The following is a 56,839-nucleotide window of genomic DNA, read 5'->3' on the forward strand; positions in this document are numbered from 1 at the left end:
GCGTCACCAGCACGACGACCATGGCCACGACATTGGTGACCGGCCGCTGGCGCGGGCGGATCAGTTCCTCCAGCATCCAGATCGGCACGGTCTGCTGCTGGCCGGCGGTGAAGGTGGTGACGATGACTTCGTCGAAAGACAAAGCGAAGGCCAGCATGCCGCCTGCAAGCAGCGCGGTGGCGATGTTGGGCAGCACGACATGGCGGAAGGTCTGAAAACCGTCGGCGCCGAGATCCATCGAGGCCTCGATCATCGAGCCGGATGTGCGGCGGAAACGGGCGACCGCATTGTTGTAGACGACGACCACGCAGAAGGTGGCGTGGCCGAGCACGATCGTCCAGAACGAAAAGGGGATGTCGGCGAGCGAAAAGGCCGAGCGTAGCGCGATACCGGTGATGATGCCGGGCAGCGCGATGGGCAGGATGACCAGCAGCGAGATAGTCTCGCGGCCGAAGAATTTCGTCCGTGACACCGCAGCGGCGCACAGCGTGCCGAGCACCAGCGCGATCGCCGTCGAGACGGCGGCGACGCGCACCGACAGTGACAGCGCCTCCCAGACGTCGGGCCGATACCAGGTGACGGCGAACCACTGCGTGGTCAGCCCCGGCGGTGGCCAGACGAAGCTCTTCTCCTCGGTGGTGAAGGCGTAGACGAAAATCAGCAGGATCGGCAGATGCAGGAAGAGCAGGCCGCAGGCGGCTGCGATCTTCAGGCCCAGCGGAGCCGATTGACCACGGTCAGAGCGCATCGAAGGCCCCCATGCGCTTGGCGCCCCAGAGGTAGAAACCCATGATGACGATGGGCACCACGGTGAAGGCCGCTGCGAGCGGGATGTTGCCGGCAGTACCCTGTTGCGAATAGACGGCCTGGCCGATGAACAGGCGCGACGTGCCGATGATTTGCGGGATGATGTAGTCGCCCAACGTCAGCGAGAAGGTGAAGATCGAGCCGGCGACAATGCCGGGCAGGGCCAGCGGGAACAGCACGTTGCGAAAGGTCTGCCCGGGCGAAGCGCCGAGGTCGGAGGAGGCTTCGACCAGATTGCCGGGCACGCGCTCGAGGGCCGCCTGCACCGGCAGGATCATGAAAGGCAGCCAGACATAGACGAATACGATGAAGGTGCCGGTGAACGACACCGACAGCGAGTTGCCGCCGACGACCGGCAACGCCAGCCAGGCATCGAGCAGCCACAGCAAATGCAGCTTGGCGAAAAGCCAGGTGAGGATGCCTTCCTTGGCCAGGATGAGCTTCCAGGCATAGATCTTGACCAGGTAGCTCGACCACAGCGGCAGCATGACGCCGAGATAGAACAGCGCCTTCCAGCGGCCGCGGGCATAGCGCGCGGCATAGTAGGCGATCGGAAAGGCGACGACGACCGAGGCCAGCGTGACCAGAGCCGCCATCGTCACCGTGCGCAGGATGATGTCGAGATTGGCCGCCTGTAGCAGGTCACCATAGGTCTTCAGCGTGAACTGGTGGTTGATGAGGCCGGAGAACTCGTCGATGGAGAAGAAGCTCTGTGCCAGCAGGGCGAAGAGCGAGCCGATATAGACGATGCCGAGCCACAGCACCGGCGGCAAAAGCATGAGCAGCAGAAGCAGCTGCGGCCGGCGCCAGAACAGGTCCGACAACGCGCCGCGCATGCCGCCGCTGCCAGGCAGGATGGCAGGGGCCGTGGCGCGCGGCATGGTGATGTCGACGCTCATGCCGGCTCATCCATCAGATGCAGGTGCTCGCGATTGAAGGTGAGCACCACCGCTTCGCCCTCGGCAGGCAGCGCCGTGCCAGCCGGGACCACGGCGTGCAGCTTCAATCCGTCGGCATCGAGCGCCAGCCTGGTGGTGGCGCCGAGATAGTTGGTGGAGACGAGGCGGGCGGCAACGCCTTCGCCGCCCGCGGCGCGGCTGACGCGAATGGATTCGGGGCGCAGACTGCCCCAGCGGTGCTGACCGGAATAACGCTGGACGAAATCCGGCGGCAGCACGTTGGAGGAGCCGACAAAATCGGCGACGAAGCGGGTTCTCGGCCGCTGATAAATATCCTCCGGCGTGCCGATCTGCATGATCCTGCCGTCGTTGAAGACGGCGACGCGGTCGGCCATCGACAGCGCTTCGCCCTGGTCGTGGGTGACGAAGACGAAGGTGATGCCGAGTGCCTTCTGCAACGATTTCAGTTCCTCCTGCATGTTCTCGCGCAGCTTCAGGTCGAGCGCGCCAAGCGGTTCGTCGAGCAGCAGCACCTTGGGCTGGTTGACCAAAGCGCGGGCGAGCGCGACGCGCTGGCGCTGGCCACCGGAAAGCTGGCCGGGGCGACGGGTGCCATAGCCGGGCAGCCGCACCAGCGACAGCGCTTCCTCGGCCGCCTTGTGCCGTCCGGCTTTGCCGACGCCCTTGACCATCAGCCCGTAGGCGACGTTGTCGAGTACATTGAGATGCGGGAACAGCGCGTAGTCCTGGAACACGGTGTTGACGTTGCGGCGATAGGGCGGGACGCCCTCGGCACGCTCGCCGAAGATCGAGATCGAACCCGAAGTCGGCTGCTCGAAACCGGCGATCAGGCGCAGGCATGTCGTCTTGCCCGACCCTGACGGCCCGAGCATGGCGAAGAACTCGCCCGGCGCGATGTCGAGGTCGACAGCATCTACGGCGCGCACGCTGCCGAAATGGCGCGAGACTTTCTGGAAGGAGACGGCTGATGTCATTGGCTGTCCTGATCTGTCAGGCTCATCAAATTCAGGCGGCGGTGCTGCCCCTCATCCGCCTGCCGGCACCTTCTCCCCGTATAGTGACGGGGAGAAGGGATTGGCGGAAACGCCGGCGCCCCCCCTCTCCCCGTTCTTCACGGGGAGAGGGTAAGGGTGAGGGGCAGCGCTATGCTCTCAGCGAAGCGGAATCACCGTCCGCCGATGACGCCGATATAGTCCGACACCCAGCGGTAATAGGGCACGCACTGGTCGTTCTGGGTGGCGCATTTCGAGACCGGCGTCTTCCAGAACTTGATCTTGTCGAAATTGTCGTAGCCGTTGGTCTTGCAGCCTTCATCGGTCAAGAGCTCGTTGCCCTTGCAGGCGGCGGGCACAACGGGGAGCGAGCCGAACCAGGCCGAGACGTCGCCCTGCACCTTCGGTGACAGCGAATGTTCGAGCCACATATAGGCGCAATTCGGGTGAGCCGCGTCGGCCTCCATCATGGTGGTGTCGGCCCAGCCGGTGACGCCTTCTTCCGGCACGGTGGAGGCAACCGGCTTCTTGGCGGCAACGAGCGTGTTGACCTGATACGGCCATGAACCGGAGGCGACGACGCCTTCATTCTGGAAATCGTCGACCTGGATGGCGGCGTCATGCCAGTAGCGGCCGACCAGCGTGCGCTGGACGCGCAGCAGTTCGAGGGCTGCCTTGTACTGGTCCTCATTCAGTTCGTAGGGATCCTTGATGCCGAGTTCCGGCTTGTGGAACATCAGATAGTTGGCGGCATCGGCGATGTGGATCGGGCCGTCATAGGCCTGGACGCGGCCCTTGTTGGACTTGCCGTCCGGCAGCTTCATTTCCTCGAAGACGACGTTCCAGCTCTTGGGTGCTTCCTTGAACACCTCGGTGTTGTACATCAGGATGTTGGGTCCCCACTGGTAAGGAACGCCGTAATGCACCTTGTCGACGGTGAACCAGGGGGCGTCCTTCAGCCGGTCGTCGACCGTCTTCCAGCTCGGGATCAGATCGGTGTTGATCGGCTGCACGCGCTTGCCGGCGACGAGGCGCAGCGAGGCATCGCCGGAAGCCGTGACGAGGTCGAAGCCGCCCTCGTTCATCAGCGAGACCATCTCGTCGGAGGTGTTGGCGGTCTTGACGTTGACCTTGCAGCCGCTTTCCTTCTCGAAGGCGGTGACCCAGTCATAGCCCTTGTCGGTCTCACCGCGCTCGATATAGCCCGGCCAGGCAACGATGTTGACCTGGCCCTCGCCCTTGCCGAGTTCCTTGACCTGGGCGATTGCCTGGCCGGAGAAGGTCAGCGCGACCGTCAGCGCCGTGCATGACTTCAGGAATGAATTCATCATCGATCTCCCATTTTGGCGCATGCCCCCGAAACCGCACCGGTTTTCGCCAGATCACGCGCGGACTGAAAAACGTATCAGTTCGTCCTGTGGACCTGACGTCGCTCTGCTGGCGACTTTGGTCCGTGATACCGAAGGTGCTCGGAAAATTCCGGTTTCGCAAATTCATTTATCAGAAAGACGATATCGGTTTTTCCGATAGGCAGCTGCCGCTTCAAGCAAGCGCCGTCACCAGCCAGCAGGCGGCGTTGAAACGAGCCTCATCGTCCTCGACGTAAGGCGCGAACGCCGCCGGCAACACCGCGGTGATCTTTTCGGCTGTTGCCCGGTCAACGTCGCGCAGCGCGGCGCCGACCGGCCCTAGCCGGGTGACGAAGGTCATCAGGTCGCGTCGGGCGATCCGACACGCGACGTTTGCCTGCTCGACTGCGATTGAAGCCCAGCCGCTCGCTTCCAGGATCCGCTTCACCTTGGCGCCGTCGGCAAAGGCAAACTGACCCGGCGCATCGGGGTCCGGCGCGGGTGCGGGCGGCAGGAAAGGCGCAGCCGCTCGCACCGCGGTCGTCATGAAATCATTCTCGAGCGGACTGCGCCAGGCAACAAAGGCGAGTTTGCCACCGCGCCTCGCGGCCTTTCTTATGTTGGTGAACGCGGCCACGGGATCATCGAAGAACATGACGCCGAAGCGCGAGATAACAGCGTCGAAGTACCCCGACTTGAACGCATATGACTGGGCATCGCCCACTTCAAAACTTGCGTTTGCTACCCCTGCCACCTTGGTGCGCTCCATTGCAAGGGCGACAAGCGGCTGCGAGATGTCGAGCCCCACACAATTTCCGTCGTTGCCCACGCGGCGCGCCATCGCCAGAGTCGTGGCGCCGGCACCGCAGCCGATGTCCAGGACATTGCTCCCGTCCCCAGGATAGCCGGCATCGACTACCAGCCGCTCGAATGGCGCCAGTATCTCGTCGAGGATCGGCTGCATCTCGACCCAGGTCTTGCCGCTGACATCGTTCCAGAGCGCGGCTTGGCGTGTGTTTGGCGGCGCGGATTGCGGCATAACGGACCTCGCTTCGTGTTGCTCTCACCGATCGTCGCGAGCACTCTACGAGTTCAAGCCGACTTGAGGTCAAGTATGAAAGATATGGATATTGCCGAAGTTTCACGCCGCACCGGCGTGCCCGCCTCCACACTTCGCTACCACGAGAACAGGGGCCGGTGCGCAGTCCACAGCCGCGGCAAAGCCCCAAAGGTTGCAACCACCGCAATCATGAGGAGGCTCATGCTCCTCGCTAACGCTCGGCTCGGGGATGGTCCAAAATGGACCCAATCCCTCCCTTGGCCAAACGGATCCTCTAGCGACGGACCGTCCGCTGCGACTGGGCAAGGCCGATGAAGTCGCGCGCCCCCTGCGGCAAGCTGGAACCGCGGCGCCAGACCATGCCGACCTGCACCACTGGCAAGGAGCCCGAAATATCACGCGATTCGATGCGGTCGCCTTCCAGCGACCAAGGCCGGTAGACGAGGTCGGGCAGCAGCGCCACGCCGGCGCCGGTAGCGACCAGGCTGCGCACCGCTTCCACCGAACGGGTGCGGAAGGCGACATGCGGCTTGGCGCCGATCGCCGCCAGCAGTTTTCCCGTGTTCTCCTCGATCTCGTCGACGGTGAGCATGATCAGAGGCTCGCCGGCGATATCGCCAATGCCGATGATGTCGGCGCCGACGAGGGAATGGCCGAGCGGCAGCCACAGGCGGTAGGCCGAGACCTCGAGGATTTCCGACTGCAGTGCCGTGCGGTCGCGCAAATTGGAGGTGACCATGACGGCGATATCCAGTTTGCCGCCAATCAGCAGATGCTCGAGGTAGTCGCCATTGTCCTCTATGGCCGAGACCTCGACGCCCGGATAGGCGCGGCGGTAGCGGGCAAGCAGATCCGACAGCACATAGCCGGCGACCAGCGAGGTGACGCCAAGCTGCAGCCGCCCTCCCGCCACCGCCTGTTCGCCGGAAAAGGAGCGGCGGGCGTCGGACACCTCGGCCAGGATCTTGGTCGCGTGGCGCAGGAACTGGTGGCCCTTATGGGTGATGTTGAGGCCGCGCGGATGGCGTTCGAACAGTGCGACGCCGAGATCGCTTTCGAGCTCCTTGATCGCTTCGGTGACGGACGATTGCGAGATGGAGAGGTTCTGTGCGGCGCCCGACACCGTGCCTTGCTCGGCGACGGCGATGAAGAACTGCAGCTGGCGGATGGTGAAGGCCATGGCCGGACTAAACACCGCTTGGCGGGCGAAGGAAAGCTGACGGCGCAACTTATCCCATGACTGGAGACCGGCGCTCAGGCGAGCGCCAGCCTGATGCGCCGCAGCCATGCGGGGCCATAGCGCAATGCAAGCATGAAGGCGGCCTCCAGCGCCACGACGATGACGATGATGCGCAAGCCCACCGTGAAGGAATCCTGGCCGCTGCCGCGCAAGAGGTAGCCGGTCAGGAGGAAGCCCGCATTCCAGATGGTGGCGCCCAGCAGCGTCGCCGTCGCGAACGGCAGTGCCGGCAGACAAAGCGCGCCGGCCGCGATCGGCAGGTAGTTGCGCACCGTCGGGATGAACTGCGCCAGCAGGGACACCCGGACATGATTGCGGCGATAGGCCTTGCCAAGCTTGCGGTAGGTTGCCGGGCGCAGGAGGAGATATCTGCCGACCCGTTCGATCAGCCGGTCGGCACGGTCAAATCCGATCCGGCGGCCAACCCCATACCAGACAAGGCAGCCGGCGAAGGAGGCAAGCGTCGTCACCGCCAGCAGCACCAGCAGCGTCGCGCCATTCGGCGCCGCCGTCATGCCGAGGAACAGCAGGAGCACATGCGACGGCGGTATCGGCAAGATCTTCTCGGTGAAGGCGAGGCAGAAGACGCCGAAAAGGCCGAAGCCGAGAATCGCCGACAACGGACCGGTCATGCGAAGCGCCAGTCATAGGCCAAGAGTGTCTTGATCTGGGCGACGCGATAGACTGTCGCCGGCGGGAAATTGCGAAAGGTATGGCCGACCCGCGTGACCTCGAGATCGAGCCGGTCGAGCAGCGACTGGTCGAACGGACAGCGTCGTCCGAGCGTGAACTGGTAGAGCGCCCCACCCGGGCGAAGGTTTGCGAAGACACCCTCGAGAATGGCAAGCGTCTTGCGCGGCGAAATCAGGCGGAAGGGCAGCCCGCTGACGGCGGCGCCAACCACCGGCCCGGGAAATAGCGACATATGGCGCAGGCCGGCGGCATCCATCTCGAGAATGCGGGCAGCGGGAAAGCGGCGCAAGAGAAGTGCCGCAAAATCCGGATCGGATTCGATCAGGGTCAGATCCTCTTCCCGCACTCCGCGGGACAGCAGCGCCCGCGTGAACGGGCCGGTTCCTGGGCCGAGCTCCAGCACGGGGCCGGTCTCGGGGCCGATGTCGCGTGTCATCAAGGCCGCCAGGCTGGAACTGGACGGCGTGACGGAGCCGACCCTGAACGGCGCGACGGTCCACGCCTTGAGAAAAGACAGGGCATCATGTGCAGGCATAACCAACCTCAATTGCGGACAACGGCACGCCAGTCAATTTGGCGCGGCCGCTTGATTTCGTTTCGGCGTCGGACCCGAACCTGTTGCATCGTCGAGCCCGACGCCTTGACGCCGGCATGGGCGGTTCCTGCCGACCGGCGCTGTTTGCCGTGGCTGGGTTGCATAGACATTGCGCAATGGCTTGGACGCAAAGAAAGAACTTGCCTGCCGCCGGCCATTCGGCTTTGCCATGTCCACGCAATGTCGGCGCGGTAGAGCCGATGCGGTGTGCTCGTTGCCGGGAGTGTGGATGCGTATCTTGCTGGTCGAGGACGAGCCAGAGATGGTCTCGGCGCTGCGTGCCGCGCTGAAGCGCCACGACATGGTGGTCGACCACGCCGGCACATTGCTTGAGGCGGAAGGCTTCGTTGCCGTCGACAGCTACGATGCCATCCTGCTCGACCGCCAGTTGCCTGACGGCGACGGGCTGGCGCTGGTGCCGAGGTTGCGCTCGGCCGCGAACACCACGCCCGTGCTGGTGCTGACGGCCAAGGGCGACACGTCCGACAAGGTCGATGGGCTGGACATGGGCGCGGACGACTATCTGGCAAAGCCGTTCGCCTTCGAGGAATTGCTGGCCCGCTTGCGCGCCTTGCTCAGGCGGCCGGCGCCGATGCAGTCGCAATTCATCCGCGCCGGCCATCTGGTGCTCGATGTCGGACACCGCGAGGCCGCGATCCGCGGCGAGCCGCTCAGCCTGCCGCGCCGCGAACTCCTGGTGCTGGAGGCGCTGATGCGACGCACCGGCCGCATGGTGCAGCGCGAGGCGCTGATGGAAGCGGTGTTCGGCCTCGACGACGAAATCCAGTCCAATGCGCTCGACACCCATGTCTCACGCCTGCGCCGCAAGCTCGCCGACGCCGATGCCGGGGTGACGATCAACGGCATTCGCGGCGTCGGCTATCTGCTGCGCGAAAACGACGTGAGCCTGGATCGATGAGCCTCAAGCGCCCGCGTTCGCTCAAATGGAGCCTGGTGCTGCGCATCGCCTTGCTGCAATGCGCGATGCTGACGCTGATCATCCTCGGCATTATCGGCGCGTTGCTCGCCACCGGTCTCATTCCGCACGACTATGAGGACGGCACGATGGACGTGCTGGCGGATGCGGTCGCGCGTGACGCTGGCGGCAAGCTTGTGCTGCGCGAGACCTCGGATCTGACGAAGCTGCGATCCGAAGTCCCCGACCTCTGGTTCATCATCCGCGACAGACAGGGGCAGCGGCTGCAGGAAGGCACGGTGCCGGCCATCTTCCAGCCTTTCGCCGGACTGCTGGACACGATCAGCGACGCGCGCATCGATCACTCCATCGGCGAGAGCGCGCCGCCGGATGCGAAGATCCGCTGGACCGAAACGGCCGCGGGCAACCTCCAGATCTTCACCGGCACCAAGGGCGGGCTTTCGCTGCTGCGCCTGCTCGGACAGGCGCCGCAATTCTTCCTGCAGGGCATATTGCCGCTCGCCGGCCTGATGGCGCTGGCCACGCTGTTCGCGACGCCGTGGGTGGTGCGCGGCGCGCTGTCGGGTCTGGGCCATGCGGCCGCCGAGGCCGAACGCATCGACATCGACCAGCGCGGCGTGCAACTGCCGCTGAAGGATGTGCCAAAGGAAGTCACGCCGCTGGTCAAGGCGGTCAACGCCGCGCTTGCACGCCTGGACAAGGGCTACGAGCGTCACAAGCGCTTCCTGACGGACGCCGCCCATGAACTGCGAACCCCGGTGGCCATCCTCAACACACGCCTGGCCTCGCTGCCGGCGACACCGGAGCGGGCTCGGCTGCTGCAGGACGCAGCGCGGCTTTCGACGCTGACCGACCAGTTGCTCGACCTGCAACGCCTCGACCGGCAGACCTCGCCGTTCGAGAAAGTCGATCTCGTGGCGGTCGCGCGCGGCGTCATCGTCGACCTAGCGCCGATCGCGTTTTCGGCCGGGTACGAGATGTCGTTCGAGCCGGAACGGGAAGCGGTTTTCGCCACCGGCGATCGCACCGCGATCGAGCGCGCCGTGACCAACATCGTCCAGAACGCCATCGAGCATGGCGGGCGCACGGGCAAGATCACCGTCAGCGTCACCGCCGCTGCTGTCATCGAGGTGCGGGACGAAGGCAACGGGGTGCCGCCAGCCGAGCGCGAACGCATCTTCGAGCCCTTCTACCGCCTGCACCCGCAGGATCACGGCGCCGGGCTCGGGCTCAACCTGGTGCAGGAAATCATGCAGTTGCATGGTGGGCGCATCGAGATCCTGGACGGCAAGCCGAGGGGCGCCTGCTTCCGGATGAGTTTTCGGGCCCTGGCGGCATAGCACTGCCCTAAACGACACAATTGCGTTGGAATGCTTGACATCGCCGATATTGTAACTAATTAAGTTACATGAAGCGCAACACTCGACTGTCCTCCACCTTGCACATTCTCGTCCACATGGCCGAGAAGCCAGAGCACGCGCTGACCTCCGAGCAGCTTGCCACCTTCATTCACACCAATCCGGTGGTGGTGCGCCGCACCATCGCCGGCTTGCGCGATGCAGGCATCGTCACCTCGTCGCGCGGGCATGGTGGCGGCTGGCTGCTCGGGCGCGCGCCCGAAAACATCTCGCTGGCCGAGATCAGCGCCGCGCTTGGCGAGACGCTGCTGCCGTTGAGCACCGCGCCGGAAAGCCCCGGCTGCCTTGTCGAGCAGGCGGTGATCGCCGTGCTCGACGATTTCCGCGTCGCGGCTGAAAAACTGCTGGCGGAGAAGCTCAGCCGCATCACACTGGCCGACCTGACCGCCGATTTCCGTCGTCGCTACGACCTCATTGGAGTTTCCAGCCATGCAGTATGATCTCGCCGTCGTCGGCGGCAGCTTTGCCGGCCTGTCCGCCGCCATTCAGGCGGCGCGGGCCCGGCGCAACGTCCTGGTGATCGACGCCGGCCAGCCGCGCAACCGCTTTTCCGCGCATTCGCATGGCTTTCTCGGCCAGGACGGGCGCACGCCAGGCGCCATCCTCGACGATGCAAGGCGGCAGTTGCTGGCCTATCCCACAGCCAGGCTTGTCAATGCCCGTGCGGACAGAGCCGTCGCCAACAGCAGCAGCGATTTCGAGATCACCACCGATGGCGGCGAGACATTCGGCGCCGCGCGGCTGGTGTTGGCCACCGGCGTGCGCGACATCCTGCCGGAGGTTCCGGGGCTTGCCGAGCAATGGGGCAAGACCGTGTTGCATTGCCCCTATTGCCACGGCTACGAGGTCTCCGGCGGGCCGCTTGGCGTACTGGCTACCGGTCCGATGTCCCTGCATCAGGCGCGGTTGATCGCCGATTGGGGCGACGTCACGTTGTTCGGCAACGGCCAGATCGAACCCGACGCCGGGCAGATGCTCGCCCTGGAAAGCAGGACTATCACGTTCGAATCCGCGATCGTCAGCGAACTCAGGGAAGACGGCTCCGGCGGCTTGATCGTCCATCTCGAGGGTGGCGGAAAGACCGCCGTCAAGGCGATGTTCACCGCGCCGCGCAACACCATGGCAAGCCCACTGGCCGCGCAGCTTGGCTGCGGCTTCGCGGAGGGCCTGCTCGGCCCAGTAATATCCGTCGACGACCGGCAACAGACGACAATTCCCGGCGTCTATGCCGCCGGAGACGCCGCACGCGCGATGCATAATATCGCCTTCGCGGTATCGGGTGGCACATTTGCGGGCGTGTGTGCCCACCAATCGCTGGTGTTCAGTTAGAATCGGGCTTCGACGCCTGCAATGCTGAGCCGCGCGCCGGCCTGTGCCAGCGCCGCGGCTATGTCGCGCGGCGGCGAAAGATCGGTGGCGAGTTCGGAAAAGCCGTCGAAGCCACAGACCTGGACCAGGCCCTGACGGCCGAACTTGGTGTGGTCGGTGATGACGAGTGAGCGCTGGCCGCGCGACAGGACCATGCGCGCGAATTCGGCCTCTTCCAGATCATAGTCCATGACGCCCGTCACCGCATCGACGGCGCCGGTGGAGATGATGGCGTGGCTGACCGAGAAGCGGCTGACGAAGTCGATGGCCGAAGTGCCGAACGCGGCACCTGAATCGCTGCGCAATTCGCCACCGGCCATATAGACCTTGTTGCCGTTGATGGTGGCCAGCGTACGGGCGATGTCGGACGAATTGGTGACGACCGTCAGGCGCCGGTGGCCGAGCAGTTCCCGGGCCAGGAACGAGGTCGTGGTGCCCGTGTCGAGCATGACCGATTCCCCGTCGCGGATGGTGGCGGCGACCATGCGGGCAATGACGCGCTTGGCATCGGCATTCTCGCGCATGCGCCGTTCGAACGGCGCCTCGCCGACCATGGACGGCAGGCCTATGGCGCCATGCATCTTCAGAACCGAGCCGTCGCTGGTAAGTGGCTTGACGTCGCGGCGCACGGTTTCCAGCGAGACACCCAGCCGATCGGCCAGGCTGGCGATGGTGACGGTTCCTTCTTCCTGCAGCAGCCGCAGGATCTCGCCGTGGCGTTTGGAATGGACCATTGAGTTTCCCGGACTTCGCCTTTTGACCGGTTTTAAGGGAATTCAAGCACTTTTAAAGATGTCGATCCTCGCTTTCGGGCAAAATACCCAAAAAAAGTCACATCTCTTTATTGACAACCGGGCAACCCTGACGTGAAATCTAACGCATCAGCAGGGGTTCGGAGCTGCAACGGGAGAGCGATGGCAGAGCCGCAACTCACTGGCCAGGCGGTGTTGAACGTGTCTGGGGTAAGGAATTTTCAGATCCGCGGGGGCGGATGCCGGGATCAGAATCCTGGCCAAGGGGCTCGTCGGTGCGGTGCGGGATACCTATCCTGGCGTCCCGCACCGACGAGATTGTTCGCGTTTCTCCCCGCTCTCGTCGTGCTGTCCATGGCGCCTTGTCGAAGTCCAGCAAGCCAGGGATGATGATCCCGTGATTGCCGAAGATCGCATCCGCGCCTTGCCCTGCTGGACCGGCGCCATCGAGATTGCCCCCCTGCCCGGCGGCCTGAGCAACGCCAATTATGTGGTCAGCGACGCTGCCGGACGGCATGTCGTGCGCTTGGGCCAGGACTATCCCTTCCACCATGTCTTCCGCGAGCGCGAGGTGATGACCGCTCGGGCGGCCCACGCCGCCGGCTTCGCGCCTGCCGTGCACTATTCCGAACCCGGCATCCTGGTGACGCAATTTCTCGGCGCCAGGACCTTCCTCGCCGAAGACGTGCGCGCCAATCTTGGCCGCGTGGCGGCTTTGCTGCGATCCTTTCATCGCGAGATGCCGAACCATGTCTCCGGCGCCGGCTTCATGTTCTGGGTGTTCCACGTCATCCGCGACTATGCGCGCACGCTCGAGCAGGGCAACAGCCGCAAGCGCAACGACTTGCCGCGTCTGCTGACGCTGGCCGACGAACTGGAGCGGGCGCAGAAACTGCTGCCGATCGTCTTCGGTCACAATGATCTTTTGCCAGCCAACATTCTCGATGACGGCAACAGGCTGTGGCTGATCGATTTCGAATATGCCGGCTTCAACACGGCAATGTTCGACCTCGCAGGCGTTGCCTCGAATGCCGGCATGAGCGACGCGGAATCCTTCGCCTTCCTCACCGCCTATTTCATGAAGGAACCGGACGAGGCTATCCGCCGCTCGCACGCAGCCATGCAATGCGCATCGCTGTTGCGCGAGGCGATGTGGAGCATGGTGTCGGAACTCTATCTCGACGCGCCCGGCATCGACTACGTCGCCTACACCGAGGAAAATTTGGTGCGGCTCGACGCGGCGCTGGAAAACTACCGGACAAAATACGGGATCCTGAAATCATGACCTTGCCCAGCCAGGCCGCCATCGTCGTCATCGGCGGCGGCATCATCGGCTGCTCGACCGCCTATCATCTGGCGCGCGACCACAAAACCGATGTCGTGCTGCTCGAACAGGGCAAGCTGACCTCGGGCTCGACCTGGCACGCCGCCGGCCTGGTCGGGCAGTTGCGCTCGTCCGCCTCGATCACCCGCGTGCTCAAATACTCGGTCGACCTCTACAAGGGGCTGGAGGCCGAAACCGGCCTTGCCACCGGCTGGAAAATGACCGGTTGCCTGCGGCTCGCCACCAATGCCGACCGCTGGACCGAGTACAAAAGGCTGGCGACCACGGCGAAGAGCTTCGGCATGGACATGCATCTTTTGTCCCCGGCCGAGGTCAAGGCGATGTGGCCACTGATGGAAACCGGCGATCTCGTCGGCGCCTCCTGGCTGCCGACCGACGGCCAGGCCAGTCCCTCCGACATCACGCAATCGCTGGCCAAGGGCGCGCGGATGCATGGCGCCAGGCTTTATGAGAATGTCCGCGTCACCGGCTTCGAGATGAAGGGCGGCCGCATCACGGCGGTGAAGACCGATCAAGGCGACATCGCCTGCGACAAGGTGGTGAACTGCGCAGGACAATGGGCGCGGCAGGTTGGCGCCATGGCCGGCATCAATGTGCCGTTGCAGCCGGTGAAGCACCAATACATCATCACCGAGAAGGTCGATGGGCTGGCGACCGACGCGCCGACGCTGCGCGATCCCGACCGGCGCACCTATTTCAAGGAGGAGGTCGGCGGACTGGTGATGGGCGGCTATGAGCCCAACCCGCAGGCATGGGCGACCGATCTCCCCGGCGGCGACGTGCCCAACGACTGGGAGTTCCGGCTGTTCGATGACGACTACGACCATTTCGAGCAGCATATGTCTCAGGCGATCGCGCGCGTGCCGGCGCTGGAAACCGTCGGCGTCAAGCAGATGATCAACGGGCCGGAAAGCTTCACGCCGGACGGCAATTTCATTCTCGGGACGGCACCGGAATGCGTCAACATGTTCGTCGGCGCCGGCTTCAACGCCTTCGGCATCGCCTCTGGCGGCGGCGCCGGCTGGGTGCTGGCCCAATGGGTGGTGGACGGCGAGGCGCCGCTCGACCTGTGGGTGGTCGACATCAGGCGCTTTTCCAACCTGCACCGCGACCGGCAGTGGGTGCGCGAACGCACGCTGGAAGCCTACGGCAAGCATTACACGATCGGCTTCCCGCACGAGGAGTATGCCAGCGGCCGGCCGCGCATCGTCTCGCCGCTTTACGACAGGCTGAAGCAGCAGGGCGCCGTGTTCGGCTCGAAACTCGGCTGGGAGCGACCGAACTGGTTCGCGCCGCAAGGCGTCGAGCCGCAGGACATCTATTCCATGGGCCGGCAGAACTGGTTTTCGGCTGTCGGTGAAGAGCACCGGCATGTGCGCGAGAAGGTCGGCATCTTCGACCAGTCGTCCTTCGCCAAATACGAATTGACCGGTCCCGACGCGGCCAAGACGCTCGACTGGATTTGCGCCAACGACGTCAGCAAGCCGGCCGGAAGGCTGACCTACACGCAGCTTCTCAACACGCGCGGCGGCATCGAGGCCGACCTGACCGTGGCGCGGCTGGCCGAGGAGAAATTCTACATCGTCACAGGCACCGGCTTCCGCACGCATGATGCCTCGTGGATCAGCGACCATATCGGCGAGGGTCACGATGCTAAGCTGACCGATGTCACCGAGGATTTCGGCACGCTGTCGCTGATGGGACCGCGGGCGCGCGACGTGCTCTGCGCTGTGACCGATGCCGATGTGTCGAATGCTTCGTTCCCGTTCGGCCATGTGCGCGAGGTCACCATTGCCGGCCACACGATTCGGGCGCTGCGTGTCACCTATGTCGGCGAACTCGGCTGGGAACTGCATGTGCCAATCGCAGCGACAGGAAAAGTGTTCGATGCGCTGATGGCGGTCGGCAAAGCGCACGGCATCCGCCCGGTCGGCTACCGGGCGCTGGAATCGCTGCGGCTGGAAAAGGGCTATCGCGCCTGGGGTTCCGACATCACACCCAACGACACGCCGCAGGAAGCCGGGCTCGGCTGGGCGGTCAAGCTCAAGAAAAATACCGATTTCGTCGGGCGGCGCGCACTCGAGAAGGTTGTTGGCGCGCCGTTGAAGAAGCGCTTTGCAGGGTTCACGGTCGACAATCCGGAGATCGTGCTGCTCGGCCGAGAGACCATCCTGCGCAATGGCCAGCCGGTCGGCTATCTGACCAGCGGCGGCTATGGCTACACGCTGGGCAAGAACATCGGCTACGGCTATGTGCGCAACGGCGACGGGGTGAGCGACGATTTCCTCGCCGCGGGCGACTACGAGCTGGTTGTCGCGATGGAGCGGACGCCGGCCAGAATCCATCTCGAGCCGATGTTCGACCCGACAGCGGAGAGGGTAAAGGCCTAGTTCACCCGCAAGGCGAGGCCGCGGCTGGGCACGGTATCGGCCTCGCCCGGCATCGAGACGTAGGGGCGCGTTTCCTCGGCCCGGGTGACGACGCCTTGCGCCTCCAGTTCGGCGATGCGTGCGGCAAAACCTTGATCCCACAGCGTGTTCTTGACCGTCAGCACGACCACCCCGCCGGGCCTGCAGATGCGGATCAGCTCATCCAGCCCTTCGACGCCGACATGGCCTGAAGTGAAGACACCGGCCGAGACGATCCCTGCATAGCTATCGTCGGCAAAGGGCAGCGTGCCGCCGAGCGCGAGGCAATGCAACGCGGAATAGACACCCTTGCGGGCGGCCTGGTCCAGCATGCCTTGCGAGATGTCCAGCGCCTCGACTTGCGGATAGCCGGCAATATCGAGCCATTCGCCGATGAGCCCGGTGCCCGCGCCTGCATCGAGCAACGGCGCCGCGCCTCGCGGCAAATGGCGGGCCAGCAGGGCAAGGCAGATCGTCGGATGACGATAACCGGCGGCCGACATGTCGGCGTCATAGGTCTGCGACCAGCGGTCATAGAGTGCGGCCACCTCTTCCGGGCACTTGGCTGCGTAGGCTGCGCTGAGCGCACCCAGGTGTTTACCGTCCGTCATTGCTGCCTTGTCGCCTTATCGAGTCGCCTTCGATCCAATGATAGCCAAACAGCAAAAATTGTGGAACCGTTGCGGTGAGAAATAACGGCGTGGGGGCGCAGGCATGGCGACGGACGAGGCGCGGGCAAAGCTGGCGGCCATTCCCATGCTGGCCGGCTATACCGGCCCGCTGGAGCGGCTCGGTGGCCTTACCAATCTCGTCTTCAGGGCCGGCGATCTCTGCCTGCGCATTCCGGGCAAGGGTACCGAGGAATACATCAACCGCGCCAACGAAGCGGTGGCCGCGCGCGAAGCGGCAAAGGCGGGGGTCAGCCCGGAGGTCCTGCATGCCGACGCCGGCACCGGCGTGATGGTGACGCGCTTCATAGCGGGCGCGCAGACCATGTCGCCGGAGAAATTCAGGGAGAGACGGGGCAGCCCCGCCCGGGCCGGCGAAGCCTTCCGCAAGCTGCATGCGTCCGGTGCGGTGTTCCCCTTCCGCTTCGAACTTTTCGCGATGATCGACGACTATCTCAAAGTGCTGTCGACCAAGGACGTCGCCTTGCCCGACGGCTACCATGACGTGGTGCGCGAGGCCGGCAGCGTGCGCTCGGCGCTTGCCGCTCATCCGCTCCCCGTCGTCGCCTGCCATTGCGATCCGCTGTGCGAAAACTTCCTCGATACGGGCGAGCGGATGTGGATCGTCGACTGGGAATATTCGGGGATGAACGACCCGCTTTGGGACCTCGGCGACCTCAGCGTGGAAGGCAGGTTCGACGCGGACCAGGACGAAGAGCTGATGCGCGCCTATTTCGGCGGCGAGGCGAGGCCGGCGGAGCGCGGCCGCGTCGTCATCTACAAGGCCATGTGCGATCTGCTCTGGACGCTGTGGGGGCTGATCCAGCTTGCCAACGAAAATCCCGTCGACGATTTCCGCGCCTATGCCGACGGCCGCTTCGCCCGCTGCAAGGCGTTGATGGAGACGCCGGAGTTTTCACGGCACCTGGCGGCTGTGCGTCTGGGTTGAGGCGATTCGAAATGGCAGGGGCTCCGGCCTACCTGAAAACCCTCTCTATTTCAGTCAAAGTCACCGTGTCGTCGGATTTTTTGCAATACCAGATGATCAGCGCGATAGGACCGATGGGGAACAATCCAGCAAGCAGTTGATGCCAACCGCTTCTGTTGATGTCATGCAGCCGGCGAGCGGTCATGGCGAGCGTCGGCAGAAGGATGGCAAGATTCCAAATCGATGAGATGATTTCATTCTTCACAATGGCATCGACTATGACAAGAACGACGCCGACAATGAAAATGAAAAGATAGGAATACCAGAACTCCGAGCGGCTGGCCCTGCCGGAAAAATTCACATAATTTCGAAAGAAGCTTGAAACGGCTTCACTGAAATTCATCGAAGGCGGCATTTCTCCGAACCGGTTCGCACCGGCTGGCGCCCCTCTGAGAACAAACACCAGCGGCAAGCCGATCAGGATCAAGACGATCAGCCAATGCCATATGGAAAAACTTCCCATCATCACCCCCTCTGTCGCAGTTTTCTTGAGATGTTGATCCTGCCTCTCCCAGGCAAGAATCAATCCCGTATTGCGCCCGAAAGGCAACGTACACCGCAAAGTATCGGTGTAAATATCGGATTTTCTGATTGGAAACTCCAACAATTCCGCATGATAGCCTTCGGCCGCTAAACGCGGAGCTTCGAAACGGCAGCCTGTGACGTGCCGTATGCTTTGTTTCGACGCAATCTCACACTTTCCTGGAACCGCCTTAGTTCACGCCCTTCGGCACGTTTTCGGGCGGCACGGTGGTGTCGACCACGTTCTGGCGGTGGAAAATGAACAGGCCTGCCAGCACGATGATGCCGGAGCCGATCAGGATGCGCGGACCGGGGACGTCGCCGAAGAACACCAGCCCGAACACCACGGCCCACAGGAGCAGCGTGTAGTGCAGCGGCGCCAGCGTCGAGGCCGGCGCCAGCTTGAGCGCCCGCGTGATCATCAGATGGGCGCCGCAGGAAACGATGCCGAGCAACAGCATGGCTCCGAAATCGAGCGCCGAGGGGGTTTGCCAGGCGCCGATGGTCAGCACGCCGCCGACCAGCAGCGTGCCTATCGTCTGCCATGTCACCAGATTGGTGTCGCTGGTGCCGCGCAGCCGCCGGTTGAGGATGATGGCGAAGGCAAAGGCGATGCTGCCGGCAAGCGCGAAGCCCGACGACAACGAGAACGCGGCCGAGGAGGGCTTCAGCATGATCACCACGCCGCAGAAGCCGAGCAGGATCGCCACCCAGCGGCGCCAGCCGACCTTCTCGCCGAGCAGCAGGTGCGAGAGCGCCGCGACATAGATCGGCCCCGCCATGTAGAAACTCATGACGTCGGCAAGCGGCAGGTAGACGACCGCGGCATAGAAGAGTGCGGTGTCGAGCGTGGTCATGACGACACGCAAGATCTGCAGTTCAGGGCGTTCCATGCGAAACAGCCTGGCGGTGCCCTGATGCGCGATCATCGGCCCAAGCACGAAGAAGGCGCCGATGGAGCGGATCAGCACCACCTGGCCGACGGAGAAGCTGGCGACCAGCCACTTGCCCATCGCATCGTTCAGCGCAAACAGGAAGTCGCCGGCCAGCATCAGCAGAATGCCGGCCAGAAGCACGTTCCTGATTGTGGAGTTCTGCGCAACGGGTTGCGTCATGCCGATCCCGATTCCTCCCTCGCCTAAGGCGCGTCGTAGACGGAAGCGGCGGCTTTGACGAGAAGAATCGGGGAAATCGCGAGACCAGGACCGGGAATCGGCTGGGCCTACGTGGCTTTGTGCCTGCGGTTGACCAGTGCCGGCCTGCCCGGGATGGAAAGCCTTGTATCCTGCCGCGTCCGTTCCGCCACCACCTTGCCCCTGGCGATGACGCAGATGCGCTCGGCGCGCAGGCGCAGGGCCTCGATCGGATTGCCGGCGTCGAGGACGACGAGGCTGGCGCGCTTGCCGACGGCGAGGCCGAGGTGGTCCAGACCCATGATGGCGGCGTTGACGTTGGTGACCATGTCGAAGCAGCGCGCCATGTCGGCCGGGCTCGACATCTGCGCGACGTGCAGGCCCATGAAGGCAACGTCGAGCATGTCGGCGGTGCCCAGCGAATACCAGGGATCGAGCACGCAATCCTGACCCCAGCCGACACGGATGCCGAGCGCCTGCATCTCCTTGACCCGGGTCAGGCCGCGGCGCTTTGGAAATGTATCGTGGCGGCCCTGAAGCATGATGTTGATCAGCGGATTGGGGATGGCTGAAACGCCGGCCTCGGCGATCAGCGGCAGAAGCTTGGAGACATAGTAATTGTCCATCGAATGCATGGAGGTGAGGTGCGAGCCGGCCACCTTGCCCCGCAGGCCAAGGCGCTGCGTTTCATAAGCCAGTTGCTCGATGTGGCGCGACAGCGGGTCGTCGGTCTCGTCGCAATGCAGGTCGACCATCAGGCCACGCTTGGCCGCGATCTCGCACAGTTCTGTCACCGAGCGCGTGCCGTCGGCCATGGTACGCTCGAAATGCGGAATGCCGCCGACGATGTCGACGCCCATGTCCAGCGATCGGATGGTGTTTTCACGCGCCTTCGGCGAGCGGTAGAATCCGTCCTGCGGAAAGGCCACGAGTTGGAGGTCGATGTAGGGCGCGATCGTTTTCTTGACGTCCAGCAGGGCCTCGACCGCCAACAGCCTGTCGTCGCAGACGTCGACATGGGTGCGGATGGCGAGCAGGCCCATCGACACCGCCCAGTCGCAATAGGCGAGCGCGCGGTCGCGCACCGCCTCATGCGTCAAAAGCGGCTTCAGTTCCCCCCATAGCGCAATGCCTTCGAGCAGCGTGCCCGAGGCGTTGATGCGCGGAATGCCGTAGGACAGCGTGGCATCCATATGGAAATGCGGATCGACAAAGGGGGGCGAGACCAGATTCCCGCCGGCATCGACCTCGGCCCGGGCGGAGCCTTGCAATTTGGGCTCGATCGCAGCGATCGTCTCGCCGCTGACGCCGATATCGGCAACCCTGCCATCCGGCAGCGTTCCACCACGAACGATAAGGTCGAAATCCATCTGTCGTCATCTCGCGTGAAGAATCACTTTGCCATCGTGTCGCAAAAGACAGCATGACGCAGCGGTTTCTTTCCAGAAGCCGCCAATGGTTCCATCCGGCGACAACTCCCTCTATAAGCCGCCTTCGTCATTCCGCCACCAAGGATCAGCCTTTGTTTCGTTTCTTCCGCTCGACGGAAAACCAGCGCCTGGTCGCAAGGCTGGTCAGGGAATCGTTCCGGGAACATATGTTCGGATATGGCGCGGCCATTCTTTCGATGCTGGTAGTGGCTGGCATGACCGCCGCCAGCGCCTGGATCCTGCGCGAAATCACCAATGAATTCGTGATCGACAAGCGGGTCGACCGCGTCAACATGATTGCCACGGCGGTCGCCGGGATCTTCATCCTCAAGGGCCTCGCCAATTTCGTCCAGGCCTATTTCATGAGCCGGGTCGGCAATGCCATCATCGCCGACCGGCAGCGCAAGATCTACGACCGCATCCTGGCGCAAGGCATCGAATTCTACCATTCGACCCCGTCATCCGACCTGATCACCCGCATGACCAACAATGCCCAGGCGGCACGCAACGTGCTCGACCTGATCGTCACCTCCTATGTGCGCGATCTGGTGACCCTGCTTGCCTTGATTGGTGTCATGGTCTGGCAGCAGCCGGTGCTTTCGCTGATCTGCTTCGTCGCCGGGCCTGTGGCCATCTATGGCGTCAACCGCATCCTGAAGCGGGTGCGCAAGTTCGCCGCCATGGAGTTCCGCTCGGTTGGCCAGATCATTCAGGTGATGCAGGAAACCGCTATCGGCGTGCGCGTGGTCAAATCCTTCAACCTCGAAAGCTTGATGCGCCAGCGCATGTACAAGGCGGTGGCGGACGTCGAGGATCGTGCCAACAACATTGCCGCGCTGGAATCGCTGACCAGCCCGGTGATGGAGACGCTGGCCGGGCTGGCGATCGCCGGCGCCGTCATGGTCAGCGGCCTGCTGGTTCTGCAGGGCGGCCAGATGCCCGGCAACATCATGGCGTTCATCGCGGCGCTGCTGCTCGCCTATGAACCGGCAAAGCGCCTGGCGCGCGTGCGCATATCCCTGGAAAGCGGCATAGTCGGCGTGCGCATGATGTTCCAGCTCGCCGACGAGCCGCTGACGTTGGCCGAGAAGCCCGATGCACAGCCACTTCGGGCCGGACCAGGCGAGATCCGGTTCGACGCCGTCAGCTTCGCCTACCAGAATGGCCCCCAGGTGCTGGATAGGTTCGACCTGACCTTTGCGCCGGGAAAGATGACGGCGCTGGTCGGGCCTTCCGGCGGCGGCAAGTCGACGATCCTGAACCTGATCATGCGCATGTATGACCCGAAGCACGGCAAGGTGCTGCTCGACGGCCAGGACATTTCCCATGCCACGCTCGCCTCGCTGCGGGAAAAGATCGCCTATGTCAGCCAGGACACGTTCCTGTTTGCCGGCACCATCATGCACAACATCCGGCTTGGGCGGCAGGACGCGACCGATGAAGAGGTGATTGCCGCGGCCAAAGCCGCCAACGCGCATGACTTCATCATGGCGCAGCCGATGGGCTACGAGACCGATGTCGGCGAGAATGGCGGCCTGTTGTCGGGCGGCCAGCGCCAGCGCATCTCGATTGCGCGCGCCATGCTGCGCAACGCCGAAATCCTGCTGCTCGACGAAGCGACCAGCGCGCTCGACGCCGAATCCGAAGCGCTGTTCCGCGACGCGCTGCAGCAGCTGACTGAAGGACGCACGACGATCGTCATCGCGCACCGTCTGTCGACCGTGCACCAGGCCGACACGATCGTCGTGCTGGAAGGCGGCAAGCTGGTGGAGAGCGGGCCGCATCGTGCTCTGCTCGCGCAGGGCGGGCTCTACCAGAAGCTTTATGAGTACCAGCTTATGCCGTGAGGGCGGCGCCTTCCCTCCTCCCCTCGTGGGAGAAGGAAAAAAGAGGTGCGTGCTACTCCGGCACTTTCCGCACCGCACCCTTGTCGGCGCTGGTGGCGAAGGCGGCGTAGGCGCGCAGCGCGGTCGTCACCTTGCGCTTGCGCTTTTCCTCCGGTTTCCAGGCCAGGGCGCCCTTGGCTTCCATCGCCGCCCGGCGCGCTTCAAGTTCGGCGTCGCTGACGGCGAGGCGGATGGTGCGGTTGGGGATGTCGATCTCGATTGTGTCGCCTTCCTGCACCAGTCCGATCGTGCCGCCTTCTGCGGCTTCCGGCGACGCATGACCGATCGACAAGCCGGACGTGCCCCCGGAGAAGCGGCCGTCGGTGACCAGTGCGCAGGCCTTGCCGAGGCCCTTCGACTTCAGATAGCTGGTCGGATAGAGCATTTCCTGCATGCCGGGGCCGCCGCGCGGCCCTTCGTAGCGGATGACAACGACATCGCCGGCCTTGATCTCGTTGGACAGGATTGCCTTGACCGAAGCATCCTGGCTTTCGAACACACGGGCCGGGCCGGTGAACTTCAGGATCGACTCGTCGACGCCGGCCGTCTTCACGATGCAGCCGTCGAGCGCCAGATTGCCTTTCAGCACGGCAAGACCGCCATCTTTCGAGAACGGCGTTTCCGCGGAACGAATGACACCCTTTTCACGATCGAGATCGAGCTCGTCCCATCGGCGGTCCTGGCTGAAGGCGACCTGGGTCGGCACGCCGCCGGGAGCGGCGAGGAAGAAGTCGCGCACATTCTGGCTGGAGGTGCGGGAAATATCCCAATGATCGAGCGCCTCGCCGAGGCTTGATGTGTGCACGGTCGGCAGGTCGCGGTTGATCAGGCCGGCATTGTCGAGCTGGCCCAGGATGGCCATGATGCCGCCGGCACGGTGGACGTCTTCCATGTGGACGTCGGACTTGGCCGGCGCCACTTTGCAGAGGACAGGGACACGCCGTGACAGCCGGTCGATGTCCTCCATCGTGAAGTCGACCTCGCCTTCATGGGCGGCGGCCAGGATGTGCAGCACGGTGTTGGTCGAGCCGCCCATGGCGATGTCGAGTGTCATGGCATTCTCGAAGGCGCCCTTCGAGGCGATGCTGCGCGGCAGCGCCGTCTCGTCATCCTGCTCGTAATAGCGCTGGGCGAGATCGACGACGAGATGGCCGGCCTCGACGAACAGCCGCTTGCGGTCCGCATGCGTGGCCAGTGTCGAACCGTTGCCCGGCAGTGACAGTCCGAGCGCCTCGGTCAGGCAGTTCATGGAATTGGCGGTGAACATGCCCGAGCAGGACCCGCAGGTCGGACAGGCCGAGCGCTCGATGACCTTGACGTCCTCGTCGGAGATCTTGTCGTCAGCGGCGGCGACCATCGCGTCGACCAGGTCGAGCGCCTGGGTCTTGCCGGCCAGCACCACCTTGCCCGCTTCCATCGGCCCGCCGGAGACGAAGACGGTCGGGATGTTGAGGCGCAGCGAGGCCATCAGCATGCCGGGGGTGATCTTGTCGCAATTGGAAATGCAGACCATGGCGTCGGCGCAGTGGGCGTTGACCATGTATTCGACGGAATCGGCGATCAACTCCCGCGACGGCAGCGAATAAAGCATGCCGTCATGGCCCATGGCGATGCCGTCATCGACGGCGATGGTGTTGAATTCCTTGGCGACGCCGCCGGCCTTCTCGATCTCGCGTGCCACCAGCTGGCCGAGGTCCTTCAAATGCACATGGCCCGGCACGAACTGGGTGAAGGAGTTGACCACCGCGATGATCGGCTTGCCGAAATCGGAATCCTTCATGCCGGTAGCGCGCCAGAGGCCGCGGGCGCCGGCCATGTTGCGGCCATGGGTGGTGGTGCGGGAGCGATAGGCAGGCATGTTTTTTCCTTGGTGGCTGGCCTCGGCCCAGGAATGGCGCGGGGGAGCTGAATTCGGATCGCTGGCTTTATAGACGCGCAAGTATGGTCTGGCCACATTTTTGCAATGCGCCAGAGTCTCGCGAAAAACGTGAGCTCCCGAAAAAATTACACGCCGCTGTCGGATCGCGTCGCGCAGGACCGTCCTTGGGCAGACGGCGCGGAGATGGCACCATTCTCGGAGTCACCCGTTTCATCGTAACAGCAAAAGCAACCGAGGAGCACGACATGCAAAAGATCACCACCTGCCTGTGGTTCGACGATCAGGCCGAAGAGGCAATGGATTTCTACGTCTCCATCTTCAAGAATTCGAAGGTGCTGAGCGTGATGCGTTGGCCCGAAGGCCACGCCGATGAAGGCAAAGCGCTGGTGACCACGTTCGAACTCGACGGTGTGCAGTTCCAGGCGCTCAACGGCGGACCGCAATTCAAGTTCAACGAGGCGATGTCACAGTCGATCACCTGCAAGACGCAAGAAGAGGTGGATTATTTCTGGGACAGGCTCATCGAAGGTGGCGGCGAACCGTCGCAATGCAGCTGGCTGAAGGACAAGTTCGGCGTCTCCTGGCAGGTCGTGCCGGAACAGCTGCCGCGACTGCTTCTGGATGCGGACCGGGCCAAGGCCGGCCGGGTGATGTCGGCGATGATGCAGATGAGCAAGATCGATATCGCCAAGATCGAAGAGGCGGCGAAAGGCTGAGTATAGCCTTCGACGTCGGCGCCGCCCCTCATTCGTCGCCTTCGGCGACACCTTCTCCCCGTGAAGGGGAGAAGGAAACTGTCTGGGTCACGCCGCCTTGTCGCGGACCTGGTAGTCCTTGATGGTGGCGAAGCGGATCGCTTTCCAGCGCTCGGCTTCGTAGTTGAGCGAGAAAGCGTGCTGGGCCAGAAACACCGGGTCGTTGTCGAGGTCCCTTGCGATGTCGCCGCGATGCGCCTCGATGAAGCGAAGCGTCTCGGCCTTGTCGTCGGCCGAGATCCACCGGCAGACGGAAAAGCGCGACATTTCGAATTCGACCGGCAGCGTGTATTCGAAGTTCAGCCGCTCCTTCAACACGTCGAGTTGCAGGGCGCCGACCACGCCGACGATGGCCGGTGAGCCATCCTCGGGCGAGAACAGCTGCACGACGCCTTCCTCGGCCATTTGGTGCAGCGCTTCCTTGAGCTTCTTCGCCTTCATGGCGTCGCCGAGGCGCACGCGGCGCAGGATTTCCGGGGCGAAGTTCGGCACGCCCCTGAAAAGAATCTCCTCGCCCTCGGTCAGCGTGTCACCGATGCGCAGCGTGCCATGGTTGGGAATGCCGACGACGTCGCCGGCAAAGGCTTCATCCGCCGTGACGCGGGTGCGGGCGAAGAAGAACTGCGGCGCCGACAGGCTCAAAGGCTTGCCCGTGCGCACCAGCTTGGCTTTCATCCCGCGCTCGAGCTTGCCGGAGCAGACGCGCACGAAAGCGATACGGTCGCGGTGGTTGGGATCCATGTTGGCCTGGATCTTGAAGACGAAGGAGGTCATCTTGTCCTCGGTCGCCTCGACCTTGCGGGTGTCGGCCTCCTGCGCGCGCGGCGGCGGCCCGAAGGCGCCGAGCGCCTCGATCAGGTCGCGCACGCCATAATTGCGCAGCGCCGAGCCAAAATAGACGGGCGTTAGGTGGCCCTCACGAAACGCGTCGATGTCGAGCGGCCGGCAAGCCTCCCGCGCGAGTTCCAGTTCCTCGATGAAGGCCTCGCGCTCGTTCTCCGGCAGCAGCCCGGCGACGCGGTTGGAATCGGGACCGTTGACCGGCGTGCGTTCCTTCTCGTCGTCGCCCTTGCGCACCGCGTTCAACGCTAGGTGATAGGTGCCGGAAAACGTCCTGCCGCGGCCGATCGGCCAGGTGATGGGTGCGGTATCCAGCGCCAGCTTCTGCTCGATCTCGTCCAGAATCTCGAACGGGTCGCGGCTTTCGCGGTCCATCTTGTTGACGAAGGTGATGATCGGAATGTCGCGCAGCCGGCAGACTTCGAACAGTTTCAGGGTGCGCGGCTCGATGCCCTTGGCGGCGTCGATGACCATGACGGCCGAGTCGACCGCCGACAGCGTGCGGTAGGTATCGTCGGCGAAATCCTCGTGGCCCGGCGTGTCGAGCAGGTTGAAGACGTTGTCCTCATACTCGAAGGTCATCACCGAGGTGACGACCGAAATGCCGCGCTCGCGCTCGATCTTCATCCAGTCGGAGCGCGTCTGGATCTTGTCCTTCTTGGCCTTGACCTCGCCGGCAAGCTGGATGGCGCCGCCGAACAGCAGCAGCTTTTCCGTGAGCGTCGTCTTGCCGGCGTCGGGGTGCGCGATGATCGCGAAGGTGCGGCGGCGCGCCACTTCCTCTGGTATTGTTTCGGGCATTCTCTGGGATTTCCGTGTGACAGGCCGGGCTTCTAGCAGCGTAGTGCCGGGCTGTCGACCGGTCCGGCGGCGCGGACGCCGCCGGATGCCATGGCTTGCCTCAGGCCAACTCGCTCGTCCGGTTCGCCAAAACGACCTCCGGAAGCCAGTTGGCGATGGCGCCGCCAATCGCGTCGGCATGATCCTCCTGAAGATAGTGCGCACCAGGCCCAAGATTGATGAAACTGCAGTTCTTCAAACCGGCCGCGAATTCGCGCGCGGCCTGCGGCCCGATCAGCGCGCCCGGGTCACCTGCGAACAGCAGTTTCGGATAAGTGGACAGCCGCAGCGCCCGATGATCGTGCTCGCTGATGGCGGCAACGTCGGCGGGCTGACCCTCGATGGGCAATTCCCGAGGCAGGCGCAACACCGGCTTGCGCGATTGCGGCGTCGGGAACGGCGCCCGATAGGCGGCCATTTCCTTGCCGCTCATCTTGCGCAGCACCGAGGCCGGCAGCACTTTCTCGACGAAGACGTTGTCCTCCAGAACCAGCCTTTCTCCGACGCCGGGCGTGCGGAGCGCCTTGAACATTTCGCGGGCTTGCGGGCGCTGGTGAAAATCCTCCCAGCGCTCGAAGGGCCGGATGAATTCCATGAAGGCGAGGCCGAGAATGCGCCGCGGCCGCCTAGCCGCGAGATGGAAGGCGAGGGCCGTGCCCCAATCCTGCGCGACCAGCACCACATCGCTGATGTCGAGGGCGTCGAGGAAGGCATCGAGATAACGGACCTGGTCGAAGAAGCGATAGTCGATATCGGGCTTGCCGGACTGGCCATAGCCGATCAGGTCGGGCGCTATGCAGCGACCGAACGGTGCGACATGCGGGATGATGTTGCGCCAGATATGGGACGAGGTGGGGTTGCCGTGCAGGAACAGCACGGCGGGGCCGGACGCTCCCGCCTCGACATAGGACATGGTCGAATCGAGTACGGGAATCTGCAACCGTCTAGGCGCGGGGGCGACGGACCGAGGCGGGTTGGCTTTCGAACTCATGGAGTCGGCTCCTTTGCAAACACTGTGCTGAAGATGACTTTCTTGAACCGTTCGAGTGGTTCGGGGCTGCGCTCCACCTTCATGCGCAGCATGGCGCCCTGCCATGACGACAGCAGGAAGTCGGCGAGGTCCTCCGCCTCGAAGGTCCTGGCGATATCGCCGGCCGCCTGGCCTTCGGCGATGCAGGCGGCGAATGGCTGGCGCCAGCGCTCGAAGATGGCGACGAGTTGCAAGCGCAACGGCTCGCTGTGCACCGCCGTCTCGAGGCTGAGATTGCCGATCATGCACCCGCGCGCCCAGTCATGCGCCTCGAGCCTCGACGTGATGACGTCGAGGTAGCGGCGCAGCCTGTCGACGGGTGGCGTGCCGTCCCGCGCCAGCGCTACCTCGACCAGCCCACTGACATAGGCGAAGTAGCGGTCCAGCACTTCGCCAACGAACGCCTCCTTGGAGGCGAAATGATTGGTGAAGGATCCGGGCCGAGCGTCGGCGGCGGCAACGATGTCGCGCACGCCGGCGGCTGCGTAGCCTGAATTCCAGACGGTCCGGAAACCGGCATCGAGGAGTTTTTCGCGGATTGATTGTCTAGCCATGCCCAAATAATACGTACGTACGTATTGATGTCAACAGCATATTTTTGCCGTATCCGATGTTGGCAAGTGACGAATGGGATGGCACTGCAAGAGCGTCCTCGGCGGACACCCGGTAAAGGAGCGAACATGGCTGCGGCGAAACAAGTGATCGTCATCGGCGCTGGCATCATCGGCGCCTCGATCGCCTGGCATCTGACCAGGGCAGGCGCGCAGGTCACGGTCGTTTCCGAAAGCGGCGCGGGTGGCGTCGCGACGCCCAATTCCTTTGCCTGGATCAACGCCAGTTGGGGTAACCCCGAAATCTATTTCCGGCTGCGCGCCCGCGCCATGGCCGAGTGGAAGCGACTGGCGAAGGAATTGCCTGGGCTGCCGCTCGCCTGGTGCGGCGGGCTATGCTGGGACCTGCCGGCCGACCGGCTCGAAGCCTACGCGGCCGAACATTCTTCATGGGGCTACGGCATAGAACGCGTCGGCCGCGAGCGGGCGGCGCAAATCGAACCCAATCTCGTCGACCCACCTGAATTCGCTGTTTATGTCGCGGAGGAAGGCGTGGCCGAGCCGGTTGCGACGGCCAGGGCCTTGCTGGCGGATACCGAACGGCATGGCGCGCGGGTCCTTGCCAGCACGGTCTCGGCGCTGGCCCAGACCAACGGCAGGACGACCGGCGTGGACACATCGCATGGGCTGATTGCCGCCGACGAGGTGGTAATTGCCGCCGGCGTCGGCTCACCAGACATTGCCGCGACGGCTGGCGTCAAGCTGCCGATCGAAACGCCACCTGGATTGATCGTCCATTCGCGGCCTCACAAGAAGCTGCTCAACGGTCTCGTCCACGCCGAGAGGCTGCATGTGCGCCAGACGGCCGAGGGCCGCATCATCGCCGGCTCGGATTTCGCCGGCGGCGATCCCGGCCAGAACGCCGAAGCGACGGCGCGCGACCTGTTCGCGGTGACGAAAGCGGCGTTGCGCGGCGCCGAGGGGCTGACCCTCGATTTCCACACCATCGGCTATCGCCCGCATCCGATCGATGGCTTTCCCATCATCGGCCGCGCCGCGGGCATGGACGGGCTCTATGTCGCGGTGATGCATTCGGGCATCACGCTGGCGCCGGCCGTCGGCCTGTTTGCGGCCCGGGAAATCCTCGACGGCGAGCGCGACCCGCTGCTGGCCCCCTATGGGTTGGGGCGGTTTGCTCAATAGGCCGGCGGGCGGCGAAAGCCGCCGGTAAGCGGCTCGATGGCAGCCGCGACACCAAGCAGCCGCGCTTCCGACCAGCGTTTGCCGACCAGTTGCAGGCCTATCGGCAGACCGTGGCGGTCTTCTCCGCAAGGCATCGAAAGCGCCGGATGGCCGCTGTAGTTGAAGACGGCGCCATAGGCCGGCAGCATCCAGTAGTCTTGATCCCTGCCGTCGACCTTGATCGGCGTGCCCGGCTCGCAATGCGGAAAGGCCGTGCTCATCGCGACCGGGCAGAGCAGCGCATCCCAGTCGTCAAAGAACCGGTCCCAGGCGAGAATGGATTTGTCGCGGCGGGCAAGCGCCTCGAACCAGCGAGAGACTGACGTCGGCTGCTCCGGGGGCTTCGACTGTGCCGCCTCCATCATCATGCCGATCAGCGCGCCGCCCTGTGCGAGATCGTCATGCAGATCGAGCTTGGGCAGTTTCGCCTCCTCGACGATCGCTCCGGCCGATCGCAGTTGAGTTGCGAGGTTTTCGACCGCGACGCCGATGGCGCCGGCTACCGGGAAGCTGGGAAAGGACGGCGCGAAGACAATGCGCAATGTCTTCAGGTCAAGCTTCGGCGTGGTCTCGACCGGCACCGGCGCCAGATCGGTGTCGCCCCCGTCAGGTCCGGCGATGATTCGGTGGATCAGCGACAGATCCTCCACGCTGCGCGCCAGCGGCCCGAGGCAGGACATCAGTCGCACGCTGCGCGCGGCATCGCCCGGATTTGGGAAGGCGCCGGCCAGCGAGACGCGGTGTTCGGTCGGCTTCAGGCCGTAGACGCCGCAGAAGGCGGCCGGCAACCGGATTGAATCCTGCATGTCGGTGCCGACATCGAACGATGTCATGCCGGCCGTCACCGCCGCCGCGGCGCCGCCGCTCGAGCCGCCCGCCGTATGCTCAAGGTTCCATGGATTGCTCGTGCGCCCGAAGAGCGGATTGTTCGACTGCCAGTCGGACAGCATGGTGGCGACATTGGTCTTGGCCATCAGCACACCGCCGGCCGCCTTCAATTTCCCAACAACCGGGCTGTCGTGGCGCGCGACATAGTCGGCGAAGGGCGGGAAGCCGACCGTGGTTTTCATACCGGATGTCTCGTGCATGTCCTTCAGCGTGAAGGGAACGCCATGCAGGGGCCCGGGCGTGGCGCCGCGCGCGAGTGCCGCGTCGGCCTTCCTGGCGCGTTCGTACGCGCTCTCCCGGTCGAGCGAGATGACGGCGTTGACGCCTTCATTGTGCCGGTCGATCTGCGCCAGATGGGCATCGAGGGCGTCGACGGCGGAGATCTTGCGACCGGCGATGGCCGTGGCGAGTTCGACTGTCGAGGAAAAGACAAGGTCCATGGTGAGTGCTCCGGCCTGGCCGCGCTTGCCAGAAAATGGCGGACAGCGGCACGACTTCAAGCGGAGTTGAGCATTCGGAGCCTGGCGGTGCTTGATCGAAATTGCGGCGTCTGTTGAGGTCAGCGCTCTATCGCGCCCCGCGGCGTTGCCGCACTTGGCAGCTAGACTGCCAGTGCCAGTCTGGCCGATGCGGGGGCGAAAGGACGGATGGCCATGCCCTCACCCTTCATGGTGACGAAACTCGACGGCGGGATCGCCTGCCAGTCGCCGCCCTCGCGATCGAAAGGTTCGGAGACGATGCAGCGACCGCCACCTGTGCGCAAGGAGGAGGTGTAGAGCGTCGGCGCATGGGCGTCGGTGGCGTAGCGCACCGCGTGCAGCGCCTGCCCGTCGGAGAAGGCTGCGGTGAGTTTCAGTGCCGGTTCGAGGCCGGCGCGGCGCGAGGCGTCGAACACACGGGCGGTGGCGCGCGAGGTCGCGCCTTGCGGGTCGCCGGCCAATCCCTCGTCGAGCATCAGCAGGAAAAACAGTTCGGAATCGGTGGTCCCTTCGCGCTGGTCGAAGACGGCGTCGGACAGCGAGTTCTCCAGCGCCCGGCGGATCTTCTCGAAGCCGCCGATCTGGCCATTGTGCATGAACGACCAGGAGCCGGAGATGAAGGGATGACAGTTCATGCGGCTGGTGGCGCCGCCGGTCGAGGCCCGCACATGGGCAAGGAACAGGCCGGATTTGATCTGCCGGCACAGGCTCTTCAGATTGGGATCGGACCAGGCCGGCAGGATGTCACGGTAGAGGCCGGGCTGCGGCCGGTCGCCATACCAGGCGAGACCGAAACCGTCGCCGTTGGTCGGCGACTTGGCTTCCTGGGCGCAATGGCTCTGGGCGATCAGCGAGTGGCAGGGCGCCGTGAGAATGTCTTCAAGAAAGACCGCTTCACCGAGATAGGCCGCCCACCGGCACATCGCTTCGTCGTCCTCTAGGCGCGATCCATGAGAGCCGCCGGCTCCTTGGTCGCGTGCGTGCCTCTGTTGTGCGTCCGCTCGTAAAGCTCGCGGACGATTCGGCTGGCGGTAGTCTCGAAGAGAAATGGCAAGAAAGCGTGAACGAGGGCGGCGCCGGCCGCCAGCAGCAGGCGCGAGGAGAACCAGGCGGCAAAGGCCATATGGCCGAAATAGGTTTCGCCGACCTTGGCGGGATGGGAAGTGAAGATCCTTGCAACCGACATTGAGGTCCCGTTCAGCGCGTGCGTTCAGATATGAGTATCCTGACACGCTTCGACGGTTCATCGGTCTCAAAATGTCCTTGTAATTTGTTATTCTGTGGGACAAACATCCCAACATGGCGCTGGATATCGATGAAATAGACCGAAAACTGCTTACCGAATTGCAACGCGACGGTACGCTGTCGGTCGATCAACTGTCGGAACGGGTGGCCTTGTCGCGCAATGCCTGCTGGCGGCGCGTCAAGCGGCTGGAGGAGGATGGCGTCATCACCGGGCGTGTGGCGCTGGTCGATGCCGACAAGCTCGGGCTTGGCCTTTCGGTGTTCATCCTGGTCCGTACGTCCAACCACGATCCCGACTGGTTGCAAAAGTTTCGGGCGGCGGTGACCAGCCTTCCCGAGATCACCGGCGTCTATCGCATGTCCGGCGACCTCGACTATGTCGTGCGCGCCCGCGTCGCCGACGTGAAGGCTTACGACCGGCTCTACCAGCGGCTGATCGCCAAGGTGGCGCTGTCCGATGTGTCCGCCTCCTTCGTCATGGAGGAGATCAAGGAGACGACGGTTGTTCCAATGGAGGTGCGCTAAACCGCGCTCAGTCATAGTGATGCCTGAAAGAAAGCCGTTAATAGCGGCGCGGGCGAATTGACCGAATCGGCAATCGCGCCGATAGGATCGATTTTATGCGCGCAGCCCTCCAAAACTCCTCCGTCATCGGTCCGACCGTCGGCTTCGTCAGATTGCCGCATGCTGAAGGACTCCCCCTCCCCGCCTACGAAAGCGCCGGCGCGGCCGGCATGGATCTTCGCGCGGCGGTACCCGACGACAGGCCGCTTCTGATCCTGCCCGGGAAACGCGCCTTGGTGCCGACAGGGCTGATCCTGGAAATCCCCGAAGGCATGGAAGGCCAGGTGCGGCCGCGCTCCGGCCTCGCTTTCAAGCATGGCCTCACCGTCCTCAATTCACCGGGCACGGTCGACAGTGACTATCGCGGCGAGGTGAAGGTGCTTTTGATCAATCTCGGCGACGAGGATTTTGCCGTGACGCGCGGCATGCGAATCGCCCAGATCGTTTTCGCCGCGGTGACGCAGGTGGCCGTCGAAGAGCGCTCGCTGGCCGGCGGCACGGCGCGCGGTTCGGGCGGATTCGGATCGACCGGCACCGCCTGATGCAAATACCCAAGCTGGTCATCTTCGACTGCGACGGCATTCTCGTCGATACGGAGAACCTCGCCAATCGACGCCTCGCCGAGTGGTTGACGGCTGCCGGCTATCCGACAAGCTTCGAACATTGCCGCAGGAATTTCTCCGGCCGCAGCATGGCCTCCGTGCAGAAGGAGATCGAAGAGCGGACCGAGATTCGTCTCGGCGCCGATTTCGTCGATCGCTGGAATGCCGGCCTGCCGGACCTGTTCTCCCATGGCGTCGAAGCGATCCCCTACGTGCGTGAGTTCATCGAGGCGGTCCGCGCGGCCGGCATCCCCTACTGCGTCGCCACCTCGGCCCGGATTTCGAAGATGCACATCACGCTTGGCCAGACCGGGCTGTTGCCGCTGTTCGAACATGCGATGTTTTCCTCGACCATGGTCGGGCGCGGCAAGCCGTTCCCCGACCTGTTCCTGCACGCGGCCAAGACCATGGGCTTCGCGCCGACCGAGTGCATCGTCATCGAGGACAGCGTCGCCGGCACGCAGGCCGGTATCGCCGCCGGAATGCGGGTGTTTTCCTATCATGCCGATCCCTTTTCCGACCGCGATGGCCTGATCGAGGCTGGCGGCATCCTGTTCGACGACATGCGCGAACTGGCCGGGCTGGTGCCGATCCACTGATCCGGGTCCAGCACGGCTGCGCGATGCTGGAACCCGTGCTAGCGTGAGTGGCCTGATCTTGGGGGGCTCATGCCAACGAACCTTTTCCGCTTCATCCTCGCCGTGATGCTGCTGCCGTTCTTGTGGACCGTCGCCGGCGCGCAGGCCGTCAGCTTCCCGGACCTGGGCAGCCCGCTGCCTGGCCGCGGCGATGTTACCTATCTCGACCTGGCCAAACTGGTCATCCCGAGCCTCGCCGCGGACGGAGACGGTTTCTACAAGGGCGGACTGCCGATCGAGATGCGCCACATCGAGGGACCGGATAGCGGCGGTTCCCCGCCCGAGACGTCCAGCTTCCCCAATGCCGCCGTGCTTCCCATCAAGGCCGGCGGCAAGGACCGGCTGGCCATGCTGTTCGACCTCGGCGATTCTGCCGACAGCGCCGAGGGCTATGCGGTGCTGGCGCTCTACGACGTCACGGCCAAGCCGAAACTGCTCGATGCGGCCAACGTCGCGGTCGACCGCAGCACCTATTTCCGCGAGCCGAACAAGCTTTCGATCGGCGCCGGCGACGACGTGCTCATCACCATGAGCACGCATTTCAATTCGAGCCAGGGCTATGTGATCACGCCGCTGATCATGGTCCGCGACGACAAATTCGCGCTGGTCGACACGATCTACACGTTCGACGAAAGGCTCTGCGCCTACAGCCGCAAGCAGGATGTGGCCTTCCGGACCATCGCCGACGGCCAGCCCTACGCCGCCGTCAAAGTGACGGTCACCGACAGCACCGTGCCAAGCGATGAAAGCTGCGATGACGCGCCGCCCGAAGCGTCGTCGCACGACATTTCCGTCATCTATCATTGGGACAAGAAGACATCGCGCTACGTCAAGGATTCCGACGCATTCGAGAAATTGGCAGCAGAGAACGAGAAACGCTTCTGAACCAAGCGCATTTATTTGCCCGGCCGAAGACGGCGCGATAGCATCCGCGCCGACACTTCTAAAGGGGAGCATTCATGGACAAGGGCAAGATCTTTCGCGACCTGCATGCCTCGACCTTCGTCATGCCCAATCCCTGGGATCCCGGCACGACCAAGCTGCTCGGATCCTTCGGCTTCAAGGCGCTGGCGACGACCAGCGCGGGCTTTGCCTTTTCGCGCGGCCTGCCGGACGGCGCGGTGACCTTCGAGCAGATGATCCATCACTGCCGCGAGGTGACGGCGGCGACCGACCTGCCGGTCTCGGCCGATCTCGAGAAAGGCAAGGGCGACAGCGCCGAGCGGGCCGCCGAAACCATCTTCGCTGCGGAAGCGGCCGGCCTGGCCGGCTGCTCGATCGAGGACCACACCGGCGATCCCGACAGGCCGATCTATGATTTCTCCCACGCGGTCGAGCGCGTCGCGGCGGCGGTGGAGGCGGCTCGGGCCTTGAAACGCGATTTCGTCTTCACCGCGCGGGCCGAGAATTTTCTGTGGGGCAAGCCCGATCTCGACGAAACCATCAGGCGGCTGCAGGCCTTCGAGAAGGCCGGCGCCGACGTGCTCTATGCGCCAGGGATCGGCGACGTCGAGATGGTGCGCACGTTGTGTTCGGCGGTCAGCAAGCCGGTCAACGTCATGGCGAAACCGGGCTTCACCATCGCCGATCTCTCAAAGGCTGGAGTGAAGCGCATTTCGCTCGGGCCGTGGCTGACCAATTTTGCCTATGGCATGCTGGAGACGGCGACGCGCGAAATCCAACAGGACGGCACGTTCGGCTTCACCCGCGCCGCCATGCCGTTCGGCAAATTGCAGGCGCTGTTCGGCAAATCATCGGATTGAACGGCGGCCCGTCATATGGCGACCGCGGTCACCGGCGGCTTTCCCGCGCCGAGACCGCCTTGTGCAGATGCACCATCATGGCGGCGGCAAAGAGCGGCGTCAGCAGATTGAGCAGCGGCACGGCAAGGAAGGCCGCTATAACCAGCCCGGCGAGAAACACCGTGCCGGCATACCGCCGGCGCAAGGCCCTGGCTTCGTCCTCAGGGCGAAAGCGCATCGCGGCGAATTCGAAGAATTCGCGGCCGAGCAGATAGCCGTTGACGATGAAGAAGGCGGCGATGTTGATGCCCGGCACCAGCAGGAGCATGAGCGCCACGATATTGCCGAGAATGACGACGCCGAAGAATTTTGTCGCCAGTACCAGCGAGCGCAATGCCGGTATGGCGCGCCCGACCGGGTCGCGGGGATAGTCGATGCGCTCGACCACTTCGGCGACATCGTCGAGGAACAGGCCGGCGATCACCGCCGTGACCGGCGCGACGAGCAGCGCCATGCCGAAGGCAAGGGCGATGGCCGCGATGAAGCCGCCCAGCCAGCCGGCCCAGGACGGCATGCCCGGCAGCAAGGTCTGGAGCCATGGCAAAGCCAGCCACTCGACAAGGCTGGTCAGGCCAAACCACAAGGCGACCAGCGCCAGCACGGTCAGGCCGAGCGTCTTGATGAACACGGCGCGAAACGCCGGCGAGAGCAGTTCGAGGATCGCGATGCGGGCAGCGTCGAATATCATCGTGCTTCAACCCCCGGGGCGCAGGACACCGCCGGAAGGCGGGACGCTTCCGAGATAGGCAGCGCGGGTCGCGAACACAAGTAAATCGGGACGTCTAACGCGCGAAGGCCGGCTTGCGGACCGGTATGGTCATGGCCGCGACGCCGGCAACGACAAAAGCCATGCCCAGCCATGCTGTCGGCCCCAGGCTTTCGCCGAGGAAGATGGCGCCGATGCCGACGCCGATCGGCACGCGCAGATAGGCCTGCGACGTCGTGCCGACCGAACCCAGCGTGTGGATGAGGCGGAAATAGATGACGAAGGCGAGCGCCGTCGAGAACACCGACAGGCCGAGCAGGGCCAGGATCGACGCCGTCGATGGCGCCAGCGTCCAGGGCTGGTCGGCCACCAGGCTGAGTGGCACCAGCATGACCGCGCCGCAGAGCATCGAGCCTGCCGCCGGCAGCATCGGATCGAGGCCCTTGAAGCCTCGGCCGAATATGGCGGCACCGGCATAGCAGATCGTCGCCGCGACGATGGCGGCCTGCGCCCACAATTCGCGGCCGATGCCACCCAGCGCCTCGGTGCCGACGATAAGGCATATGCCGGCTATGCCGGCGCCGACACCGATCAACTTGCGCACCGTGACCGGCTCATGGCGGGTGATCAGAGCGGTGAGCAGGAAGGTGAAGATCGGCGAGGTCGCGTTGAGAATGGTGGCGAGGCCCGCATCGACCGAGCGCTCGGCCGCGGCGATCAGCGTGAACGGCACGACGCTGTTGAGACAGGCCTGGAAGGCGAAGCGGCGCCAGGTGGCAGCGTCGCCCGGCATCGTGAGCCCGCGCCAGCGGATGATGGCGAACAGGATGCCGCCGGCGATCAAGGTGCGGGCGGCGATGAAGGTGACGGGCGGGATGGTCTCGACGCCGATCTTGATGAAAGTGTAGGAGGCGCCCCACAGCACAGCCAGCACGCCGAGCAATGCCAGGTCGGTTGTCGTGTCGTTCTTTGCGGACATGGGAACTGGCTCGCCTTTGATGGATGATCGGCACAGCCAGCTTGTAAGCGACGGTCAGGCGAAATGCTTCGTCCACGGTCGAATTGTCGTAGCGCCTGGCGTGTCGCGCCCCCGGCTTCCTTGCAACAGTTCGGGCCGCCATCACCTGAATAGCAGCATGCCCTAGGCAAAGCCGCCGCGAATCGCTAAACCCGCGCCCGGCCAGCGTGGCAAGAAGCCGGCTCGGGTTTTTGGCGGAGACATTGATGCCGGAATATGACGTGCTTTGCATCGGCAATGCCATTGTCGACATCATCGCCCAGTGCGAGGAGGCATTCCTCGAAACCAACGGCATCATCAAGGGCGCGATGAACCTCATCGACACGCACCGCGCTGAACTGCTCTACAGCCGCATGGGTCCGGCGATCGAAGCCTCCGGCGGCAGCGCCGGCAACACGGCGGCCGGCGTTGCCTCCTTCGGTGGACGCGCCGCCTTTTTCGGCAAGGTCTCCAACGATGGGCTGGGCGAAATCTACGCGCACGACATCCGCGCGCAGGGAGTCGCCTTCGACACCAAGCCGCTCCGGGGCGAACCGCCGACGGCGCGCTCGATGATCTTCGTCACACCCGACGGCGAACGCTCGATGAACACCTATCTCGGCGCCTGCGTCGAGCTTGGGCCGGAGGATGTCGAGGCCGACAAGGCCTCCGGGGCCAAGGTTACTTATTTCGAAGGCTATCTGTGGGACCCGCCGCGCGCCAAGGAGGCGATCCGGCAGACGGCCAGGCTGGCGCACGCGGCAGGCCGCGAAGTCTCCATGACGCTGTCGGATTCGTTCTGCGTCGACCGCTACCGCGACGAATTCCTCGAGCTGATGCGCTCGGGCACGGTCGACATCGTCTTTGCCAACAGCCACGAGATCAAGTCGCTCTACCAGACATCGTCCTTCGACGAGGCGCTGGCCAAGATCCGCAAGGACTGCCGGATAGCCGCCGTCACGCGGTCGGAAAAAGGCTCGGTCATCGTGCGCGGCGACGAGACCGTGGTGATCCAGGCGACGGCGATCCGGGAACTGGTCGACACGACGGGCGCCGGCGACCTCTACGCCGCCGGCTTCCTGCATGGCTACACGCAAGGCCGCGACCTCAAGACCTGCGGCGACCTAGGCTCACTGGCCGCCGGACTGGTAATCCAACAGATCGGCCCAAGGCCGAGGCAGAACCTGCGCCACGAGGCGGAACTGGCCGGGTTGCTGTAAAGACTCCTTTCCCTTCCCCCCTTTAGCGTCGAGGGCGGGTCCGCTGCGCGGACCGCCTCTCACCGTCGTGCGGTTGTCACATATCGCTCCTAGACGAGATCGAGAGCGTCCCGTGACTGACATTTCAGGGCGCCCGCAGTCAGATGGGATGTTGAAAGATGCAAGACAGCAAGTTGTCGGGCGGCGGGACCCGTCGCCGCCATGATATCCATTTTCCGCAGTAGGAATTCAGCAATCGGTCGCGGCTGAGGGAGGAGCGCGCGGCCGGAAGACATGTGCATGAGCAGATTTCAGACAACCGGTCTTGGACAGGACGACTTCGCGGAGATGGTCGCGGAAGACGTCGAGCGCGCGCTTGCCCATTATGACGAGGCCATAAACCAGTCCACCGTGGTCTCGGTCGGCAAGATCGCCGGCAGCATAGCGTCCGCCGTCACCTTGCTATCGCCGAAGCACCAGCGCGCCATCGACGCCATCCATGCCGACCTTCCCGGCCTTGCCTCGAAATTCGTGCGCGCGCTGGCGGCGGAAGCCGCGCGCCGCAGCCAGGCCGGCGCCACCGATATGCCGACGGCTTTGCCGGCCGATGAAACGCTGGCCGCGCCGCCACGGTCCGGTGACCTCGAATCGATGCTGATCGAGGACTGGGCCGGCCGTGTCGCCGGCTCGACCTATCTGGAAGAGAACCTGCGCATCGCCCGCTCGACCCTGCACCGCTGGCAAAGGCGCGGCGATGTCATCGCCTTGCGCAAGGGCGGCCGCAAGCACGTTTTCCCGCTGGCGCAATTCGTCGACGGCAGGCCGGTCGCGGGCATAAGCAACGTGCAGTCGCTGATCGGCAATCCGCGACTGACCTGGCTCTGGCTGACGCGCCCGGCAACACAACTCGACGGCCGCATTCCGATCGACTTGCTGCGGCAGGACCAGATCGAGGAAGTGGTCGAAGCGGCACGGGCGTTCGCGCCGGGCTGAAGCCAGCACGGTCAACCCTCTGATTTCGGGGTCGGCATGGTTCGCGCTGATGGCCGGGAAAAGTGTGATCTGTTTTTCCCGGGAAAAGCGCGTGGCGCTTTCCCTTGGGAATTGCGTCAAAACAAACGCTCTACGCCGTCTTGCGAAGGCGGGGCCTGGGCGACGGCTGTTGCGGCGGCATTTCGCTGGCGGTGACCAGCCGGTTGCGGCCGCTCTTTTTGCCGATATACATCAACCGGTCGGCAAGCGCGATCAGCGCGTCGCAATCGTCGGCTTCCGCCGGATACATGGCCACGCCGACCGTACAACCGACCTGGATGGCGCCATTGGGTGTGGGCACCTTGATCCGCAACCTTTCCAGGATGCGTTCGGCCACGCGCACGGCCTTCTGCCGTGCCAGCTCGGTGTCGGCCGAGAACAGGAAGGCGAACTCATCGCCGCCGAGCCGGGCAACGAAATCGGCGCTGCGCAGGATCGCGCGAAGCTGGCTCGACACACGCTGCAGCAGCGCATCGCCGGCCTCGTGGCCGAGCGTGTCATTGACTTCCTTGAACCGGTCGAGGTCGATGAACAGCAGCCCGGCCGCCTCGCCGGTGGCGCCGCAGCGGGCGACGACCGATTTGATCTCGTTGTGGAAGGCACGCCGGTTGGGCAGGTCGGTCAAGGCATCGTGGTTGGCCGAATGATCACTTTGCCGCTTCGCCACCTCGATCTCGCGCTTTTGCGCGGAGAGTTCCTCGTTGGCGGTCTTCAGATCCAGGACCAGCTGGGCGTTGAGGTCCTCGACGACCTTGCGGTCGCTGATGTCGACGACGAAGCCCTCCAGAAATTCGAGTTCGCCGGCTTTGTCCCAGACACCGCCGCCGATCTCGCGGACCCAGAGCGGTTCGCCGGCCTTCGGCACGATGCGATAGTCGACGTTCCAATTGCGGCGCGCCTCGAGCGCGGCGTCGACGGCGGCATAGACCGACGGCAGGTCGTCCGGGTGGATGGCCGAGACATAGTCGCGCACCGCGTTGTGGATGAAATCGCTCGGCCGATAACCGCTGACGGTGAAGATGCCGTCGCTGATATAGAGCATGGTGTAGGACGCGTCGTTGCGGCAGCGGTAGAGATAACCGTCCATGCGGCCGGTGATGCTGAGCAAAGCGTCCAGCCGTTCGTCGTGGTGGACCACTGCGCCGACCGCGGATACGGGAACTCCGTCATGCTTCATGGCCGCACCCCCATTTGGCGGTCTGAGCGCGCCGTGGATGCCGTCACGGCATGTCGGCAAGAGCTTCCGTATATCAGCTGAATCTTATCAATCTGTTATGGTGAGCCGGCGGCGTTTCGAGCCGCCGCGTTCGATGAGCCAGGTCGTTGGCTTCCGCCTTCGACGCGGACCGCCCTCAAGTCCCCGCCGTGTAAGCCGCGATCGCCGCCATGTTCACGATGTCCGAATCCTTGGCGTTCAGCGAGACGATCTGCACCGGCTTGTTCAGACCGACCAGGAGCGGGCCGATGACCGTCGAGCCGCCGAGTTCCTGCAGCATCTTGGTCGAGATGGACGCCGAGTGGAAGGCCGGCATGATCAGCACATTGGCCGGCCCGGTCAGGCGGATGAACGGGTATTGCGCCATGGCGCGGGCGTTGAGCGCGACATCGGCCGCCATTTCGCCGTCATATTCGAAATCGACACGGCGTTTGTCGAGGATGCGCACGGCCTCCTGGACACGCTCGGAGCGCTCTCCTTGCGGGTGGCCGAAGGTGGAATAGGCGAGCATGGCGAGCCTCGGCTCATAGCCCATGCGACGGGCGAAGCCTGCCGCTTCCTCGGCGATGTCGGCGATCTGCTCGGCATTGGGCATGTCGTGCACGGCGGTGTCGGCGACCAGCACGGTTTTGCCGCGCGCGAGGACGATCGAGACGCCGATGACGCGGTGGCCGGGCTTGGCGTCGATGACACGGCGGATGTCGTCGAGCGCGGTGGAATAGTTGCGGGTGACGCCGGTGACGATGCCGTCGGCGTCGCCCAGCGCCACCATGCAGGCGGCGAAATGGTTGCGGTCGTTGTTGATCAGGCGCTGGCAGTCGCGGAACAGGAAGCCTTTGCGCTGCATGCGCTCGTAGAGATAGTCGGTGTAGATGCCGTTGCGGCGCGACAGCCTTGCATTGATGATCTCGATGCCTCGCTTGTTGAGGTCGATGCCGGCGAGCTTGGCGTTTTCCTTGATGACATCGTCACGGCCAAGCAGGATGGCGGTGCCGAGGCGCTGGTTCACATAGGAGACGGCGGCGCGCATCACCTGCTCCTCCTCACCCTCGGCGAAGACGATGCGCTTGGGCTGGCGGCGCACGCGATCGTAGATGCGCTGCAGGGTGGAAGCGATCGGGTCGCGGCGGGCCGACAGTTCCTGCGCATAGCGGTCAAGATCGAGGATCGGCTTGCGGGCGACACCCGACTCCATGGCTGCCTTGGCCACCGCCAGCGGAATGGCCGAGATGAGCCGCGGGTCGAACGGCACTGGGATGATGTAGTTGGGGCCGAATTTCGGCCGGTTGCCCTGATAGGCGGCGGCGACGTCGTCGGGCACGTCCTGGCGCGCCAGTTCCGCCAGCGCGCGGGCCGCGGCTATCTTCATGTCGTCATTGATGGTGGTCGCCCGCACATCCAGCGCGCCGCGGAAAATGTAGGGGAAACCAAGCACGTTGTTGACTTGGTTCGGATAGTCCGAACGCCCGGTCGCCATGATGGCGTCGGTGCGGATCTCGGCCACTTCCTCCGGCGTGATTTCCGGATCGGGATTGGCCATGGCGAAGATGATAGGGTTCTTGCCCATCGACTGCACCATGGCGGTGGTCAGCGCGCCCTTGGCCGAGAGGCCGAGGAAGACGTCGGCGCCGTCGAGTGCCTCGGCGAGGCTGCGCGCCTCGGTCTTCACCGCATGCGCCGACTTCCACTGGTTCATGCCTTCGGTGCGGCCCTGGAAGACCACGCCCTTGGTGTCGCACAGGATGATGTTTTCGGGCGCGAAGCCCATCGCCTTCATCAGTTCGATGCAGGCGATGCCGGCGGCACCGGCGCCGTTGCAGACCATCTTCGTGGTCTTCATGTCGCGGCCGGTGATCTCCAGCGCGTTGATCAGCCCGGCGGCGGAGATGATGGCGGTGCCGTGCTGGTCGTCGTGGAAGACCGGGATGTCCATCAGTTCGCGCAGGCGTTGCTCGATGATGAAGCATTCCGGCGCCTTGATGTCTTCGAGGTTGATGCCGCCGAAGGAAGGGCCGAGGAAGCGCACGCAGTTGATGAATTCGTCGGCATCCTCGGTATCGACCTCGAGGTCGATGGAATCGACATCGGCGAAGCGCTTGAACAGCACCGCCTTGCCTTCCATCACCGGCTTGGAGGCCAGGGCGCCGAGATTGCCGAGGCCAAGGATGGCGGTGCCGTTGGAGATGACGGCGACCATGTTGCCACGCGTCGTGTAGTCGAACGCGCGGCTGGGGTCCTCGGCGATGGCGCGCACCGGCACGGCGACGCCTGGCGAATAGGCGAGGCTCAGATCGCGCTGCGTCGTCATCGGCTTGGTGGCGACGATCTCCAGCTTACCGGGTCGGCCCATCGCATGGAATTCGAGCGCTTCCTGCGCGCTGACGGACGGACCGTTGTTCTCGGTTTTCCTGGCCATGATGCTTTTGATTTCCTCACCGGGTGCAGCACCTCCTTGAAGCGGGTGCTTTGTTTCGGTCCGAATTAAGACCACGCGCCGCCATGTGTAAACCGCCAGTGCGCGGGAATCGCAGGCCGAAGGGCAATTGCGTGCAAACGATCGCCTCGGTCTTCCCCTGCTTTTCGAAGCCCCGGCATTAAACCCGGCCACTACATCTGCTAGCGTGCCGCGCCATGAACATGCACATAGCCAATGAGCCCGACGCTCCCGAGGTGATGACGCCGTCGCAGCCCGGCACGGCCGCCGTCACGCCGATGATGGAGCAGTTCATCGAGATCAAGGCGGCGAACCCGGATTCGCTCTTGTTCTACCGCATGGGCGATTTCTACGAGCTGTTCTTCGACGATGCCGAAAAGGCGAGCCGGGCGCTAGGCATCGTCCTGACCAAGCGCGGCAAGCACCAGGGCCACGATATCCCGATGTGCGGCGTGCCGGTGCATGCGGCCGACGACTATCTGCAGAAGCTGATCGGCCAGGGATTCCGCGTCGCCGTCTGCGAGCAGATCGAGGATCCGGCCGAGGCCAAGAAGCGCGGCTCCAAATCGGTGGTGCGCCGCGACGTGGTGCGGCTGGTAACGCCGGGCACCATCACCGAGGACAAGTTGCTGGCGCCATCGGAATCGAGCTTCCTGATGGCGCTGGGGCGGGTGAAGGGGGGCAGCGACCATTCCTTCGCAATTGCCTGGATCGACATCTCGACCGGCGCGTTCCGCGTTGCCGAGACCACCGCCGACCGGCTGCTGGCCGACATCTTCCGTGTCGATCCGCGGGAATTGATCGTCGCCGAGCCGGTGTTCCATGATCCCGAGCTGAGGCCGGTGTTCGACGTGCTCGGCCGCGTCGCCAATCCGCAGCCGCCATCGCTGTTCGATTCGACCTCGGCCACCGGGCGCATCGCCCGCTTCTTCGAGGTGGCGACGCCGGACAGTTTTGGCACGTTTTCGCGTGCCGAACTGTCGGCGATCTCGGGCGCCATCGCCTATGTCGAGAAGACGCAAAAAGCCGAGCGCCCGCCATTGTCGCGACCCGAGCGCGAGGAGCAGGGCTCGACCCTGTTCATCGATCCGGCGACGCGCGGCAATCTCGAACTTTTGCGCACGCTGTCCGGCAGTCGCGAGGGCTCGCTGTTCAAGGCGATCGACCGCACGGTGACTGGCGGCGGTGCAAGGCTGCTCGCCGATCGACTGATGGCGCCGCTGACCGACCCGGCGGCGATCGGCGCGCGCTTGGATTCGGTGTCGTTCTTCCGCTCCGAAACCCGGCTTTGCCAGGCGGTACGGACGAGCCTGAAAAGCGTCGCCGACATGCCGCGCGCGCTGTCGCGGCTGGCGCTCAACCGTGGCGGCCCGCGCGACCTCGGCGCAGTGCGTGCCGGTTTCGAGGCAGCCGGCGCCATCGTCGAGATCTTCGCCGCAACCGCCCTGCCCCAGGAACTGGCGGAGGCGATGGCCGCCATCCAGGCGCTGCCGAGGGCGCTTGCCCAACATCTGACGCAGGCGCTCAGCGAGGAATTGCCGCTGCTCAAGCGCGACGGCGGCTTCCTGCGCGGCGGCTATCACCCGGAACTCGACGAGATGCGGGCGCTGCGCGACGAATCGCGCAAAGTGATCGCCGGGCTGGAGCGCTCGCTGATCGAGGAGACCGGCATCCGTTCGCTGAAGATCCGGCACAACAACGTGCTGGGGTACTACATCGAAGTGACCGCCAACCACCATGCGGTCATGACCGGCGGCGATGGCGCCAAGGCGCGCTTCATCCACCGCCAGACCATGGCCAACGCCATGCGCTTCACCACGACCGAGCTTGCCGAACTCGAGACCAAGATCGCCAATGCCGCGGACCGGGCGCTCGGCATCGAGCTCACAGCCTTCGATGCGCTGACGGCGCAAGCCGTCAGCGAGGCGGAGAAGATCCGTGCCGGTGCCGACGCGCTGGCGGCGCTCGATGTCTCGGCGGCACTTGCGCTGCTTTCGGAAAGCGAGGCCTGGTGCCGGCCGGTTGTGGATTCGAGCCTCGCCTTCGAGATATCAGGCGGCCGTCATCCGGTGGTCGAGCAGGCCTTGCGCCGTTCCGGAGAGGGACCGTTCGTCGCCAATGACTGCGACCTGTCGCCGGAAGGCAACGCCAAGAACGGCGCGATCTGGCTGCTGACCGGTCCGAACATGGGCGGTAAATCGACGTTCCTGCGGCAAAACGCGCTGATCGCCATCCTGGCCCAGACCGGTTCCTTCGTGCCGGCTACATCGGCCCATATCGGCGTGGTCGACCGGCTGTTCTCGCGCGTCGGCGCCTCCGACGATCTGGCGCGCGGCCGCTCGACATTCATGGTCGAGATGGTCGAGACGGCGGCGATCCTCAACCAGGCCGGCGAACGGGCGCTGGTGATCCTCGACGAGATCGGCCGCGGCACCGCCACCTTCGACGGCCTGTCGATCGCATGGGCGGCAGTGGAATACCTGCATGAGAAGAACCGCTGCCGGGCGATCTTTGCCACCCATTTCCACGAAATGACCTCGCTCGCCGGCAAGCTGGCGCGGCTCCACAACGTCACCATGCGGGTCAAGGAATGGGAAGGCGACGTCGTCTTCCTGCACGAGGTCGGCAAGGGTGCCGCCGACCGCTCCTATGGCGTGCAGGTGGCGCGGCTCGCCGGCCTGCCGGAGGCGGTCGTCGACCGGGCCAAGCAGGTGCTGCACCAACTGGAGGAAGGCGAGGTTTCCGGCAAGACCAACCGGCTGGTCGACGACCTGCCGCTGTTTTCCGTGGCGGTGAAGCGGGAGGCGCCGAAGCCGGTGAAGAGCGATGCGCTCGGCGCCGCCCTCGGCGCCATCAATCCGGACGAGATGACCCCACGGGAAGCTCTGGAAGCGCTTTACCGGCTGAAGGTACTGGCGGGGCAGTAGTCAGATCATCTCCAGGCCGCGCTTGCGCGTTGGTGGCGGGAACGCACGGTCGAGATCGGCGAGATCCTCAGCCGTAAGCTCGATGTCCAGCGCCGCAAAATTCTGGCGGACGTGTTCCTGGCTGCTGGCCTTCGGAATGGCGATGACGCCCTCCCGATGCATCACCCAGGCCAGGGCGATTTGCGCCGCGTTCGCATTGTGGCGAGCGGCGACGACATCGAGCCTTGCATTGCGCGCCAGCGCGCCCTGCTCGACCGGCGAATAGGCCATCAAGGGGATGCCGCGCTTGCGGCTCCAGGGCGCCAGATCGAATTCGAGGCCGCGCCGGACCAGGTTATAAAGCACCTGGTTGGTCTGGACGTTGCCGCCGTCGGGCAAGCCGGCCAGGTCCTCCATGTCCTCGGTGTCGAAATTGCTGACGCCCCAATGGCGGATCTTGCCGGCCTTCCTCAAGGCCTCGAAGGCTTCGATCGTCTCGGCCAAAGGCACGCTGCCCGGCCAATGCAGAAGGTAGAGATCGATGCGGTCGGTGCGCAGGCGCTTGAGGCTGTTCTCGCAGGCGCGCCGAACGCCGGCGCGCGAAGCGTTCGATGGCAGAACTTTCGAGACCACGAAGACCTCGGCGCGGTGCCCGGCAATGGCTTCCGCCACCACTTCCTCGGCGCCGCCGCTGGCATACATTTCGGCGGTGTCGATCAACGTGAGGCCAAGGTCGAGGCCGAGTTTGAGGGCCTTGACCTCGTCGGCACGGCGGCGCGAATCCTCACCCATCTTCCACGTGCCCTGGCCGAGCACCTGAACGGCTTCGCCAGAGGGCAGCGTGGTGGTTCTGACGGTAGATGGCATGGCAGGCTCCTTTCGAGGCCGAATCGCATCACAGGGCGGGCGAGAAAAACCAAGAGGCGTTCCCGCCCGAATCTCCCCGTGGCGAAAGGCTCACTTAACCGGATGCGCGGCAAGCCAGTCCTGCATCTGCTTGATCTCGGCTTCCTGCGCGGCGATGACGCCTTCGGCGAGCTTGCGGATTTCCGGGTCCTTGCCGTTGGCAAGCTCGACCTTGGCCATGTCGATGGCGCCCTGGTGGTGCGGGATCATGCCGCGGACGAAATCGACGTCGGCATTGCCGGTGTATTGCGACGCCATCATGTCGGCATGCATCTTGTCCATCGCCGCCTTGTAGCCTTCGGTCGAAGGGCTTTGCGCTCCCATCGACATGCCAGCCATGTCGTGTTTCATCTCTTCGCTCTGCGCCGAAACGCTTTCGAGGAAGACGGCGAGCAGCATTCCGGCCGCCATCAGCAAAAGCACGAGTTTCTTGGCCAAGGTCATTCATGGTCTCCGGTTGCTTGGATTTCGTATTTGGGGGTTTGGATCAGAGTTTCAACGTCCGCAGCCGCAATGCGTTGGCAATGACCGAGACGGAAGACAGGCTCATCGCCGCCGCCGCGAGCATCGGCGACAAAAGCATGCCGGTAATCGGATAGAGCACGCCCGCGGCGACCGGCACGCCAAGGACATTGTACAGGAAGGCGAAGAACAGGTTCTGGCGGATGTTGCCGATCGTCGCCTGGGCCAGGGTGCGGGCGCGGACGATGCCGTTGAGGTCGCCCTTGACCAAGGTGATGCCGGCGCTTTCGACCGCGACATCGGCGCCGGTGCCCATGGCGATGCCGACGTCGGCGCTGGCCAAGGCCGGCGCATCGTTGACGCCGTCGCCGGCCATGGCGACACCGGCGCCCCTGCCGCGCAGTTCCTCGACCAGGGCTGCCTTCTGTTCCGGCAACAGCCCGGCGCGAACCTCGTCGATGCCGAGGCTTTTGGCGATTGCGTTGGCGGTGCGCTCATTGTCGCCGGTCGCCATGATGATCCTGAGGCCGCTGTCATGCAGCGCCTTGATCGCCTCGGCGGTGGTCGCCTTGATGGGATCGGCGACGGCGACGATGCCGGCCAGTCTACCGCCGACGGCGACGAACATCGCCGTCTTGCCGTCGCCCTGCAGCGCTTCCGCGCTGGCCGCAAGGAAGGAAACATCGACGCCGAGATCGCCCATCATCGCGGCATTGCCGAGCGCGACGGCCTTGCCCGACACCGTGCCGGAAACACCCTTGCCGGTAACCGCCTCGAAATCGCCGGCGTCTGCGACGGCCGCTCCGCGCGCCGCTGCGCCCTCGACGATGGCCTCGGCCAGCGGATGTTCCGAGCCCTTCTCCAGGCTCGCCGCGTGCCCCAGCAATTCGTCTTCGGAAAAGCCTTTTGCCGCGACGACATCCGTCAATTTGGGCCGCCCCTCGGTCAGCGTGCCGGTCTTGTCGACGATCAGCGTGTCGACGGAGGCGAAGCGTTCGAGCGCGGCGGCTTCCTTGATCAGCACGCCGGCATGCGCCCCGCGCCCGGTGGCGGTCATGATCGACATCGGGGTGGCGAGGCCAAGCGCACAGGGACAGGCGATGATCAGCACAGAGACCGCCGAGACGATGGCGAAGATCAGGCTGGGCTCGGGGCCGAAGACCGCCCAGGCGATGAAGGCCACGGCGGCGACAAGGACTACAGCCGGGACAAAGTAGAAGGAAACGCGGTCGGCCAGGCCCTGGATCGGCGCGCGCGAGCGCTGTGCCTTGGCGACGAGTTCGACGATGCGTGCCAGCGTGGTCTCGGCGCCGATCCGTTCGGCGCGCATGATCAGCGAGCCTTGCCTGTTGAGCGTGCCGCCGGTGAGAGCGTCGCCCACGGCCTTTTCGACCGGCAGCGGCTCGCCCGTGATCATCGATTCGTCGACGGAGGAGCGGCCTTCGAGCACCGTGCCGTCGACCGGCACCGCATCACCGGGCCGGATACGCAGGCGATCGCCAGCCTCGACGCTGTCCAGCGGCACATCGGTCTCGGAACCGTCCTCGGCCATGCGACGCGCCGTCTTCGGCGCCAGATCGAGCAAGGCTCGGATCGCCGACCCGGTCTTTTCGCGGGCACGCAGTTCCAGCACCTGGCCAAGGAAGACCAGCGCGACGATGACGGCGGCGGCCTCGAAATAGACGGGCACCGCACCGCCATGGCCGCGGAACTGATGCGGGAAGATGTCCGGAAACAGGGTGGCGACGACGCTGTAGAGGTAGGCCGCGCCGACGCCCAGCGAAATCAGCGTCCACATGTTGGGGCTGCGGTTGAGGACAGACTCCCAGCCACGGTGGAAGAAGGGAAAAGCGGCCCAGAGCACCACCGGGCTTGCCAGAAGCAATTCGATCCAGACCTTCGTGCGATCATCGACCCAGCCTTCGACCGACAAGCCGACCATCGGCGCCATCGCGATGATCAGAAGCGGGATCGACAGGACCGCGCTGACCCACAACCGCCTGGTGAAATCGACCAGTTCGGGATTTGGCCCTTCATCGCCCGATGGTACGCCCATCGGCTCAAGCGCCATGCCGCAGATCGGGCAGGAGCCGGGCTTGTCGCGGATGATTTCGGGATGCATCGGGCAGGTGTACTGCGTGCCCTTGGGCGCGGGCGGCGGTGCCGGTCTGTCGCCGAGATAAGTCCGCGGTGCCGCCTCGAATTTCGCCTGGCAGCCGGCGGAACAGAAATAGAAGCCCTGGCCTTCATGGCGCACGAAGTGCCTGGCTGCGGCGCGGTCGACGCTCATGCCACAGACGGGGTCGGTGGTCGTGAGGTATTGTTCCGGCTCGGCCTGGAATTTCGAACGGCAGCGCTCGCTGCAGAAATGATAGAGACGGCCGTCATGCACCGATGTCGGCTTGCCGGCGGCTGGATCCACGGTCATGCCGCAAACCGGATCGCGCAAAACGGCTGCTGCATCGGCGCTCTTGGGCGCGCAACAACTCCCGTGCGGGCCATGTGCGTGGTGATCGCCGCGATGGTCATGGTCTGGGTGCGTCATTGCAAATGCCTCTACTGCCTGTGCCTGATCGAGGAGGTAGTGCTTCCAGTAACTGGAAGGTCAAGGGCTGTTCCGATTTTTTCGCTTCCAGCGGGCATTGGTCGCTCGCCCCGTGACCGGCGGCCACATCATGTCGAGGCAGATGGCACGCGACGTCCTCGACGCGTCCGCACGGGCCCGCACGTGGCCGATGATCTCGTCTTCAATCCGGCGCTCCGACATCGCGCGCAATCTCAGGGCAATCCCGGGAAATCACGCTGGCCTTGGGAGTCGGCTCCGCGTTGGCTCTTCCCTTGCGGCATGATATTCACGCCAGAAAAGATCAACAAACCATAACGTCACCCGTGCTAGAAGGCTCCGGCGATGCTTGGCGGTTCCCGCCGGTTCCGTGGAAGCAAGGGTTTCGAAAAAATAGCTCGTGAAAATGAAGCGTCTGGTCATAAACCTCGATCGATCTCCCGAGCGGCTTGCCCACATGTCGAGGGAATTCGCCCGCGTCAGCATTGGGTTCGAGCGGGTCGCAGGGATCGATGCCAAGGAGAACCCCGACCTGATGCTGCAGCCGCAGCACGCAATACACGCTACCCGGCCGCTCTCCGGCAGCGAAATCGCCTGCCTGCACAGTCATCGAGCCTGCTGGACGATCATTGCGCATGACGAGGCCCCATACGGCGCCGTGTTCGAAGACGACATGGTGTTCTCAAGCAAGGCCGGGGCGTTGCTGGGCGATACGAGTTGGGTGCCGGCGGACGCCGATGTGGTGAAGCTCGAGACGTTCTTCTCCAGAACCGTGATCCAGAGGAAGAGGACCCCTGCCGGACATGGTTTTTCGGTGGTCCGGCTTCGCAAGGGCCATCCGGGGGCCGGCGGTTATCTGCTGTCGCGTCGAACGGCGCGCGATTTTCTGGAGGCAACGACGCACGCCAACATTGCTGTCGATGACCTGATCTTCAACCCCATCATGTCGGCCGGCAAGACCATCTACCAACTTGTTCCGGCGCTCTGCGCTCAGGATCAATTCGTCGACGGCAGGCTGCCAAGCCTGCTTGACCAGGAACGCGATGCCGCGCGGACCGCGAGCGGGCTTATGACAAGGCAGAGGAAGCCGATGACCGTGAGAATCAGCAGAGAGGCCGGGCGAACCGCACGGTGGATCGCCGATTTCTGCAGATTCCGGCAACGGATCGTCGTCCCCCTCGATTCGGTCGAGGCATCGGATTAGGTCGCTTGCCCGGCCGCCAGCAGGCCCCATACCCAGCGCCGCGAAAACACGCTATAGACGCCGCCCAAATGGCAAGGCCGACTGATACCGATGGCGAAAATCTCCCTGAAGCTGGATGAACTGATCGACGGCGAAGCCTTGCGCAGCGAGATGACCGCGCTGACGACGACCACGGCGGGTGACGGTTCGGGGCCCGCCGCCCGCGCCGGCGTCCTGCAGCTTCTCAAGGCCCGGCTCGCCGAAGGCCGAAAGATTGCCGCGGCCATGCTGAAGGAGGATGGCGGCGGCAATGCCTGCGCCGAGCGATTGTCGCATCTAATGGATGAGCTCATCCGGGCGCTTTACGATTTCGCGGCGACGCATGTTTACCGGGTGAAGAACCCTTCGTCGGCCGAACGCATGGCCGTCGTGGCGGTCGGCGGCTATGGCCGCGGCACGCTGGCGCCGGGATCCGACATCGATCTTCTGTTCCTCTTGCCCTACAAGCAGACGCCATGGGGCGAACAGACCGTCGAATACATGCTCTACATGCTGTGGGATCTCGGCTTGAAGGTCGGCCACGCCACCCGCAACATCGATGAGTGCCTGCGGCTGTCGCGCACCGACATCACCATCCGCACCTCGATCCTGGAAGCGCGCTTCCTGTGGGGCGAACGCAAGCTTTATGACGAGCTGATGCTGCGCTTCGACCACGAGGTGGTGCGCACGACCGGCCCGGAATATGTGCAGGCCAAGCTCGCGGAGCGCGACGAGCGCCACGCCAAGGCCGGCGAGAGCCGCTATCTGGTCGAGCCCAACGTCAAGGACGGCAAGGGCGGCCTGCGCGACCTGCAGACGCTGTTCTGGATCGGCAAGTACTTCTACCGGGTGCGCACCGGCGAGGAGCTGGTCGAAAAGGGCGTCTTCACCGAGGCCGAATACCGCGAGTTCCAGAAGGCCGAGGATTTCCTGTGGGCGGTGCGCTGCCACATGCATTTCCTCACCGGCAAGGCCGAGGAGCGGCTGCATTTCGACATCCAGCGCGAGATCGCCGAGCGGCTCGGCTACACCACCCATCCCGGCCTGTCGGCGGTCGAGCGCTTCATGAAGCACTATTTCCTCGTCGCCAAGGATGTCGGCGACCTGACCCGCATCTTTTGCGCGGCGCTCGAGGAGGAACAGGCCAAGCACGTTCCCGGCTTCAATCGCATCTTCCTCACCTTCCAGCGCCGCAAGCGTAAGCTCGCCGGCACTTCCGATTTCATTGTCGACAACCACCGCATCAACATCGCCGACGATCAGGTGTTCGAGCGCGATCCAGTCAACCTGCTCAGGCTGTTCTGGTTCGCCGACAAGCACGGGCTGGAATTCCACCCCGATGCGCTGAAGCTGCTCACCCGCTCGCTCGGCCTGGTCAACAAATCGCTGCGGCGCGACGAAGAGGCCAACCGGCTGTTCCTCGACATATTGACCTCCGACCGCAATGCCGAACTCAATCTGCGGCGCATGAACGAGGCGGGGCTGCTGGGCAGGCTGATCCCCGATTTCGGCAAGATCGTCGCCATGATGCAGTTCTCTTTGTATCACCACTACACGGTCGACGAGCACCTGATCCGCTGCATCGGCGTGTTGGCCGAGATCGAGCGCGGCGACGGCGAAAAGGTGCATCCGCTGTCGCATTCGCTGATGCCCGGCCTGAAGAAGAGCCGCGAGGCGCTTTATGTCGCCGTCTTGCTGCACGACATCGCCAAGGGCAGGCCGGAAGATCATTCCGAGGCCGGCGCCCGCATCGCACGGCGCATCTGCCCGCATATGGGCCTGTCGGCGGCGGACACGGAAACCGTCTCCTGGCTGGTCGAGAACCATCTCGTCATGTCGATGACGGCGCAGACCCGCGACCTCAATGACCGCAAGACCATCGAGGATTTCGCCTCGATCGTGCAGTCGGTCGAGCGGCTGAAGCTGCTGTTGATCCTCACGGTCTGCGACATCAGGGGTGTCGGACCGGGTGTGTGGAACGGCTGGAAGGGCCAATTGCTGCGCACGCTCTATTACGAGACGGAACTGCTGCTGACCGGCGGTTTCTCGGAAGTGTCGCGCGCACAGCGCACCGCGGCGGCGCGCGAACGCCTCGCCGAAGCGCTCGCCGACTGGTCCGACAAGGCCCGCAAGCGCTATGTCGGGCTGCATTATGAGAACTACCTGCTGACCGTCGACCTGCCGGATCAGCTGCGCCACGCCGAATTCGTCCGCGAGGCCGACGACGCCGGCAAGAAGCTCGCCACCATGGTCAAGACCCACCAGTTCGAGGCGGTGACCGAAATCACCGTTCTGGCGCAGGACCATCCCCGTCTTCTCTCGGTCATTGCCGGGGCATGCGTCGGCGCCGGCGGCAATATCGTCGACGCGCAAATCTTCACCACCGCTGACGGCCGCGCGCTCGACACCATCCTGATTTCGCGGGAATTCGACCGTGACGAGGACGAACGCCGGCGTGCCGAGCGCGTCGGCCGGCTGATCGAGGACGTGCTGTCGGGCAAGAGCTGGCTGCCGGAGATGATCGAGAAGCGCACCAAGCCAAAGCGCGGCGCCAAGGTGTTCAAGATCCCGCCACGCGCCGAAATCCGCAATACGCTCTCAAACCGGTTTTCGGTCATCGAGGTCGAGGGGCTCGACCGCCCGGGCCTGCTGTCGGAGATCACCGGCACGCTGTCCGACCTGTCGCTCGACATCGCATCGGCACACATCACCACTTTTGGCGAAAAGGTCATCGACACCTTCTATGTCACGGACCTCACCGGCCAGAAGATCGACAGCCCGACCCGCATCGCCACCATCCGCAACCGGCTGATGGCAACGCTCGAAGGCATCTCGCCCGAACGCGGCGGCAAGGCCAAGGCGGCCGCCGAGTGACTGCCATCCCCACCTTGTCCCACTCTCCAGAGCTGTTCACCGCATCGTGGAAGCGGCGAACCGCTGTACCTTTTCGCTCCAACGCAATTCCCAAGGGGAAGCGCTATGCGCCCTTCCCGGGAAAAGCGTTTCACACTTTCCCTGGAATTGCTCTCTAAGGCAGTCTTCGAACGCATGAGCCTCGTCAAGAAATTCGCCACCGTCGCTTCCGGCACGCTGATGAGCCGCGCGCTTGGTTTCGGCCGCGAGATGCTGATGGCGGCAGCGCTCGGCACCGGACCGGTGGCCGACGCCTTCAACGCCGCCTTCCAATTCCCCAACACCTTTCGCCGGCTGTTCGCCGAAGGCGCCTTCAACGCCGCCTTCGTGCCGCTGTTTGCCAAGGAGATCGAGACGCACGGCACCGACGGCGCCAAGCGTTTTTCCGAGGAAGTCTTCGGTGTGCTGTTCTCGGCGCTGCTGGCGCTGACCATCGCCATGGAACTGGCGATGCCGCTGATCGTGCGCTACATGGTCGCGCCGGGCTTTGCCGACACGCCGGGCAAGTTCGAGACGACCGTCCGGTTGGCGACGATCATGTTTCCCTACCTCATCTGCATGTCGCTCGCGGCCATGATGGCCGGCATGCTGAATTCGCTGCGCCGCTATTTCGCGGCGGCGATCGCGCCCGCTTTCCTCAACATCATCCTGATCAGCGTGCTTGGCTACGCCTGGTATCACGGGCTGGATGCGCATGCCGTAGGCTTCAGCCTGTCCTGGGGCGTGCTGGCGGCGGGGCTGGTGCAGCTCGCCATCGTCTGGGTGGCGGTGCGCAATGCCGGCATCTCGATCGGCTTCCGCCGGCCGAGGATGACGCCGAACGTCAAGCGCCTGCTGATCCTTGCCCTGCCTGCGGCGATCACCGGCGGCATCACCCAGATCAACCAGTTGATCGGCACGGCGATCGCCTCGGCGCAGGACAGTGCGGTATCCTCGCTCGCCTACGCCGACCGCGTCTACCAGCTGCCGCTCGGTGTCGTCGGCGTGGCGGTGGCGATCGTGCTGTTGCCCGAACTGTCGCGGGCGCTGAAGTCAGGCAATCTCATCGAGGCCGCCAACCTGCAGAACCGCTCCGTCGAATTCACCCTGTTCATGACCTTGCCGGCGGCGGCGGCGCTCTGGGTGATGTCGGAGCCGATCGTGCGGCTGGTCTATGAGCGCGGCGCGTTCGCCGCAAACCATTCGACGCCGACCGTGGCGGCGATCCTGGCGATCTTCGGGCTTGGCCTGCCGGCCTTCGTGCTGATCAAGGCCTTCACCCCGGGCTATTTCGCCCGCGAGGACACGCGCACGCCGATGATCTTCGCCGCCATCTCGGTGGCGGTGAACGTCGCCACCGCGCTGACGCTGTTTCCCAGAATGGGCGCACCCGGCATTGCAGTGGCCTCGGCCGTGGCCGGCTGGGTCAACGCGCTGATGCTGCTTGCGGTCTTGATCCGGCGCGGCCATTGGGGCCGCGACGTGCCGCTCCTGAAGCGCATTCCCCGGCTGGTGCTGTCGGCGTTGGTGATGGCGGTGGCACTGTATTTCGCCGAGCACTGGCTTGCCGTCAGGCTCGGTCCGGGCTCGCCGCTGGTCATCAAGGCGACGACGCTGATGGTGCTGGTGGGCGGCGGGGCGCTGCTCTACTTCGTCACCGCCTTTGCCACCGGCGGCGCCGATTTCGGCATGATCCGTCGCAATATTGGGCGCAAGGGACCACCGGCCGCAGAGACCGGCATCGACGACTAGAGCCTCGTTCGACCCTGCAGCACCATCTTGATCACGGCTGCGTCTTCGTCCATAAGCGCGCCGTCGCAAGACTTTCGCCGCGCGCGAAACGGCCCTCCACAAGCCATGAGGAAACCCATGTCCGCCTTCAAGCCACTCGTCTTCTCCGGCGTCCAGCCGACCGGCAATCTGCATCTCGGCAACTATCTAGGCGCCATCAAGAAATTCGTCGCCCTGCAGGACACGTCCGATTGCATCTACTGCGTCGTCGACCTGCATTCGCTGACGGCGCAACTGGTCCATGACGACCTCGCCGACCAGACGCGCTCGATCACCGCCGCCTTCCTCGCCTCCGGCATCGACCCGAAGAAGCACATCGTCTTCAACCAGTCCCGGGTGATGCAGCACGCCGAGCTTGCCTGGATCTTCAATTGCGTCGCGCGCATCGGCTGGATGAACAAGATGACGCAGTTCAAGGACAAGGCCGGTAAGGACCGCGAAAATGCTTCGCTGGGCCTGCTCGCCTATCCCTCGCTGATGGCTGCCGACATCCTGCTCTACCGCGCCACGCATGTGCCGGTGGGCGAGGATCAGAAGCAGCATCTGGAGCTGACTCGCGACATCGCCCAGAAATTCAACAATGATTTTTCCGACCGCATCGCCCGGCTTGGGGTCGGCGTCGAGATGCAGGTCGGCGAGGAGACGGT

General features: G+C 64.3%; 50 protein-coding genes (1 of these 50 cut by a window edge). 23 read left to right on the top strand and 27 right to left on the bottom strand.

The genetic code is table 11. The features are described 5' to 3' along the window. The 5 genes from C1D09_RS30825 to C1D09_RS30850 all read right to left on the bottom strand — a co-directional run. Window positions 1-748: ABC transporter permease (locus C1D09_RS30825; protein ID WP_143977722.1), on the bottom strand; the 748-nt coding region annotated here is incomplete at its 3' end. After that, window positions 738-1,688, bottom strand: a complete 951-nt coding sequence (locus C1D09_RS30830; protein ID WP_208760454.1) for an ABC transporter permease — start codon at window positions 1,686-1,688, stop codon at window positions 738-740. The genes C1D09_RS30825 and C1D09_RS30830, both read right to left, overlap by 11 nt. A 14-nt stretch (window positions 1,689-1,702) precedes the next feature. Further along, window positions 1,703-2,701: an ABC transporter ATP-binding protein gene (locus C1D09_RS30835; RefSeq protein ID WP_143977724.1), complete on the bottom strand. Its 999-nt coding sequence runs from the start codon at window positions 2,699-2,701 to the stop codon at window positions 1,703-1,705. 191 nt (window positions 2,702-2,892) lie between these two features. Continuing rightward, window positions 2,893-4,047 (bottom strand): ABC transporter substrate-binding protein, encoded by a 1,155-nt coding sequence (locus tag C1D09_RS30845; protein ID WP_032933996.1) that lies wholly within the window; start codon window positions 4,045-4,047, stop codon window positions 2,893-2,895. Window positions 4,048-4,261: 214 nt separating this feature from the next. After that, a complete protein-coding gene (locus tag C1D09_RS30850) occupies window positions 4,262-5,032 on the bottom strand; it encodes a class I SAM-dependent methyltransferase (RefSeq protein WP_246135944.1) in 771 nt (256 codons plus the stop codon). Between the two features lie 159 nt (window positions 5,033-5,191). On the opposite strand from C1D09_RS30850, the gene C1D09_RS33980 reads away from it, so the two are divergent. Beyond that, window positions 5,192-5,443: a MerR family transcriptional regulator gene (locus C1D09_RS33980; protein ID WP_246135945.1), complete on the top strand. Its 252-nt coding sequence runs from the start codon at window positions 5,192-5,194 to the stop codon at window positions 5,441-5,443. Here C1D09_RS33980 and C1D09_RS30860 read toward each other — a convergent pair. The 3 genes from C1D09_RS30860 to C1D09_RS30870 all read right to left on the bottom strand — a co-directional run bounded on the left by C1D09_RS30860 (window position 5,403) and on the right by C1D09_RS30870 (window position 7,596). Then, window positions 5,403-6,308, bottom strand: coding sequence for a LysR family transcriptional regulator (locus C1D09_RS30860; protein WP_143977728.1), 906 nt, complete (start codon window positions 6,306-6,308; stop codon window positions 5,403-5,405). The genes C1D09_RS33980 and C1D09_RS30860 overlap by 41 nt on opposite strands. Window positions 6,309-6,382: 74 nt before the next feature. Next, complete coding sequence (locus tag C1D09_RS30865; RefSeq protein WP_143977729.1) at window positions 6,383-7,000, bottom strand: DedA family protein; 618 nt, start codon at window positions 6,998-7,000, stop codon at window positions 6,383-6,385. Continuing rightward, window positions 6,997-7,596, bottom strand: coding sequence for a class I SAM-dependent methyltransferase (locus tag C1D09_RS30870; RefSeq protein WP_143977730.1), 600 nt, complete (start codon window positions 7,594-7,596; stop codon window positions 6,997-6,999). The genes C1D09_RS30865 and C1D09_RS30870 overlap by 4 nt, the downstream gene beginning before the upstream one ends. A 289-nt stretch (window positions 7,597-7,885) precedes the next feature. Between C1D09_RS30870 and C1D09_RS30875 the strand changes: the two genes are divergently transcribed. The 4 genes from C1D09_RS30875 to C1D09_RS30890 all read left to right on the top strand — a co-directional run bounded on the left by C1D09_RS30875 (window position 7,886) and on the right by C1D09_RS30890 (window position 11,340). Then, window positions 7,886-8,575, top strand: coding sequence for a response regulator transcription factor (locus C1D09_RS30875; RefSeq protein ID WP_143977731.1), 690 nt, complete (start codon window positions 7,886-7,888; stop codon window positions 8,573-8,575). Further along, a complete protein-coding gene (locus C1D09_RS30880; RefSeq protein WP_143977732.1) occupies window positions 8,572-9,933 on the top strand; it encodes a sensor histidine kinase in 1,362 nt (453 codons plus the stop codon). The genes C1D09_RS30875 and C1D09_RS30880 overlap by 4 nt, the downstream gene beginning before the upstream one ends. Window positions 9,934-10,001: 68 nt before the next feature. Beyond that, complete coding sequence (locus C1D09_RS30885) at window positions 10,002-10,451, top strand: RrF2 family transcriptional regulator (RefSeq protein WP_143977733.1); 450 nt, start codon at window positions 10,002-10,004, stop codon at window positions 10,449-10,451. Beyond that, the gene (locus tag C1D09_RS30890; RefSeq protein ID WP_143977734.1) at window positions 10,441-11,340 is read left to right on the top strand and encodes an NAD(P)/FAD-dependent oxidoreductase; all 900 of its coding nucleotides are present in this window, start codon (window positions 10,441-10,443) and stop codon (window positions 11,338-11,340) included. The genes C1D09_RS30885 and C1D09_RS30890 overlap by 11 nt, the downstream gene beginning before the upstream one ends. On the opposite strand, the gene C1D09_RS30895 is transcribed toward C1D09_RS30890, so the two are convergent. Next, window positions 11,337-12,113 carry a DeoR/GlpR family DNA-binding transcription regulator gene (locus tag C1D09_RS30895; protein ID WP_143977735.1) on the bottom strand — a complete coding sequence of 259 codons (777 nt, stop codon included), beginning with the start codon at window positions 12,111-12,113 and terminating at the stop codon, window positions 11,337-11,339. The genes C1D09_RS30890 and C1D09_RS30895 overlap by 4 nt on opposite strands. A gap of 415 nt (window positions 12,114-12,528) precedes the next feature. On the opposite strand from C1D09_RS30895, the gene C1D09_RS30900 reads away from it, so the two are divergent. Then, a complete protein-coding gene (locus C1D09_RS30900; RefSeq protein WP_143977736.1) occupies window positions 12,529-13,416 on the top strand; it encodes a phosphotransferase family protein in 888 nt (295 codons plus the stop codon). After that, window positions 13,413-15,866, top strand: coding sequence for a GcvT family protein (locus tag C1D09_RS30905; RefSeq protein ID WP_143977737.1), 2,454 nt, complete (start codon window positions 13,413-13,415; stop codon window positions 15,864-15,866). Before C1D09_RS30900 ends, C1D09_RS30905 begins: the two co-directional genes overlap by 4 nt. On the opposite strand, the gene C1D09_RS30910 is transcribed toward C1D09_RS30905, so the two are convergent. Next, entirely contained in the window at window positions 15,863-16,495 is a 633-nt protein-coding gene (locus C1D09_RS30910; protein WP_143977738.1) for a class I SAM-dependent DNA methyltransferase, read from the bottom strand. The two genes, C1D09_RS30905 and C1D09_RS30910, sit on opposite strands and share 4 nt — an antisense overlap. Window positions 16,496-16,598: 103 nt before the next feature. Here C1D09_RS30910 and C1D09_RS30915 point away from each other — a divergent pair, with 103 nt between their 5' ends. Further along, on the top strand, window positions 16,599-17,501 hold the full coding sequence (locus C1D09_RS30915; RefSeq protein WP_143977739.1) for a phosphotransferase family protein: 903 nt from the start codon (window positions 16,599-16,601) through the stop codon (window positions 17,499-17,501). A 28-nt stretch (window positions 17,502-17,529) separates the two neighbouring features. Here the strand turns inward: C1D09_RS30915 and C1D09_RS30920 are convergent, their stop codons facing one another. The 3 genes from C1D09_RS30920 to C1D09_RS30930 all read right to left on the bottom strand — a co-directional run bounded on the left by C1D09_RS30920 (window position 17,530) and on the right by C1D09_RS30930 (window position 20,565). Further along, window positions 17,530-18,003, bottom strand: a complete 474-nt coding sequence (locus tag C1D09_RS30920; RefSeq protein WP_143977780.1) for a DUF805 domain-containing protein — start codon at window positions 18,001-18,003, stop codon at window positions 17,530-17,532. 250 nt (window positions 18,004-18,253) lie between these two features. Further along, window positions 18,254-19,177, bottom strand: coding sequence for a DMT family transporter (locus C1D09_RS30925; RefSeq protein ID WP_143977740.1), 924 nt, complete (start codon window positions 19,175-19,177; stop codon window positions 18,254-18,256). 107 nt (window positions 19,178-19,284) lie between these two features. Next, window positions 19,285-20,565 carry an amidohydrolase family protein gene (locus tag C1D09_RS30930; protein ID WP_143977741.1) on the bottom strand — a complete coding sequence of 427 codons (1,281 nt, stop codon included), beginning with the start codon at window positions 20,563-20,565 and terminating at the stop codon, window positions 19,285-19,287. Window positions 20,566-20,717: 152 nt separating this feature from the next. Here C1D09_RS30930 and C1D09_RS30935 point away from each other — a divergent pair, with 152 nt between their 5' ends. Continuing rightward, entirely contained in the window at window positions 20,718-22,472 is a 1,755-nt protein-coding gene (locus tag C1D09_RS30935) for an ABC transporter ATP-binding protein (protein WP_143977742.1), read from the top strand. 52 nt (window positions 22,473-22,524) lie between these two features. On the opposite strand, the gene ilvD is transcribed toward C1D09_RS30935, so the two are convergent. Further along, the gene (gene ilvD, locus C1D09_RS30940) at window positions 22,525-24,369 is read right to left on the bottom strand and encodes a dihydroxy-acid dehydratase (protein WP_143977743.1); all 1,845 of its coding nucleotides are present in this window, start codon (window positions 24,367-24,369) and stop codon (window positions 22,525-22,527) included. 266 nt (window positions 24,370-24,635) lie between these two features. On the opposite strand from ilvD, the gene C1D09_RS30945 reads away from it, so the two are divergent. Continuing rightward, the gene (locus C1D09_RS30945) at window positions 24,636-25,106 is read left to right on the top strand and encodes a VOC family protein (RefSeq protein WP_143977744.1); all 471 of its coding nucleotides are present in this window, start codon (window positions 24,636-24,638) and stop codon (window positions 25,104-25,106) included. Between the two features lie 87 nt (window positions 25,107-25,193). Here the strand turns inward: C1D09_RS30945 and C1D09_RS30950 are convergent, their stop codons facing one another. From C1D09_RS30950 to C1D09_RS30960, 3 genes are all read right to left on the bottom strand, one after another. Next, on the bottom strand, window positions 25,194-26,786 hold the full coding sequence (locus C1D09_RS30950; protein ID WP_143977745.1) for a peptide chain release factor 3: 1,593 nt from the start codon (window positions 26,784-26,786) through the stop codon (window positions 25,194-25,196). A 100-nt stretch (window positions 26,787-26,886) separates the two neighbouring features. Next, window positions 26,887-27,816 carry a haloalkane dehalogenase gene (locus C1D09_RS30955; RefSeq protein WP_143977746.1) on the bottom strand — a complete coding sequence of 310 codons (930 nt, stop codon included), beginning with the start codon at window positions 27,814-27,816 and terminating at the stop codon, window positions 26,887-26,889. Beyond that, entirely contained in the window at window positions 27,813-28,409 is a 597-nt protein-coding gene (locus C1D09_RS30960; RefSeq protein ID WP_143977747.1) for a TetR/AcrR family transcriptional regulator, read from the bottom strand. Before C1D09_RS30960 ends, C1D09_RS30955 begins: the two co-directional genes overlap by 4 nt. 126 nt (window positions 28,410-28,535) lie before the next feature. Between C1D09_RS30960 and C1D09_RS30965 the strand changes: the two genes are divergently transcribed. Continuing rightward, window positions 28,536-29,609 (top strand): NAD(P)/FAD-dependent oxidoreductase, encoded by a 1,074-nt coding sequence (locus C1D09_RS30965; protein ID WP_143977748.1) that lies wholly within the window; start codon window positions 28,536-28,538, stop codon window positions 29,607-29,609. Here the strand turns inward: C1D09_RS30965 and C1D09_RS30970 are convergent. The 3 genes from C1D09_RS30970 to C1D09_RS30980 all read right to left on the bottom strand — a co-directional run bounded on the left by C1D09_RS30970 (window position 29,603) and on the right by C1D09_RS30980 (window position 32,201). After that, on the bottom strand, window positions 29,603-30,976 hold the full coding sequence (locus tag C1D09_RS30970; protein WP_143977749.1) for an amidase: 1,374 nt from the start codon (window positions 30,974-30,976) through the stop codon (window positions 29,603-29,605). The two genes, C1D09_RS30965 and C1D09_RS30970, sit on opposite strands and share 7 nt — an antisense overlap. Window positions 30,977-31,137: 161 nt before the next feature. Next, entirely contained in the window at window positions 31,138-31,938 is an 801-nt protein-coding gene (locus C1D09_RS30975) for a class II glutamine amidotransferase (protein WP_143977750.1), read from the bottom strand. 14 nt (window positions 31,939-31,952) lie between these two features. Beyond that, window positions 31,953-32,201 (bottom strand): DUF6356 family protein, encoded by a 249-nt coding sequence (locus C1D09_RS30980; protein WP_095787189.1) that lies wholly within the window; start codon window positions 32,199-32,201, stop codon window positions 31,953-31,955. Window positions 32,202-32,314: 113 nt separating this feature from the next. Here C1D09_RS30980 and C1D09_RS30985 point away from each other — a divergent pair, with 113 nt between their 5' ends. The 5 genes from C1D09_RS30985 (at window position 32,315) to C1D09_RS31005 (ending at window position 35,827) form a co-directional block, all read left to right on the top strand. After that, window positions 32,315-32,785 carry an Lrp/AsnC family transcriptional regulator gene (locus C1D09_RS30985; protein WP_143977751.1) on the top strand — a complete coding sequence of 157 codons (471 nt, stop codon included), beginning with the start codon at window positions 32,315-32,317 and terminating at the stop codon, window positions 32,783-32,785. A 95-nt stretch (window positions 32,786-32,880) separates the two neighbouring features. Further along, entirely contained in the window at window positions 32,881-33,366 is a 486-nt protein-coding gene (gene dut / locus C1D09_RS30990; protein ID WP_143977752.1) for a dUTP diphosphatase, read from the top strand. Beyond that, window positions 33,366-34,025, top strand: coding sequence for an HAD family hydrolase (locus C1D09_RS30995; RefSeq protein ID WP_167514822.1), 660 nt, complete (start codon window positions 33,366-33,368; stop codon window positions 34,023-34,025). Before dut ends, C1D09_RS30995 begins: the two co-directional genes overlap by 1 nt. A 69-nt stretch (window positions 34,026-34,094) precedes the next feature. After that, on the top strand, window positions 34,095-34,949 hold the full coding sequence (locus C1D09_RS31000) for a hypothetical protein (RefSeq protein ID WP_143977754.1): 855 nt from the start codon (window positions 34,095-34,097) through the stop codon (window positions 34,947-34,949). 74 nt (window positions 34,950-35,023) lie between these two features. Beyond that, window positions 35,024-35,827 (top strand): isocitrate lyase/PEP mutase family protein, encoded by an 804-nt coding sequence (locus tag C1D09_RS31005; RefSeq protein WP_143977755.1) that lies wholly within the window; start codon window positions 35,024-35,026, stop codon window positions 35,825-35,827. 28 nt (window positions 35,828-35,855) lie between these two features. Here C1D09_RS31005 and C1D09_RS31010 read toward each other — a convergent pair whose 3' ends face one another. Together C1D09_RS31010 and C1D09_RS31015 are read right to left on the bottom strand one after the other, a co-directional pair. Continuing rightward, complete coding sequence (locus C1D09_RS31010) at window positions 35,856-36,554, bottom strand: sulfate transporter family protein (protein ID WP_143977756.1); 699 nt, start codon at window positions 36,552-36,554, stop codon at window positions 35,856-35,858. Window positions 36,555-36,648: 94 nt separating this feature from the next. Next, window positions 36,649-37,551 (bottom strand): DMT family transporter, encoded by a 903-nt coding sequence (locus tag C1D09_RS31015; protein ID WP_143977757.1) that lies wholly within the window; start codon window positions 37,549-37,551, stop codon window positions 36,649-36,651. A 245-nt stretch (window positions 37,552-37,796) separates the two neighbouring features. Between C1D09_RS31015 and C1D09_RS31020 the strand changes: the two genes are divergently transcribed. Continuing rightward, window positions 37,797-38,789, top strand: a complete 993-nt coding sequence (locus C1D09_RS31020) for an adenosine kinase (protein WP_143977758.1) — start codon at window positions 37,797-37,799, stop codon at window positions 38,787-38,789. Window positions 38,790-39,068: 279 nt separating this feature from the next. Next, window positions 39,069-39,761 (top strand): antitoxin Xre/MbcA/ParS-like domain-containing protein, encoded by a 693-nt coding sequence (locus tag C1D09_RS31025; protein ID WP_143977759.1) that lies wholly within the window; start codon window positions 39,069-39,071, stop codon window positions 39,759-39,761. Between the two features lie 130 nt (window positions 39,762-39,891). Here C1D09_RS31025 and C1D09_RS31030 read toward each other — a convergent pair whose 3' ends face one another. Together C1D09_RS31030 and C1D09_RS31035 are read right to left on the bottom strand one after the other, a co-directional pair. Next, complete coding sequence (locus tag C1D09_RS31030; protein ID WP_143977760.1) at window positions 39,892-40,977, bottom strand: GGDEF domain-containing protein; 1,086 nt, start codon at window positions 40,975-40,977, stop codon at window positions 39,892-39,894. Between the two features lie 175 nt (window positions 40,978-41,152). Further along, window positions 41,153-43,432, bottom strand: coding sequence for an NADP-dependent malic enzyme (locus C1D09_RS31035; protein WP_143977761.1), 2,280 nt, complete (start codon window positions 43,430-43,432; stop codon window positions 41,153-41,155). 215 nt (window positions 43,433-43,647) lie between these two features. Here C1D09_RS31035 and mutS point away from each other — a divergent pair, with 215 nt between their 5' ends. After that, the gene (mutS, locus tag C1D09_RS31040) at window positions 43,648-46,377 is read left to right on the top strand and encodes a DNA mismatch repair protein MutS (protein WP_143977762.1); all 2,730 of its coding nucleotides are present in this window, start codon (window positions 43,648-43,650) and stop codon (window positions 46,375-46,377) included. On the opposite strand, the gene C1D09_RS31045 is transcribed toward mutS, so the two are convergent. From C1D09_RS31045 to C1D09_RS31055, 3 genes are all read right to left on the bottom strand, one after another. Continuing rightward, window positions 46,378-47,223: an aldo/keto reductase gene (locus C1D09_RS31045; protein WP_143977763.1), complete on the bottom strand. Its 846-nt coding sequence runs from the start codon at window positions 47,221-47,223 to the stop codon at window positions 46,378-46,380. It abuts the gene before it with no gap. A 90-nt stretch (window positions 47,224-47,313) separates the two neighbouring features. Beyond that, window positions 47,314-47,706 (bottom strand): CopM family metallochaperone, encoded by a 393-nt coding sequence (gene copM / locus C1D09_RS31050; protein ID WP_143977764.1) that lies wholly within the window; start codon window positions 47,704-47,706, stop codon window positions 47,314-47,316. A 43-nt stretch (window positions 47,707-47,749) separates the two neighbouring features. Next, complete coding sequence (locus C1D09_RS31055; RefSeq protein ID WP_143977765.1) at window positions 47,750-50,269, bottom strand: heavy metal translocating P-type ATPase; 2,520 nt, start codon at window positions 50,267-50,269, stop codon at window positions 47,750-47,752. Between the two features lie 424 nt (window positions 50,270-50,693). Between C1D09_RS31055 and C1D09_RS31060 the strand changes: the two genes are divergently transcribed. The 4 genes from C1D09_RS31060 to trpS form a co-directional block, all read left to right on the top strand. Further along, window positions 50,694-51,491: a glycosyltransferase family 25 protein gene (locus tag C1D09_RS31060; protein ID WP_143977766.1), complete on the top strand. Its 798-nt coding sequence runs from the start codon at window positions 50,694-50,696 to the stop codon at window positions 51,489-51,491. Window positions 51,492-51,581: 90 nt separating this feature from the next. Next, window positions 51,582-54,383, top strand: coding sequence for a [protein-PII] uridylyltransferase (locus C1D09_RS31065; protein WP_143977767.1), 2,802 nt, complete (start codon window positions 51,582-51,584; stop codon window positions 54,381-54,383). Window positions 54,384-54,557: 174 nt separating this feature from the next. Continuing rightward, window positions 54,558-56,153 carry a murein biosynthesis integral membrane protein MurJ gene (gene murJ, locus C1D09_RS31070; protein WP_143977768.1) on the top strand — a complete coding sequence of 532 codons (1,596 nt, stop codon included), beginning with the start codon at window positions 54,558-54,560 and terminating at the stop codon, window positions 56,151-56,153. Window positions 56,154-56,270: 117 nt separating this feature from the next. Further along, on the top strand, window positions 56,271-56,839 hold the 5' portion of the coding sequence (gene trpS, locus C1D09_RS31075; RefSeq protein ID WP_143977769.1) for a tryptophan--tRNA ligase. The gene runs 499 nt beyond the window's last position; the window shows 569 of its 1,068 coding nt (coding positions 1-569); the start codon lies at window positions 56,271-56,273; the stop codon falls past the right edge of the window.

The organism is Mesorhizobium intechi, from assembly GCF_002879535.1.
Classification (GTDB): domain Bacteria; phylum Pseudomonadota; class Alphaproteobacteria; order Rhizobiales; family Rhizobiaceae; genus Mesorhizobium; species Mesorhizobium intechi.

Bases quoted from the DNA above. Each gene is read 5' to 3' on its own strand.
- C1D09_RS30965 (WP_143977748.1), top strand. From the start codon at position 28,536: ATGGCTGCGGCGAAACAAGTGATCGTCATCGGCGCTGGCATCATCGGC.
- C1D09_RS31015 (WP_143977757.1), bottom strand. From the start codon at position 37,551: ATGTCCGCAAAGAACGACACGACAACCGACCTGGCATTGCTCGGCGTG.
- C1D09_RS31020 (WP_143977758.1), top strand. From the start codon at position 37,797: ATGCCGGAATATGACGTGCTTTGCATCGGCAATGCCATTGTCGACATC.
- C1D09_RS30905 (WP_143977737.1), top strand. From the start codon at position 13,413: ATGACCTTGCCCAGCCAGGCCGCCATCGTCGTCATCGGCGGCGGCATC.
- C1D09_RS30890 (WP_143977734.1), top strand. From the start codon at position 10,441: ATGCAGTATGATCTCGCCGTCGTCGGCGGCAGCTTTGCCGGCCTGTCC.
- C1D09_RS30850 (WP_246135944.1), bottom strand. From the start codon at position 5,032: ATGCAGCCGATCCTCGACGAGATACTGGCGCCATTCGAGCGGCTGGTA.
- C1D09_RS30920 (WP_143977780.1), bottom strand. From the start codon at position 18,003: ATGGGAAGTTTTTCCATATGGCATTGGCTGATCGTCTTGATCCTGATC.
- C1D09_RS31045 (WP_143977763.1), bottom strand. From the start codon at position 47,223: ATGCCATCTACCGTCAGAACCACCACGCTGCCCTCTGGCGAAGCCGTT.
- C1D09_RS30970 (WP_143977749.1), bottom strand. From the start codon at position 30,976: ATGGACCTTGTCTTTTCCTCGACAGTCGAACTCGCCACGGCCATCGCC.
- C1D09_RS31035 (WP_143977761.1), bottom strand. From the start codon at position 43,432: ATGGCCAGGAAAACCGAGAACAACGGTCCGTCCGTCAGCGCGCAGGAA.
- C1D09_RS30830 (WP_208760454.1), bottom strand. From the start codon at position 1,688: ATGCCGCGCGCCACGGCCCCTGCCATCCTGCCTGGCAGCGGCGGCATG.
- C1D09_RS30895 (WP_143977735.1), bottom strand. From the start codon at position 12,113: ATGGTCCATTCCAAACGCCACGGCGAGATCCTGCGGCTGCTGCAGGAA.
- dut (WP_143977752.1), top strand. From the start codon at position 32,881: ATGCGCGCAGCCCTCCAAAACTCCTCCGTCATCGGTCCGACCGTCGGC.
- C1D09_RS31005 (WP_143977755.1), top strand. From the start codon at position 35,024: ATGGACAAGGGCAAGATCTTTCGCGACCTGCATGCCTCGACCTTCGTC.
- C1D09_RS31060 (WP_143977766.1), top strand. From the start codon at position 50,694: ATGAAGCGTCTGGTCATAAACCTCGATCGATCTCCCGAGCGGCTTGCC.
- C1D09_RS31025 (WP_143977759.1), top strand. From the start codon at position 39,069: ATGAGCAGATTTCAGACAACCGGTCTTGGACAGGACGACTTCGCGGAG.
- C1D09_RS30950 (WP_143977745.1), bottom strand. From the start codon at position 26,786: ATGCCCGAAACAATACCAGAGGAAGTGGCGCGCCGCCGCACCTTCGCG.
- copM (WP_143977764.1), bottom strand. From the start codon at position 47,706: ATGACCTTGGCCAAGAAACTCGTGCTTTTGCTGATGGCGGCCGGAATG.
- C1D09_RS31065 (WP_143977767.1), top strand. From the start codon at position 51,582: ATGGCGAAAATCTCCCTGAAGCTGGATGAACTGATCGACGGCGAAGCC.
- C1D09_RS31055 (WP_143977765.1), bottom strand. From the start codon at position 50,269: ATGACGCACCCAGACCATGACCATCGCGGCGATCACCACGCACATGGC.
- C1D09_RS30925 (WP_143977740.1), bottom strand. From the start codon at position 19,177: ATGACGCAACCCGTTGCGCAGAACTCCACAATCAGGAACGTGCTTCTG.
- C1D09_RS30945 (WP_143977744.1), top strand. From the start codon at position 24,636: ATGCAAAAGATCACCACCTGCCTGTGGTTCGACGATCAGGCCGAAGAG.
- C1D09_RS30875 (WP_143977731.1), top strand. From the start codon at position 7,886: ATGCGTATCTTGCTGGTCGAGGACGAGCCAGAGATGGTCTCGGCGCTG.
- C1D09_RS30915 (WP_143977739.1), top strand. From the start codon at position 16,599: ATGGCGACGGACGAGGCGCGGGCAAAGCTGGCGGCCATTCCCATGCTG.
- C1D09_RS30955 (WP_143977746.1), bottom strand. From the start codon at position 27,816: ATGAGTTCGAAAGCCAACCCGCCTCGGTCCGTCGCCCCCGCGCCTAGA.
- C1D09_RS30845 (WP_032933996.1), bottom strand. From the start codon at position 4,047: ATGAATTCATTCCTGAAGTCATGCACGGCGCTGACGGTCGCGCTGACC.
- C1D09_RS30975 (WP_143977750.1), bottom strand. From the start codon at position 31,938: ATGTGCCGGTGGGCGGCCTATCTCGGTGAAGCGGTCTTTCTTGAAGAC.
- C1D09_RS30865 (WP_143977729.1), bottom strand. From the start codon at position 7,000: ATGACCGGTCCGTTGTCGGCGATTCTCGGCTTCGGCCTTTTCGGCGTC.
- C1D09_RS33980 (WP_246135945.1), top strand. From the start codon at position 5,192: ATGGATATTGCCGAAGTTTCACGCCGCACCGGCGTGCCCGCCTCCACA.
- C1D09_RS30885 (WP_143977733.1), top strand. From the start codon at position 10,002: ATGAAGCGCAACACTCGACTGTCCTCCACCTTGCACATTCTCGTCCAC.
- C1D09_RS31010 (WP_143977756.1), bottom strand. From the start codon at position 36,554: ATGATATTCGACGCTGCCCGCATCGCGATCCTCGAACTGCTCTCGCCG.
- murJ (WP_143977768.1), top strand. From the start codon at position 54,558: ATGAGCCTCGTCAAGAAATTCGCCACCGTCGCTTCCGGCACGCTGATG.
- C1D09_RS30860 (WP_143977728.1), bottom strand. From the start codon at position 6,308: ATGGCCTTCACCATCCGCCAGCTGCAGTTCTTCATCGCCGTCGCCGAG.
- C1D09_RS30960 (WP_143977747.1), bottom strand. From the start codon at position 28,409: ATGGCTAGACAATCAATCCGCGAAAAACTCCTCGATGCCGGTTTCCGG.
- C1D09_RS30980 (WP_095787189.1), bottom strand. From the start codon at position 32,201: ATGTCGGTTGCAAGGATCTTCACTTCCCATCCCGCCAAGGTCGGCGAA.
- C1D09_RS31000 (WP_143977754.1), top strand. From the start codon at position 34,095: ATGCCAACGAACCTTTTCCGCTTCATCCTCGCCGTGATGCTGCTGCCG.
- C1D09_RS30930 (WP_143977741.1), bottom strand. From the start codon at position 20,565: ATGGATTTCGACCTTATCGTTCGTGGTGGAACGCTGCCGGATGGCAGG.
- mutS (WP_143977762.1), top strand. From the start codon at position 43,648: ATGAACATGCACATAGCCAATGAGCCCGACGCTCCCGAGGTGATGACG.
- C1D09_RS31030 (WP_143977760.1), bottom strand. From the start codon at position 40,977: ATGAAGCATGACGGAGTTCCCGTATCCGCGGTCGGCGCAGTGGTCCAC.
- C1D09_RS30910 (WP_143977738.1), bottom strand. From the start codon at position 16,495: ATGACGGACGGTAAACACCTGGGTGCGCTCAGCGCAGCCTACGCAGCC.
- ilvD (WP_143977743.1), bottom strand. From the start codon at position 24,369: ATGCCTGCCTATCGCTCCCGCACCACCACCCATGGCCGCAACATGGCC.
- C1D09_RS30870 (WP_143977730.1), bottom strand. From the start codon at position 7,596: ATGCCTGCACATGATGCCCTGTCTTTTCTCAAGGCGTGGACCGTCGCG.
- C1D09_RS30880 (WP_143977732.1), top strand. From the start codon at position 8,572: ATGAGCCTCAAGCGCCCGCGTTCGCTCAAATGGAGCCTGGTGCTGCGC.
- C1D09_RS30985 (WP_143977751.1), top strand. From the start codon at position 32,315: ATGGCGCTGGATATCGATGAAATAGACCGAAAACTGCTTACCGAATTG.
- C1D09_RS30835 (WP_143977724.1), bottom strand. From the start codon at position 2,701: ATGACATCAGCCGTCTCCTTCCAGAAAGTCTCGCGCCATTTCGGCAGC.
- C1D09_RS30995 (WP_167514822.1), top strand. From the start codon at position 33,366: ATGCAAATACCCAAGCTGGTCATCTTCGACTGCGACGGCATTCTCGTC.